The organism is Methylorubrum rhodesianum (genome assembly GCF_014199985.1).
Lineage (GTDB): Bacteria > Pseudomonadota > Alphaproteobacteria > Rhizobiales > Beijerinckiaceae > Methylobacterium > Methylobacterium rhodesianum.
Genome location: NZ_JACHOS010000009.1, coordinates 55,610 through 113,066 on the forward strand (window position 1 = coordinate 55,610; position 57,457 = coordinate 113,066).

Genomic DNA, 57,457 nt, shown 5'->3' on the forward strand with positions numbered 1-57,457 from the left:
CGACGCCGAGCTTGAACCGGATCGTCTCGGCGAGCCAGGCATGGCTCTCGACGAGCTGGAAGGTCGGGGACGCGATGTCGTAGCGGGCCCAGGCGACCAGCGAGAGCAGGAAGGTGACGACGGTCGTGATCAGCGCGGCCCAGCGGGCGTTCCGCTTCACCGCCGCCGTCTCCTCACCCAGGGTCAGGATGAAGGCGGCGCCCGCGAGCGGAACGATCAGGAGCCCGGAGAGAATGCCGAGGCCGAGCATCAGTGGGTCCCCCCAGGCACGCCGGAGACGAGGTACCACGTGATCAGGCCGGCGACCCCGACGAGCATCACGAAGGCGTAGTGGTAGACGTAGCCGGTCTGGAGGCGGACCACGCCACGGGTGATGTCCACGACCCGGGCGGAGATGCCGTTCGGGCCGAAGCCGTCGATGATGCGGCCATCGCCCTCCTTCCAGAGGAACAGGCCGAAGTTCTTGGCCGGCCGCACGAAGATCCGGTCGTAGATCTCGTCGAAGTACCACTTGTTGAGCAGGAAGCGGTACAGGATCGGCTGCGATTCCGCGAGGCGGTGCGGTATCTCGGGCCGGCGGATATACATCCAGAAGGCCAGGAGGAAGCCGAGCACCAGCATCACGAAGGGCGAGGCGGCGACCCAGCCCGGCGCATCGTGGATCTTGTGCATGATGTCGTTGCCGGAGCCGTGCGGGAGCGCGTGGCCCCAGAACTTGTCCATGTCGTGCCCGATGAAGCGCTCCTTGAAGATCAGGCCCGCGAACAGGGCGCCAAAGGCCAGGATGCCCAGCGGGATCGTCATCACGAGCGGGCTCTCGTGCGGCGTGTGGGCGTGGTCGTCGTGGTGCTCGATAGCGCTGTGCGAGGCGGGCTCGACGTCGTGACCCTTGTCATCGTGGGCGACGCCCTCGTGATGCCCCGGCGCGCCGTCGGCCTGGTGGGACGAGGCGGCATGGGCGATCGCCGCATGGGCATGATCCTCCGCGGCATGCGCGTGATCGTCGTGACCGTGGGCGCCGTGCGCGACCCAGCGCTGCGGTCCCTCGAAGGTGAGGAAGAACAGGCGCCAGGAGTAGAACGAGGTCATCAGCGCGGCGATCACGGTGGCGAGGAACGCCAGGACGTGGCCGGGGCGGTCCGACATGTAGGCCGCCTCGATGATTGCGTCCTTGGAGTAGTAGCCGGAGGTGAAGGGGAAGCCGATCAGCGCGATCGTGCCGATCGTCATCATCGCCGTGGTGAAGGGGATGTAGCGGCGCAGGCCCCCCATGTTCCGCATGTCCTGCTCGTGGTGCATCGCGTGGATGACCGAGCCGGCGCCGAGGAACAGCAGCGCCTTGAAGAAGGCGTGGGTGAAGAGGTGGAACACGCCGGTGGCGTAGGCGCCGACGCCGAGGCCGACGAACATGTAGCCGAGCTGTGAGCAGGTCGAGTAGGCGATGACCCGCTTGATGTCGTTCTGCACGAGGCCGACGGTCGCCGCGAAGAAGGCGGTGATGCCGCCGATGACGGTGACGACGGTGAGCGCGGTCGGAGCCAGCTCGAACAGCGGCGACAGCCGCGCGACCATGAACACGCCGGCGGTCACCATGGTCGCGGCGTGGATCAGCGCCGAGACCGGAGTCGGGCCCTCCATCGCGTCGGGGAGCCAGGTGTGCAGCAGGAACTGCGCCGACTTGCCCATGGCGCCCATGAACAGCAGCAGGCAGGCGAGCGTCAGGGCGTGCCACTCGTGGCCGAGGAAGTGGAAGGTCGCGTCCTTCAGCTCTGGGGCCTTGGCAAAGATCGCGTCGAACCCGACCGAGCCGGTGAGCACGAAGACGAGGAAGATGCCGAGCGAGAAGCCGAAATCGCCGACGCGGTTGACGATGAAGGCCTTCATCGCCGCGGCGTTGGCCGAGGGCTTCTCGTACCAGAAGCCGATCAGCAGGTAGCTCGCGAGGCCGACGCCTTCCCAGCCGAAGAACATCTGCACGAGGTTGTCGGCCGTCACCAGCATCAGCATGGCGAAGGTGAACAGCGACAGGTAGGCGAAGAAGCGCGGCCGGTGCGGATCCTCGTGCATGTAGCCGATGGAGTAGAGGTGCACGAGGGTCGAGACCGAGGTCACGACGACGAGCATCACCGCGGTCAGCGTATCGACCTTGAAGGCCCAGTCTACGGTCAGGCCGCCGGCGCTGAACCATTGCGCGACGGGCACGGTCTCGGCGCGGCCATCGCCGGTGACGAGGAAGAAGGCGCCCCAGGACAGCAGGGCCGCGAAGGCAAGGCAGCCCGTGGTCACGAGCTCGCTCATCCGCGCGCCGATGAACCGGCCGAACAGGCCGGCGATCAGGGCACCGATCAGCGGAAAGAAGACGATCGCGTGATACATGGGTCGGTCGTGCCTCGCAGCAGGCGGACGAAGGGGACGGGGCTCTCTTCAGGGAGGGAGCGTCAGCCCTTCATCATGCTCACGTCCTCGACGGCGATGGAGCCGCGGTTGCGGAAGAACACCACCAGGATCGCCAGACCGATCGCGGCCTCGGCCGCGGCGACCGTCAGCACGAACAGGGCGAAGACCTGTCCGGTGATGTCGTTGAGATGGGTCGAGAAGGCGACCAGGTTGATGTTCACGGCGAGCAGGATCAGCTCGACCGACATCAGGATGACGATGACGTTCTTGCGGTTGATGAAGATGCCGAGCACGCCGAGCGTGAACAGGATCGCGGCAACCGTGAGATAGTGGCTCAGTCCGATCATGGCCCTCAGACCTCCACGCCCTGCCGCGAGGGCACCTTGATGGTATCGACCGCCATCGCCTGGGTGCGGGCGTTCTGCACGGCGATGTCCTGGCGCTTCACGCCGGTGCGCTCGCGCAGGGTCAGCACGATGGCGCCGATCATCGCCACCAGCAGGATCAGGCCGGCGATCTGGAAGGCGTAGACGTAGTCCGTGTAGAGCACGCGGCCCAGCGCCTCGGTGTTGGTGGCGGCCTCACCGTGGGCGGCGCGGCCGAGCGGCGCCTGCACCAGGCCCGGATCGATGGTCCAGGTGCCGACGACGAGCAGCAGTTCGATCAGGAAGATCGCACCGATCAAGCCGCCGATCGGCAGGTAGCGCTGGAAGCCCTGGCGGAGCGCGGCGAAGTCCACGTCGAGCATCATCACGACGAAGAGGAACAGCACCGCGACCGCGCCGACATAGACGACGACGAGGATCATCGCCAGGAACTCGGCGCCCATCATCACGAACAGCCCTGCGGCGTTCACGAAGGCGAGGATCAGGAACAACACCGACGTGACGGGGTTCCTGGCAGCGATCACCATGAAGCCCGAGGCCACGGCAAGGCTGGCGAAGAGATAGAAGAAGGCGGCGGCTGCGGTCATGCGATTTTCAGCATCGGCCGCTCGGCTGAGCGGCTCCCTTCTGCCTCGGTGGACCCTCGGCCGCAGGCGGCGACCGGTCTAGCGCGTCGCGGATGACGCGCTAGGCTCCTGTTTCCGCATCGTCTTTTCCGAAGGCCGGAAGCCACCGTTCGGGACGATGCTCTATAGATCTGGGCTGTGCGACGCACAACCGGCGGCGGACTAGCGGTAGGGCGCGTCCATCGCGATGTTGCGGGCGATCTCGCGCTCCCAGCGGTCGCCATTCGCGAGCAGCTTCTGCTTGTCGTAGAGCAGCTCCTCGCGTGTCTCGACCGAGAACTCGAAGTTCGGGCCCTCGACGATGGCATCCACCGGGCAGGCCTCCTGGCACATGCCGCAGTAGATGCACTTCACCATGTCGATGTCGTAGCGCGTGGTGCGCCGCGTGCCGTCGTTGCGGCGCGGACCGGCCTCGATGGTGATGGCCTGGGCCGGGCAGATCGCCTCGCAGAGCTTGCAGGCGATGCAGCGCTCCTCGCCGTTGGGATAGCGGCGCAGGGCGTGCTCCCCGCGGAAGCGCGGCCCGCGATGGCCCATTTCGAAGGGGTAGTTGATCGTGGCCTTGGGCTTGAGGAAGTACTTCATGGCGAGGAAGAACCCCGACACGAACTCCTTCAGCAGCAGGCTTCTGGCGACCTGATCGAGCTTCACGGCGCGATCTCCGATTCTCTGGAAGCATTTCCAAGCGAGGTGGGTACCGGCTCGCGTGGAAATGCGACCTCACAAAGGGTTGCGATCAGGCTCCCGGCGCGAGGCCGGTGAGCTTGAGGACGAAGGCGACGACGATGACCGAGATCAGCGAGAGCGGGAGGAAGACCTTCCAGCCGAGGCGCATGAGCTGGTCGTAGCGGTAGCGGGGCACCATGGCCTTCACCATGGCGATCATGAAGAACAGGAAGCTGGCTTTCAGCGTGAACCAGACGACGCCCGGCACCCAGGTGAAGGGCACGAACGGGATCGGCGAGAGCCAGCCGCCGAGAAAGAGGACCGTGCCGAGCGCGCACATGGTCATGATCGCCACGTACTCGCCGAGCATGAACAGCAGGTACGGGGTCGAGGAGTATTCGACCATGTAGCCCGCCACGAGCTCCGACTCGGCCTCCGGCAGGTCGAAGGGCGGGCGGTTGGTCTCGGCCAGCGCCGAGACGAAGAACACGCCGAACATCGGGAACAGCCAGAGCCAGTACCAGCCGAACAGGCCGAGCGCGGTGTCCTGCGCCATGACGATGCGCGAGAGGTTCAGCGAGCCGGCGCAGAGCAGCACGCAGATGATCACGAATCCGAGCGAGACCTCATAGGAGATCATCTGCGCCGCCGAGCGCAGGGCGCCGAGGAAGGCGTATTTCGAGTTCGAGGCCCAGCCGCCCATGATGACGCCGTAGACGCCGAGCGAGGAGATCGCGAAGATGTAGGTGATGCCGACGTTGATGTCGGCGATCGCCCAGCCGTCGGCGAGCGGGATCACCGCCCAGGAGGCGAGCGCCAGCATCGCGAAGACCAGCGGCGCCAGCAGGTAGATCGCCTTGTTGGCGCCCGCCGGAATCACCGGTTCCTTCAGCACGAACTTCAACAGGTCGGCGAAGGACTGGAACAGGCCCCAGGGGCCGACCACGTTCGGGCCGCGGCGCAGCTGCACCGCCGCCCAGATCTTGCGGTCGGCGAGTAGCGCGTAGGCGATGAAGACGAGGAGTGCTGCCAGCAGCACGAAACTCTTCAGCGCGATCAGGAGGACGGTGCCGAGCACTTCCCAGAAGGTCATCGCGGGCGTCCCTTATTCCGCCGCTTCGAGGGCGCGGCCCCGGGCGAGGCTGGAGCACTCGGCGAGCACCCGCGAGGCGCGGGCGATCGGGTTGGTGAGGTAGAAGTCGGCGACCGGCGAGGAGAAGGCGCCCTTCGCGCCCTCTCCCGGCAGCGCCGCGAGGATGTCGAGCGTCGCCGCCGCGTCGGACGCCTCGACCTGGCCGACCGCCGCGAGATGCGGGTGCGCGGCATACATCGCCTTCCGCAGGGCGGCGAGGGAGTCGTAGGGCAGGCGCTTGCCGAGCACGTCGGAGAGGGCGCGCAGGATCGCCCAATCCTCGCGGGCATCGCCCGGCGGGAAGCCGGCACGGTTGGCCATCTGCACGCGACCCTCGAGGTTGACGTAGGTCGCGCTCTTCTCGGTGTAGGCCGCGCCCGGCAGAATCACGTCGGCCCGGCTCGCGCCGGCATCGCCGTGGGTGCCCTGGTAGATCACGAAGGCACCCGGCGCGATCACCCGCTCGTCGGCACCGAGGTTGAACACGACGTCCAGCGCGCCCGGCTCCAGCATTTGCGAGAAGCTCAAAGCCCCCTCCCCCGGCACGAAGCCGAGATCGAGGGCGCCGACGCGGGCGGCGGCCGTGTGGAGCACGCCGAAACCGCGCCAGCTGTCGGTCACGGCACCGACATCCTTCGCCAGGGCTGCGGCGGCAGCGAGCGCACCGAGCCCGCCTTCGCCGACGAGGACGAGCGGGCGCTCGGCCTTTTTCAGAACGTCGAGGAAGCTGTGCTCACCCTTGGCGATGGAGGTGAGGGTGTCGCTGCCGGCGCCGAGATAGGTGTAGGGGTAGGTGAGGTCCGGCTGCTCGTCGAGGATCAGGCCGATCGAGACCGGAGCCATGCGCCAGCGCTTGCGGATGCGCACGTTGAGCAGCGAGGCCTCGGTGCGTGGGTTCGCGCCGACGATGAGGATCGCGTCCGCCTGCTCGATGCCGGGGATGGTCGGCGCAAAGGTGTAGGCGGTCCGTCCCCAGGCCGGATCGATCGCCTCGCCGGTCTGGCGCGCATCGAGATTCGTGACGCCGAGCGAGCCCATGAGCTGCTTGAGGGCGAAGATCTCTTCCGCGCCCGCGAGGTCGCCGACCAGCGCGCCGACCCGCTTCGGATCGGCCCCCTTCAGCCTCGCGGCGATCGCGGAAAACGCCTCGCCCCAGGAGGCCGGGCGCAGACGCCCGTTCTCGCGCAGGAAGGGGCGGTCGAGGCGCTGCAGGCGCAGACCGTCGACGACGTGGCGGGTCTTGTCGGAGATCCACTCCTCGTTGATCTCCTCGCTGATGCGCGGCTCGATCTGCATCACCTCGCGACCGCGGGCATCGATGCGGATCGCCGAGCCCACCGCATCCATCACGTCGACGGACTCGGTCTTGTGCAGCTCCCACGGGCGCACGTTGTAGCTCTGCGGCAGGTGGACCAGCGCGCCGACGGGGCAGAGGTCGGCGACGTTGCCCTGAAGCTCCGAGCCCATCGCCTGCTCAAGGTAGCTCGTGATCTCCATGTCCTCGCCACGGCCGATGGCGCCGAGATCCGGCACGCCGGCGACTTCCGCGAGGAAGCGGACGCAGCGGGTGCAGTGGATGCAGCGGTTCATCGCCGTGCGCACCAGCGGGCCGATATACTTCTCTTCGACCGCGCGCTTGTTCTCGCTGTAGCGGGTCGAGTCGACGCCGTAGGCCATCGCCTGATCCTGCAGGTCGCAATGGCCGCCCTGGTCGCAGATCGGGCAATCGAGCGGGTGGTTGATGAGGAGGAACTCCATCACCCCCTCGCGCGCCTTCTTGGTGGTGCCCGAGCGCGTCAGCACCTCCGGCGGCTCACCGTTGGGGCCGGGGCGGCAATCCTTCACCGCGTAGGCGCAGGAGGCGACCGGCTTCGGGGCGCCCTTCAGCTCCACCAGGCACATGCGGCAATTGCCGGCGATCGACAGCCGCTCGTGGAAGCAGAAGCGCGGGATCTCCGCGCCCGCGATCTCGCAGGCCTGAAGCAGGGTGTAGTCGGCCGGGACATCGACCTCGGTGCCGTCGATGAGAATTTTGGTCATCGGGTCATCTCGAAGGTGAGCATCGGGGCGGCGCTCACTCCGCCGCCATCGGCACCGCATCCATGTGCGGGTTGGCGCTGTACTGGTCGATCCGCTTCTCGATCTCGGGCCGGAAATGCCGGATCAGTCCCTGGATCGGCCACGCGGCGGCGTCGCCCAGCGCGCAGATCGTGTGGCCTTCGACCTGCTTGGTCACTTCCAGAAGCATGTCGATCTCGCGCTTCTGCGCTCGGCCGGCGGCCATGCGGGTCAGCACGCGCCACATCCAGCCGGTGCCCTCGCGGCAGGGCGTGCACTGGCCGCAGCTCTCATGCTTGTAGAAGTACGAGATGCGGGCGATCGCGCCGACGATGTCGGTCGACTTGTCGAGCACGATCACCGCCGCGGTGCCGAGGCCCGAACCGAGGTTGCGCAGGGTGTCGAAGTCCATCTTCGCGTCGATGATCTGCTCGGCCGGCACCAGCGGCACCGAGGAGCCACCGGGGATGGAGCAGAGCAGATTGTCCCAGCCGCCGCGCATGCCGCCGCAATGCCGGTCGATCAGTTCGCGGAAGGTGATGCCGAGCTCTTCCTCGACGTTGCAGGGCTTGTTGACGTGACCCGACACGCAGAACAGCTTCGTGCCGGTGTTGTTCTTGCCGCCGAGCCCGGCGAACCACGCGCCGCCGCGGCGCAGGATCGTGCCGGCCACCGCGATCGATTCGACGTTGTTCACCGTCGTCGGGCAGCCGTAGAGGCCCATATTGGCCGGGAACGGCGGCTTGAGTCGCGGCATCCCCTTCTTGCCCTCGAGGCTCTCGATCAGCGCTGTCTCCTCGCCGCAGATGTAGGCCCCGGCGCCGTGGTGGACGTAGATGTCGAAGGGATAGTCGTGGACGTTGGAGGGGCCGACGAGACGCGCCTCGTAGGCTTCGTCCACCGCGCGCTGGAGCGCGAACTTTTCGGCGACGTACTCGCCGCGGATGTAGATGTAGCAGGCATGCGCGCCCATGGCGAAGCAGGCCAGCATGCAGCCCTCGATCAGGAGGTGCGGATCATGCCGCATGATCTCCCGGTCCTTGCAGGTGCCCGGCTCCGATTCGTCGGCGTTGACGACGAGGTAATGCGGGCGCCCGTCGGACTTCTTGGGCATGAACGACCATTTCAGGCCGGTGGGGAAGCCGGCGCCGCCGCGGCCGCGCAGGCCCGAACCCTTCATCTCGTCGATGATCCAGTCCCGGCCCATTTCGAGCAGGAACTTGGTGCCGTCCCAGGCGCCGCGCTTCTTGGCGGCGTCGAGCCCCGGCGAATGCTGGCCGTAGAGATTGGTGAAGATGCGATCCTGATCGGAGAGCATGATCCGCTCCTCAACCCTTGCTGCCGGCGAGGTCGGATGCCTGTCCGACCCAGTTCTCCCGGTCGATCCGGCCGGGGAAGGCGAGATAGGCGCCGATCCAGGCGACCTCCTGCGGCGACCACGCGGCGATCTGGTCATAATGCCAGATCCCGAGATCGTTCAGGCGGCGCTGGTTGACCGGGCCGATGCCCTTGATCTTGGTCAGATCGTCGGGACGGTCGTCGCGCGGGGCGTCGAGGCCCTTGGGCCGGGTGCCGGCCGCGTCGGCGCGGGCCTCCGGATTCTCGCTCTCGGGCACGTCGTCCCCGGCGCCGATGGTCGCCGGGTGCTGCGGCGGCTCGGTGCGCAGGAGCTTATCCTCGGCGACGGCCGGATCCCGGGCCGGCGGCGCCTTCGCGTCACGCGCCTGTGCCCGATCCTCCGGCTTCACCGGCGTCTCACCGGCACTCGCCCGCTCGGCGGGCCCGTCGACGGCGTTCGACTCGTTGGCGCGTCCGGCCTGCGGGCGGGCCGGCTTGGTCTCGTCCTTGACGCGGGCCTCGGTCGAGGCGGCCTCGTCCTTCTTGACGCCTTCCTCTCCGGTACCGTCCGTCTGCTCGAAGCGCTTGCGCCACGCTCCGATGCGGGAGCCGTCGAACAGGCTCTCGTCGGTCAGGGTGTTGATCGCGTCCTTGGGTTCGGAGGAGATCCGGCCGATCTGCGAGCCGACCTTCACGGGGCGGCCGGCGGCGAGGTCGTCCATGAGCTTGTTCAGGCTCTCAGGGTTGAGATCCTCGTAGTAGTCCTGGTTGATCTGCACCATCGGCGCGTTGCAGCAGGCGCCGAGGCACTCGACTTCGAGCCAGGAGAAGTTGCCGTCCGCCGAGACGTGGCCGGAGGGGCCGAGGCGGTCATGCAGGGCGGCCTTGAGCTCCTTCGCCCCGCAGCAATCGCAGGGGACGGTGCCGCAGACCTGAATCCAGAAGCGTCCGACCGGCTCCAGGGCGAACATCGTGTAGAAGGTCGCGACCTCGAGTACGCGGATATGCGGCATGCCGAGCTGGTCGGCGACCGCCTCGATCGCGGCTCGAGGCAGCCAACCGCCATTCTGTTCCTGCGCCTTCCATAGGAGCGGAATCACGGCCGAGGCCTGACGGCCCTCCGGATATTTCGCGATCTGCCCGCGGGCCCAGTCGGCGTTCTCGGGGGTGAACGCGAAGCTCTGGGGCTGCTCGGCGGCGGGGGCTAGCCTGCGGTTCGCCATGACGTTTCGACCCGTCTCCTCAGCGGTCCACTTCGCCGAACACGATGTCGAGCGTGCCGAGCACGCAGGACACGTCGGCGAGCAGGTGGCCGCGGCACATCCAATCCATCGCCTGAAGGTGGGCGAAGCCCGGAGCGCGGATCTTGCAGCGGTAGGGTTTGTTGGTGCCGTCCGAGACGAGGTAGACGCCGAACTCGCCCTTGGGAGCCTCGACCGCGGCGTAGACCTCGCCCTCGGGCACGTGGAAGCCCTCGGTATAGAGCTTGAAGTGGTGGATGAGCGCTTCCATCGAGCGCTTCATCTCCCGGCGCGGCGGCGGCGCGAACTTGCCGTCAATCGAGGCGATCGGCCCCTGCCCGGCGGGCTCGCGCAGCTTGGCGCAGCACTGCCTCATGATCTTCACGGATTCCCGCATCTCTTCCATGCGGATCACCTGGCGATCGTAGGTGTCGCCGTTCTTCCCCACGGGGATGTCGAATTCCATCTCCTCGTAGGCTTCGTAGGGCTGCGACTTGCGCAGGTCCCACGGGATGCCCGAGCCGCGCACCATCACGCCCGAGAACCCCCAGGCCATCGCTTCGTCCACCGAGACGATGCCGATGTCGACATTGCGCTGCTTGAAGATGCGGTTGGCCATGACGAGGTTGTCGAGGTCGTCGACCACCTGCAGGAACGGATCGCAGAACGCCTCGATGTCGTCGATCAGCGCGGGCGGCAGGTCCTGGTGGACGCCGCCGGGACGGAAGTAATTGGCGTGGAGCCGAGCACCCGAGGCGCGCTCGTAGAAGATCATCAGCTTCTCGCGCTCCTCGAAGCCCCACAGGGGCGGCGTCAGCGCACCGACGTCCATCGCCTGGGTGGTGACGTTGAGGAGGTGGGAGAGCAGCCGCCCGATCTCGCAGAACAGGGTGCGGATGAGCTGGGCCCGGCGCGGCACCTCGATGCCCGCGAGCCGCTCGATCGCGAGGCAGAAAGCGTGCTCCTGGTTCATCGGCGACACGTAGTCGAGCCGGTCGAAATAGGGCGTCGCCTGGAGGTAGGTCTTGTGCTCGATCAGCTTCTCGGTGCCGCGGTGAAGCAGACCGATATGCGGATCGACCCGCTCGACCACCTCGCCGTCGAGTTCGAGCACGAGGCGCAGCACGCCGTGCGCCGCCGGGTGCTGCGGCCCGAAATTGATCGAGAAGTTGCGGATGTTGTGCTCAGACATGACCGCAGCCCTCAGCTCGACTTCTTCTCGTCGCCCGGCAGCACGTAATCCGTGCCCTCCCACGGCGACAGGAAGTCGAAGTTGCGGAATTCCTGGGTGAGCTTGACCGGCTCGTAGACGACGCGCGCCTCGTCCTGGTCGTAGCGGACCTCGACGAACCCGGTCAGCGGGAAGTCCTTGCGCAGGGGATGCCCCTCGAAACCGTAATCGGTGAGCAGCCGGCGCAGGTCGGGATGGCCCGAGAACAGGATGCCGTAGAGATCGTAGGTCTCGCGCTCGAACCAGTTCGCCGCCGGGAAGACCGGAATGGCGGACGGCACCGGCGTCGCGGCGTCGGTCTGCACCTTCACGCGCACCCGCATGTTATGGCGCAAGCTGAGCAGGTGGTAGACCACGTCGAAGCGGCGGGCCCGCTGCGGGTAGTCGGCGCCGCAGATGTCGATGAAGCAGCGGAAGGCGCAGGCCGGATCGTCGCGCAGGTAGGTCAGCGCGTAGACGATGTCGCTGCCCTGGACGATCAGCGTCAGCTCGCCGTAGGCGATGCTCCAATCGGTGACCGCGGGGCCGAGCGCCCCGGCGATGCGCTCGCCCATGGCCCGCAGGGCGTCCTCGCCCTGGGCCGCCGCGACGGTGCGGCGGAGCGTGATGCCGTTGGTGGTGATGGCCTCCATCGCGCCCTCCCTCACCGCTCGATCGTGCCGGTGCGACGGATTTTCCGCTGCAGCAGAAGCACGCCGTAGAGCAGCGCCTCGGCGCTCGGCGGGCAGCCCGGGACGTAGATGTCGACCGGCACCACCCGGTCGCAGCCGCGCACCACCGAGTAGGAGTAGTGATAGTAACCGCCGCCATTGGCGCAGGAGCCCATGGAGATGACGTAGCGCGGCTCCGGCATCTGGTCGTAGACCTTGCGCAGGGCCGGGGCCATCTTGTTGGTGAGCGTGCCGGCGACGATCATCACGTCGGATTGCCGCGGCGACCCGCGCGGGGCGAAGCCGAAGCGCTCACAATCGTAGCGCGGCATCGACATCTGCATCATCTCGACGGCGCAGCAGGCGAGACCGAAGGTCATCCACATCAGCGAGCCGGTGCGGGCCCAGTTGATGAGCTCGTCCGCGCTGGTCACGAGGAAGCCGCGGTCGGCCAACTCGCTGTTGATCGACAGGAAGGTCGGATCGTTCGCACCGACCGGGCGGCCGGTCGCGGGATCGAGGATCCCTTTCGGGGCCGGCGCGATGTCGGGCGCGCGGGAAAAGGTCGGAGTCAGGGCCATCTCTGCCTCTGAGCGAGTGCGGGCGGGAAACGACGCGGGGAAGGCTGCGCCGCTAGTCCCATTCGAGGGCGCCCTTGCGCCACTCGTAGACGAAGCCGACGGCGAGGACGCCGAGGAAGGCCATCATCGACCAGAAGCCGAACCAGCCGAGTTCCCCGAAGGTGATCGCCCAGGGAAACAGGAAGGCGACCTCAAGGTCGAAGATGATGAACAGGATCGCCACGAGGTAGAAGCGCACGTCGAACTTCATGCGCGCGTCATCGAACGCGTTGAAACCACACTCGTAGGCGGAGAGTTTCTCGGGATCGGGGCTCGAATAGGCCACGATGAAGGGTGCGATCAGCAGCGCCACCGCGATGAACAGCGACACGCCGATGAAGATGATGAGCGGCAGATAATCTGCCAGCAGGCCGGTCATGTCGCACCTCTCATATGGTTGCGCGTGAGGATCATGAGCGACGGCCCTCGCGACGGTTTCCGGCGTGCGGAATCCCTCGGATGGAATTCCTCCAATGCCAGACTGAGCGCGGGCGAGGCTTAGACGAGCCCCCCCGGCGAAACAAGGGCATTGCGCGTCGCACAATCACCTCTTTCGCTGACAGATGGGACCATCCATGCATCCGGCCACGGGACGGATCGGCGCAGCGCCTGCCACGCTTGAGCGTTGCCGTTTCATCCCCACCCCTTGTCGGCCTCCCTTTGCTTGGTATTTGGCATACCAGGTAGGGCGGCCACAAGGGCGTCACGGCCGCGGCTCAGCCATTTCGAACGAGCCGCTTCGGAAACGTGGCGCCCCGTCACGGCAACGATGATGCTGGATTACCCGACGCGCCTCTGCCCGCGCTTCACCGAACCGTCGCAAACCGCGATTCAGCGGCTTGACAGCCCAAGGCGCCCCCCCTAAACCCCGCCTCGTCGCCGACACGAGCCCAGCCGGCCGGCGACGCAGAACGCGGGCGTAGCTCAGTCGGTTAGAGTGCCGGCCTGTCACGCCGGAGGTCGCGGGTTCGAGCCCCGTCGCCCGCGCCATGTTCCCAGCCTCGAGCGGGAATTCTCCCAAACCTAGCACAGCAGCAGCGAGTCAGTCTCCAGTCGAGCTTCGACGTCGATCGGCTCGCGGGAATCGGCTGCGTGGCCGCGGCGCCACAGCCCCCTACTTCATCCGGCATCACGCTTGAACTGCCGCGGTTTCGCCGCACGGGCCGCGGAAGCGGGCGCCTCCCATGGCAGCCCATCTCCCGCCGATGCCGAACCTGCGCCTTTCCGCCGTCGCGATCCTCGTCGCCCTCACACTCGCCGGCTGCGGCGGATCTCCCGTGCTCGATGCCGGGATGCCGACGCTGCCCGTGATCCTCGATGAGCAGGCGGCGGCCGCGGCGATCTCCCGCTATCGGGCGCAGCACGGGCTCGGCCCGGTTTCACTCGATCGTAGCTTGATCACCGCAGCCTCGTTTCAGGCGCAGGCCAATGCGCGGGCCGGGCGGCTCAGCCACGAGATTGCCGGCAGCTTCGACAGCCGCATGGCAAGCGCCGGTTTCGGCAAGCGCTACGCCTCCGAGAACCTGAGCGCGGGCTCGGACACCTTCGAGCAGGTGCTCGCGCGCTGGAAGGCGTCGCCCGAGCACAATCGCAACATGCTGATGCCGCAGCTGCGCCGGGTCGGCATCGCCCGGGTCGATGCACCGGCGACCCGCTACAAGCGCTTCTGGGCCCTCGTGATGGCAGGCGATTGAGCGGGTCGGGCCCGGGCCTCGACGGCCCGGGCCGCCGGCGTCACTGGACCTGGGCGAGCAGCGGCTCCATGCGCTTCTGCGTCAGCTTGTTGTGCTGTGCGCTTTTGGCGGCCTCGAGGTTGTCGCGCTTGTCGCCGACCACGACGAGGGCGACCATGCCCATCATGTAGTGCGGCGAGCACTTGAAGCCGCAGACGCCCTCGCGCTCGAACGTGACGACGGCCTCCTGTCCCACGACCGACTTCACGTAGTCCGCGCCATCGGGCGCCATGCCCTTGATGGTCTCGACGTTGTGTCCCTTGTCGGTGGGCACGAACTTGATGCGGTCCCCGGGCTTCAGCCGCACGAAGGCAGGGTCGAACACCATCATCCCGTCCGGTCCGCTATTCAGCATCTTGACGGAAACCTCGTCGGCCAGCGCCGGCAGCCCGCCGGCGAGAGTGGCTGCGGGAACCAGAACCTTGAAGATCATTGCTCGTTTCCTCATAATAATTCTCGATCTAATCGACATTTTGGTCGATATATGCGCGATATCGACTCTCTGTCGATCGATCAAATCGATAATTTATTGCAAATTCGAATAACTACACTTCGATGTACGAGGAAAAGGCCCGCCGCCCAGTGATGGACCGAGCGGCCCTTTCAAAGCCGCGCGGCTGCGTGTAAACGCGGGGCTTGACGATCATCCCAGCGCCTGCGCCCCCTTGGCACCGCCCTCGAACCGGCGGCGCGCGAGGGCGAGCGCGCGCGAACTCGATTCAAGGCGCTCAATGCCGAAACGCACCGACATCTCCTCCATCCTCATCATCGGTGCGGGCCCCATCATCATCGGGCAGGCCTGCGAATTCGATTATTCCGGCACCCAGGCCTGCAAGGCCCTGCGGGAAGAGGGCTACCGGATCGTCCTGGTGAATTCGAACCCGGCGACGATCATGACCGACCCGGACATGGCCGACGCCACTTACGTCGAGCCGATCACCCCGGAGGTCGTGGCCAAGATCATCGAGAAGGAGCGGCCCGACGCCCTCCTGCCCACGATGGGCGGCCAGACCGCGCTCAATTGCGCGCTGTCGCTCAAGCGCATGGGCGTACTTGAGAAATTCGGCGTGCAGATGATTGGCGCCACGGCCGAGGCCATCGACAAGGCGGAGGACCGCAATCTCTTCCGCGACGCGATGACCAAGATCGGTCTGGAGACGCCGAAATCCGCGCTCGCCAACGCCTCCGCCGCCAAGAAGGCCGACCGCGACCGCTACCTCGCCGAGAAGGCCAAGATCGAGGCCGCGCAGTCCGATCCGGCCGCACGCGAGGCGGCGCTCGCCGAGTTCGAGCGGCAGTGGAGCGGCGGCGAGGGTGAACGGCGGCGGCGCTACATCGAGCACGCGCTGGGTCAGGCGCTGATCGCGCTCGCCGAAGTCGGCCTGCCGGCGATCATCCGTCCCTCCTTCACCATGGGCGGCACCGGCGGCGGCATCGCCTACAACCGCGAGGAGTTCCTCGAGATCGTCGAGCGCGGCATCGACGCCTCGCCGACCAACGAGGTGCTGATCGAGGAGAGCGTGCTCGGCTGGAAGGAGTACGAGATGGAGGTCGTCCGCGATCGGGCGGACAACTGCATCATCGTCTGCTCGATCGAGAACGTCGATCCGATGGGCGTTCACACCGGCGATTCGATCACCGTCGCCCCGGCGCTCACCCTCACCGACAAAGAGTATCAGGTGATGCGCGACGCCTCATTGGCGGTGCTGCGCGAGATCGGCGTCGAGACCGGCGGCTCGAACGTCCAGTTCGCGATCAACCCCGAGAACGGGCGGATGATCGTGATCGAGATGAACCCGCGCGTGTCGCGCTCGTCGGCGCTGGCCTCGAAGGCCACCGGCTTCCCGATCGCCAAGGTCGCGGCCAAGCTCGCCGTGGGCTACACCCTCGACGAGATCGCCAACGACATCACCGGCGGGGCGACCCCGGCCTCGTTCGAGCCGACGATCGACTACGTCGTCACCAAGATCCCTCGGTTCGCGTTCGAGAAGTTCCCCGGCGCGGAGCCGACGCTGACCACCGCGATGAAGTCGGTGGGCGAGGCGATGGCGATCGGGCGCTGCTTCGCGGAATCGCTGCAGAAGGCCCTGCGCTCGCTGGAGACGGGGCTGACCGGCCTCGACGAGATCGAGATCGAGGGCCTCGGCAAGGGCGACGACCACAACGCGATCAAGGCTGCGCTCGGCACGCCGACGCCGGACCGGCTGCTCAAGGTCGCCCAGGCCATGCGCCTCGGGATCAGCCATGAGGAGATCCATGCCTCCTGCAAGATCGATCCGTGGTTCCTGGAGCAGCTCCAGGCCATCGTCGATCTGGAGAACCGGGTGAAGGCGCACGGTCTACCCAGGAGCGCGGGCGCGTTCCGCCAGCTCAAGGCGGCCGGTTTCTCCGATGCGCGGCTCGCCGTGCTTGCCGACACCGACGAGGACGCCGTGCGCGCCGCCCGCCGGGGCCTCGGCGTGCGGCCGGTCTTCAAGCGGATCGACACCTGCGCCGCCGAGTTCAAGGCGCCGACCGCCTACATGTACTCGACCTACGTCGCGCCCTTCGCCGGCCAGACCGCCGACGAGGCGTACCCGTCGGACCGCAAGAAGGTCATCATCCTCGGCGGCGGCCCGAACCGGATCGGCCAGGGCATCGAGTTCGATTATTGCTGCTGCCACGCCTGCTTCGCGCTGACCGAGGCCGGCTACGAGACCATCATGGTCAACTGCAACCCGGAGACGGTCTCGACCGATTACGACACCTCCGACCGGCTCTATTTCGAGCCGCTGACGGCGGAGGACGTGCTGGAGATCGTCGAGACCGAGCGGCAGGCGGGCCAGCTCCACGGCGTGATCGTGCAGTTCGGCGGCCAGACCCCGCTCAAGCTCGCCCGCGCGCTTGAGGGCGCCGGCGTGCCGATCCTCGGCACCTCGCCGGACGCCATCGACCTCGCCGAGGACCGCGACCAGTTCAAGCGGCTCCTCGACAAGCTCGGGCTCAAGCAGCCCAAGAACGGCATCGCCTACTCGGTGGAGCAGAGCCGGCTGGTAGCGGCCGAACTCGGCCTGCCCTTCGTCGTGCGTCCGAGCTACGTGCTGGGCGGGCGCGCCATGGCGATCATCCGCGACGAGGCGCAGTTCGCCGAGTACCTGCTCGGCACCCTGCCGAGCCTGATCCCCTCCGACATCAAGGCGCGCTATCCCAACGACAAGACGGGGCAGATCAACACGGTGCTGGGCAAGAACCCGCTCCTGTTCGACCGCTACCTCTCGGACGCCACCGAGGTCGACGTGGATGCGGTCTGTGACGGGCAGAGCGTGTTCATCGCCGGCATCATGGAGCACATCGAGGAGGCGGGCATCCATTCGGGCGATTCCGCCTGCTCGCTGCCCCCGCGCACCCTGTCGCCGGAGCTCATCGCCGAGCTGGAGCGGCAGACCAAGGCGATGGCCCTCGCCCTCAAGGTCGGCGGCCTGATGAACGTGCAGTACGCGATCAAGGACGGCGCGATCTACGTGCTGGAGGTGAACCCGCGGGCGTCCCGCACGGTGCCCTTCGTCGCCAAGGTGATCGGCGAGCCGATCGCCAAGATCGCCGCGCGGATCATGGCGGGCGAGCGCCTCGACGGCTTCGGCCTGAAGCCCAAGCAGCTCGACCACATCGCAGTGAAGGAGGCGGTGTTCCCCTTCGCCCGCTTCCCCGGCGTCGACGTGCTGCTCGGGCCCGAGATGCGCTCGACCGGCGAGGTCATCGGCCTCGATGCCGGCTTCGGTGTGGCCTTCGCCAAGAGCCAGCTCGGCTCCGGCACGGCGGTGCCGCGCACCGGCACGGTGTTCGTCTCCGTGCGCGACGACGACAAGCCCCGGGTGCTGCCGACGATCCGGCTGCTCTCGGACCTCGGCTTCACCATCCTCGCGACCGGCGGCACGCAGCGCTACCTGGCGGACGAGGGCATCCCGACCCAGCGCATCAACAAGGTGCTGGAGGGCCGTCCCCACATCGTCGATTCGATCAAGAACGGCGACATCGCCCTCGTCATCAACACGACGGAGGGGGCCGGCGCGCTCTCCGACTCGCGCTCGCTCCGGCGGGCGGCCCTCTTGCATAAAGTGCCGTACTACACCACTCTCGCCGGCGCGATGGCGGCGGCCGAGGGGATCAAGGCCTATCTCGAAGGCGATCTCCAGGTGCGTGCCTTGCAGGAATACTTCGCGGCCTAAATAGACGTTCGTGTGCCGGGTGGCCCGCCGAGCGGAGGCGGGCGGCCCGGGGCCACACATCGAGAGCCGTTATCCCGGCCCGGAAGGAGCGCATGCTCCGGCCGGGCCTCTTCATTGTGGCGCGAGACCATGAGCATCGACAAGCTTCCCATCACGGCCCGCGGCTACGCAGCCCTCGAGGAGGAGCTGAAGCAGCGCCAGCAGGTGGAACGTCCCCGGATCATCCAGGCGATCTCCGAGGCGCGCGCTCTGGGCGACCTCTCCGAGAACGCCGAGTACCACGCCGCCAAGGAGGCCCAGTCCCACAACGAGGGCCGGGTGATGGAACTCGAGAGCATGATCGCGCGGGCCGAGATCATCGACACCTCGAAGCTGTCTGGCTCGAAGATCAAGTTCGGCGCCCGGGTGAAGCTCGTGGACGAGGACACCGAGGAGGAGAAGACCTACCAGCTCGTCGGCGAGCCGGAGGCGGATGTGCGCGAGGGCCGCGTCTCGATCTCCTCGCCCATCGCGCGCGCCCTGATCGGTAAGGCGGTCGGCGATACGGTGGAGGTCACCACGCCCGGCGGCGGCAAGTCCTACGAGGTCGTCGCCGTCGAGTGGGGGGCCTGACCCCGGTGCGCCTTGCCGGTCTTGCGGCGCTGCTCGCCCTGCTCGGCGGGATCGCTCCCGCCCCGGCGCAGGATTTCGGCCGGCTCGGCGGCGTGTCCGTCGATGTGAGGCCGCTGCAGGCCTACGCCCGAGGCCCTCAGACGCAAGCGCTGCGGGCGGATCTGACCGAGGCGCTGCAGCGCAGCTTTGCTGACCGCTTGGTGCGTGGCGGCCCGACTCTGGTGGTGCGGGTGAACGGTCTTTCGCTCACCCCCTATGCCGGCGGAGAGGGCTTCGGCCGCGGCGGCAGTCTCGGCGGCGGCGGCGCGACCGACTATCTCGACGGCGAGGCCCTGCTGGTCGGACGCGGGGGCGAGATCCTTGCGCGTCACCCGCAGCTCTCGGCCCTGCCCGCGAGTTCCGGCGGCGCGTGGTACGATCCAGCCTCCGAGCGGCGCCGGGTCGCAGCGCTGGCCGAGCACTACGCGCAGTGGCTGCGGCGGAGACTCCCGGCCCCGTAGGCCGGGTTTCATGGGACCAGGGGTTTGCGTCGCGTGAACGAACAAGGGCCGGTCAAGGCCGACGGCAGCGTACCGCCGGAACTCGCGCGGGCTCGCACCTGGATCCTCACCGACGGCAAGGCCGGCGACGAGAACCAGTGCGTCGGGATCGCCGAGGCGCTGGGCCTCTCCTACGAGACGCGGCGGATTCCGGACGGGCGACCCCTGACCTGGATGGCTCCCTGGGGGCCGATCGATCCGCGCGACGCGCCGGGCCGGGCGGGCGGCCTGCTGCGGGGACCGCTTCCCGACGTCCTGATCGCGTCGGGACGGCGCGCCGTGCCCTATCTGCGCGCCGTGCGCCGTGCCTCGGACCGGCGCACCTTCACGGCCTTCCTCAAGGATCCGCGCACCGGCCACGACACGGCGGATTTCATCTGGGTTCCCGACTACGACGACCTGCGTGGGCCCAACGTCTTCACCACGCTCACCGCGCCGCACCCTGTCTCCCGCGCCCGGCTCGATGCCGCCCGCACGACCCCCGATCCGCGGCTCGCGCGGCTGCCCTGGCCGCGCATCGCCGTGCTGATCGGCGGCGACAGCCGGCATCTGCGCTACCGCAAGGCCGACATGCAGCGGCTGGTACGCGACCTCACCAAGCTTGCCGAGGGCGGCTGCTCGCTGATGCTGACAGTGTCCCGGCGCACGCCGCCGGATCTGCGCACCGCCCTCGAAAACCTGGTGAGGGAGAAGGGCGGCTTCTTCTGGGACGGCAGCGGCGAGAACCCCTATGTCGGCATGCTGGCGATCGCCGACCACATCGTCGTCACCTCGGATTCCGCCAACATGGTCGGCGAGGCCGCCAGCACCGGCGTGCCGCTCCTGCTGTTCGACCTGCCGCGCACCTATATCCGGCACAGGCGGATGTTCGCGGGCCTTGCCATGGCCGGCGCGCTGAAGCCCTTCATCGGGCGCCTGGAGGCTCTGCGCTACGCCCCGATCGACGCGACGCCGGAGATCGCCGCGGCTCTGGCCGAGGCTTATGTGCAGCATCGCCGGCGCTTCGCGGCGGGGGGATCGGATGAGGGCCGGCCCGCGCCGGCCTTGATCGCGCCTCCGCGCGGATCGCTCTGAGGCGGCAGCCGGACGAGACGGGACGTTCTCACGCGTCCCGATCCTCGGAAGGAAATATTTGCCCGCGTCGTGCAGGATCGGACGCGACGGAACACAGGACGAGTGGACGGCCGGCCCTTCGGAGACCGCCCGCCCCCGAACAGGAGACGGCACAGATGGCGCACACCCATGCGAGGCTCGTGATCATCGGCTCGGGGCCGGCCGGCTACACCGCCGCGATCTACGCCGCCCGCGCCATGGTCGAGCCCCTGCTGATCTCGGGCTTCCAGCCCGGCGGCCAGCTGATGATCACCACCGACGTCGAGAACTATCCGGGCTTCGCTGAAGCGATCCAGGGGCCCTGGCTGATGGAGCAGATGCGTCTCCAGGCCGAGCATGTCGGCACGAAGATCGTCTCGGAATACATCACGAAGGTCGATCTCAAGGTGCGTCCGTTCCGGCTCGAGGCCGATTCCGGCGAGACCTACACCTGCGACGCCCTGATCATCGCCACGGGCGCCCAGGCGAAGTGGCTCGGCCTGCCCTCGGAGGCGAAGTTCCAGGGCTTCGGCGTCTCGGCCTGCGCCACCTGCGACGGCTTCTTCTTCCGCGGCAAGGACGTGACCGTGGTCGGCGGCGGCAACACCGCGGTCGAGGAAGCCCTGTACCTCGCCAACCTCGCCAAATCCGTCACCGTGATCCACCGCCGCGGCGAGTTCCGGGCAGAGCGCATCCTGCAGGAGCGCCTGTTCAAGCACGCCAACGTCTCGGTGAAGTGGCACCACGCGGTGGAAGAGATCTGCGGCTCCGACACGCCGCCCTCGGTGACGCATCTGCGCCTGAAGGACCTGCGCTCCGGCGAGATCGTCGAGCAGCCCACCGACGGCCTGTTCGTCGCCATCGGCCACCAGCCCGCCACCGCGATCTTCGAGGGCCAGTTGCCGATGCGGCACGGCGGCTACATCACCGTGACGCCGGGCACGACCGCGACCGAGATCCCGGGCGTGTTCGCGGCGGGCGACGTCACCGACGACGTCTACCGTCAGGCGATCACGGCGGCCGGAATGGGCTGCATGGCGGCGCTGGAGGCGGAGAAGTTCCTGGCCAATCTCGATGTCGGCGAGAGCCCGGCCAAAGCCGCCGCCGAGTAAGCCGCCGACCCGGCGCCCCGCGGGCACGGACCCGTCCGCCCTCGCGGGGCCGCAGGCCCCGAATGTTTCGCGGGCATTTCAAGTACTGTCCAAAACAACGCCCTTTTCGCCATCGTGTCGGATACGGTGACCGACGGGGAACAGATGCTGTCGAAGCATTGAAGACGTTGTTTGATACGCATTTCCCTGTTGATGGCGAAAATGACGCAACCAAATCGCAAGGTTGCCGTCATAACCTGAATGCTGCGGGAGCCAGCAGGTTACGCGAGGACGCCTTTCGTCGGGCACGGCGGGGCAACAGACTGGCGTCGTGCAACGCCCGAAGGTTGTGGTCCCCCGTGATGGGTTGACCGCGACGGGCCGACCTCGACGGGCGGGAGTGACGGCCTTGGATTGGGACAAGATCCGGATTTTCCTCAACGTCGCGGAAGCCGGCAGCTTCACGCGGGCGGGCGACGACATCGGGCTCAGCCAGTCGGCGGTGAGCCGGCAGATCAGCGCCCTCGAGCGCGAGCTGAAGGCGCCGCTGTTCCACCGGCATGCCCGCGGCCTGATCCTGACCGAGCAGGGCGACCTGCTGTTCCGCGCCGCCCGCGACATGAAGCTCCGGCTGGAGAACACCCGCGCCCGTCTCGTCGAGACCAGCGAGCGCCCCTCGGGCGACCTGCGGGTGACGACGACGGTGGGCCTGGGCACCTCGTGGCTGTCGCAGCGCGTCTCCGAGTTCCTCGACCTCTACCCGGATGTGCGCATCGAGCTGGTGCTCACCAACGAGGAACTGGACCTCGCCATGCGCGAGGCCGACATCGCCATTCGCATGCGCCGGCCGGCCCAGCCGGACCTGATCCAGCGCCGGCTGTTCACGGTGCATTACCACGCCTTCGCGAGCCCCGATTACGTCAAGCGCTTCGGCGAGCCCAAGACCATCGCCGACCTCGACGAGCACCGCCTCGTCTCCTTCGGCGGCAACGAGCCGTCCTACCTGCTCGCCACCCACTATCTCGCCAGCATCGGCCGCGAGGGCGACGACCGCCGCCCGGTCCACTTCACCGTCAACAACATCGCCGCGCTCCACAAGGCGATGGAGGCGGGCATCGGCGTCGGCATCCTGCCGGACTACGCCGTCGACGGGAACGAGAGCCTGGTCCAGGTGCTGCGCGAGAGCGAGATGCCGACGATGGAGAGCTATCTCGTCTATGCCGAGGAGATGCGCTCGGTCGCCCGCGTCCAGGCGTTCCGCGATTTCCTCGTGAACAAGGCGCAGCGCTGGACTTATTGAAGCGTGGCCGGGCCGCCGGCCGACAAGCGCCCTTGTCGCGCCCCGACTCCCTCGTCTAAGACCGCCCATCCCGCCGGGCGGTTCGCGAAGCCTCCGGCCGACGAAGCCGGACGGCATGATCGCGATCCACTGCCTCAACGGGCCGAACCTCAACCTCCTCGGCACGCGCGAGCCCGGCATCTACGGCGCGGCGACCCTCGCCGATATCGAGCAGAGCCTGCGGGAACGCGCAGCCCGCCTCGATATCGCCCTGACCTTCCGTCAGACGAATCACGAGGGCGAACTGGTGACGTTCGTGCAGGAGGCGGGGGCCGCCGGAGCCGGGGTGCTCATCAACGCCGCCGCCTACACGCACACATCGATCGCACTGCGCGATGCGATCAAGGGCGCGGGGGTGACGGCGGTGGAAATCCACCTCTCGAACGTCCATGCCCGCGAGGAATTCCGGCACGTATCGCGGATCGCCCCGGTCTGCGCCGGTGTGATTTCGGGTTTCGGTCCCCACAGCTACATTGTCGGGCTCGATGCTCTCGCCCATCTCCTGCGCGGACAGCTCCCGTCCGCCTCCTGACGTGAACCAAGAGCCGATGGCCAAGAACGAACCCTTCGATCCCGAATTGGTGCGCGAGCTCGCCCGGATGGTCGCCGAGACCGATCTGAGCGAGATCGAGGTCGAGAAGGGTGACTTGCGCATCCGCGTCGCCCGCAAGATCGAGGCGGTCTCGGTTCAGGTCGCGCCCGCCGCCCCGGCTATGGTCGCGGCGGCGCCCGTCGCGGCGGCGCCGGCTGCCATGGCGCCCGCCCCCGCCAAGTCCGGCGCCGGCCATCCCGGCGCGGTCCCCTCCCCCATGGTCGGCACCGCCTATCTGCGGCCGTCGCCCGACGCGAAGCCGTTCATCGAGGTCGGCACGAAGGTCCAGGCCGGCGACAAGCTGCTGCTGGTCGAGGCGATGAAGACCTTCAACGAAATCGTCGCGCCCCGCGCCGGCACGGTGACCGCGATCTTCGTCGAGGACGGGATGCCGGTCGAGTACGGCGAAGCCCTCCTCGTTCTCGAGTAGCCTCCCCGCGATGTTCGACAAGATCCTGATCGCCAACCGCGGCGAGATCGCACTTCGCATCCTGCGGGCGGCGAAGGAGCTCGGTATCGCCACCGTCGCGGTCCACTCGACGGCGGACGCCGATGCCATGCACGTGCGGCTCGCCGACGAGAGCGTCTGCATCGGCCCGCCGGCCGCCCGCGACAGCTACCTCAACATCCCCTCGATCATCGCCGCCTGCGAGATCACCGGGGCGGATGCCGTCCATCCGGGCTACGGCTTCCTGTCGGAGAATGCCCGTTTCGCCGAGGTGCTGGCGCACCACAATATCGGCTTCATCGGTCCCAAGGCCGAGCATATCCGGGTGATGGGCGACAAGATCGAGGCCAAGCGCACCGCCAAGCGCCTCGGTATCCCCTGCGTGCCGGGCTCGGAGGGCGGGGTCAGCGACCCCGACGAGGCCAAGCGGGTCGCCGCCGAGATCGGCTATCCGGTGCTGGTGAAAGCGGCCTCCGGCGGCGGCGGGCGCGGCATGAAGGTCGCCCGCTCGGAAGCCGAGCTGGAACAGGCGCTCGACATGGCCCGCACGGAGGCCAAGGCCGCCTTCGGCGACGACGCGGTCTACCTCGAGAAGTACCTGACCAAGCCGCGCCATATCGAGGTGCAGATCCTGGGCGACGGACGCGGCGGCGCCGTGCATCTGGCCGAGCGCGACTGCTCGCTCCAGCGTCGCCACCAGAAGGTCTGGGAGGAAGGCGGCTCGCCCGCGCTCAACGCCGAGATGCGCGCCGAGATCGGCGGCATCTGCGCCAACGCCATGCGCGAGCTCAGCTATCTCGGCGCCGGCACCATCGAGTTCCTCTACGAGGACGGGCGGTTCTACTTCATCGAGATGAACACGCGGATCCAAGTGGAGCATCCCGTCACCGAGATGATCACCGGGATCGACCTCGTGAACGAGCAGATCCGGGTCGCGGCCGGCGGCGGCCTGTCGGTGGTTCAAGAAGACATCAAGGTCGAGGGCCACGCCATCGAGTGCCGGATCAACGCCGAGCATCCGTCGACCTTCCGCCCCTCGCCGGGCCTGATCACCTATTTCCATCCGCCGGGCGGCCTCGGCGTGCGGGTCGACTCGGCAGCCTTCCAGGGCTACCGCATCCCGCCGCACTACGACTCGCTGATCGGCAAGCTGATCGTGCACGGCCGCACCCGCAACGAGTGCCTGATGCGCCTGCGCCGGGCGCTCGACGAGTTCGTGGTCGACGGCATCGACACCACGCTTCCGCTGTTCCGCACGCTGGTGCGCAATGCCGACGTCCAGAACGGCCAGTACGACATTCACTGGCTCGAGAGCTTCCTCGCCCGCGAGGAAGCCGCCGGCGTCGAGCCGCGGCGCTGAGGGACGGGGCCCGACGCCCTGTCACCTCCGCCTCCTCGTCACGCCTGCGCCCGAGTACCGGCTGGCGCTCGGGCCGGGAGCGCGCGACAACGTCCGATGCACGACAGGCATCCCGTGGACATCACGCCCGACATCCTGCTCAAGGCCTATGCCGCCGGGATCTTCCCGATGGCCGAGGATGCGGACGATCCGACGATCTACTGGGTCGAGCCCCGCGCCCGCGGCGTGTTGCCCCTCGACCGCTTTCACGTGCCCCGGCGACTCGCCCGCACCGTGCGCTCCAACCTGTTCGAGGTCGTTAGCGATCGGGATTTCGATGCGGTGATCGACGGCTGCGCCGCCCCGCGCCGAGATACGGCCCGCACCTGGATCAACGCCCGCATCCGCGATCTTTACGGCGCCTTGTTCGATCTCGGCCATTGCCACACGATCGAGGTCTACCACGAGGGGCGCCTTGCGGGCGGGCTCTACGGCGTATCGCTCGGAGCCGCCTTCTTCGGCGAGAGCATGTTCCACGAGGTGCGTGACGCCTCGAAGGTCGCTCTGGTCCACCTCGTCGCCCGGCTTCGCGCGGGCGGCTACCGGCTCGCCGACACGCAGTTCCTGACGGAGCATCTCAGCCAGTTCGGAGTCGAGGAGGTGCCGCGCCACATCTACAAGCGCCAGCTCGCCGCCGCGATCACCGAGCGCGCCGAGTGGGGCCCGCGGGACCGGGTGTTTCGTGGCAGCCAAGCGCTGGCTGCCCTCGGGATCGGCAGCACAGAGTCCTAGTCGAGGTTTCGAAAGGAGAAATCCTCTCGCGGGTCCAGAGCAGAGCCCTGGAAGGACATCGGGGCGCTGCCCCGAGACCCTGCCAAAGGGATGATCCCTTCGGGATCCCGGCCTCGACTATCCGGGAATGGGTTCGAGCCTCAGGAGCCGGCCGGCGAACGACGCCGCCGCGCGCGGATCGGCGCGCACGGCTTCGCCGACCATGCCGTCGATGACGAGCGAGGCGATGCCGTGAACCAGCGCCCAGGAGCGCAGCGCTTCCTCGGCCGCGACCGCTGCCGGCACCATCGTGGCGACGCGCTCGGACAGCACCGCGTAGGCCGCCGCCGACGCCTCACACAGGCCATGAGGTCGCGATCCGCCGGAGCGCGCCGCGAACATCAGGCGGAACAGGCCGGGCTGGGTGCAGGCGAAGGCGACGTAAGCCTCCCCTTGGGCGTACAGAGCCTCCCGCTTCGCGGCCTCGCCCCCCCCTTCCCGATCGGCCGCCTCAAGCGCCGCACGCAGGCGCTCGAAACCGACCGCCGCCACCGCCGCGAGCAGGGCATCCTTGTCGGGAAAGTGCCGGTAGGGCGCCATGGCCGAGACGCCGGCCCGCCGCGCCGCCTCGCGCAATCCGAGGGCGGACGCATCGCCCCCCTCCTCCAGGATCGACAGTCCGGCCGCGACCAGCGTCTCGCGCAGATCGCCGTGATGATAGCCGCCCTTACCCGATCCCGCCTCGGACCTCGATGTTGACACTGTAAACGCCTTACCTATGATTACGGTGTAAACATGGAGTCGATGCCATGCGAGCGTCGGATGAGCAAGCGGTGCGGGACTCCCGCCCTCGGCGAGACTCGGTCGATCTCTCGGGCTATCCCGATCTCGTGGTGGTCTATCTCGGCTTTCGGGTCGGCCGGCTGCGGGGCCTGAGGGCGCTGCTCGGCATCGGACGCGGCCTGAGCCAGGTACAGCGGGAAATGCCGGACGGGCTGCTCGCGCACGAAAATCTCGTCTACGGCCTCAACCATATCGGCATGCGGCAGTATTGGCGCGATCTGGAGAGTCTGGAGGCCTTCACCCGCTCCGACCCGCACAAGACGTGGTGGCGGGATTTCAGCCGCGACGCGGCCGGCAACGGCTTCTGGCACGAGGCCTACCGGCTCTCCGGCGGGATGGAGGCGATCTATGTCGGCATGCCGCGCCCGATCGGGCTCGGCACCTTCGCCGCCGCCCGCCGGCCGGAGGGGCCGTTCATGACCTCGCGGCAGCGTCTGGCTTCGTAGGAAGCCGATGGAACACCGTCCCGAAGGCCGGTGACCACCTTTCGAGAGGAGGCCCTACCGGAAGATCGCGTCGAAGATCGATTGCGGCTCGCGCGGGGGCGGCGGTGCCGGGGCCGGGCCCTCGTTGTTCGGGAAGAATTTCCGCGAGGGCTTCTGCTTGGGCTGGACCGGCACGCCACGCGGGCCCTCGACGTCGACCTGACCGTTCTGGTTGACCTGCTGGGCGGTCTTGGTCGGGTCCGCCCCCTTCTTCTTCGGCTTGTCCTGGCGGGAGGCGAGCGCGGGCACGTCCTCCTGCTCACGCGCCTCGGCGATCACATCGGTGCCGCCCTTACAATCGGTCAGCCACACATCGTAGATCGGGTGCTCGATGGCGTGCAGCCCCGGGCTCGCCGCGAACATCCAGCCCGTGAAGATGCGCCGGTACTTGCTGTCGAGCGTCACCTCGTCGACTTCGAGGAAGGCCGTGGTCTTCGGCGTCTCGGTGGGCGGCCGCGAGTAGCAGACCCGCGGCGTGAGCTGCAGGGCGCCGAACTGCACCGTCTCGTCGATGGAGACCTCGAAGGTCACGATCCGGCCGGTGATCTTGTCGAGGCCGGAGAAGACCGCGGTCGGGTTCTTGATCTTGTCGGCGGAAGCCGGCAGCGCGGACAGGACCAGCGCCAGCGTGCCGAGCGCGGTCCGGCGCAGAACGGTTGCGGGGATGCGGCTCAAGGCGCCCTCTTGAGTCTGGCTCCGGCCGCCACGGCCGGCAAACGATCCGGCCGTTCCAACACCCCAAGGGTGGTCGAAAAAGGGCGGCCGCGCCGTTTGCCCCTAGTTCCGCACCGGCTTGGCGCCGATCGACATGCGGAAGATCGTGGTCGGAAACGCGATCTTCGCCGTGCCGCCGTTCATCGCCTTGCTGCGGTTCATCTGCGCGGCCGGAATCCACAGCCCGCCCTCCTCGTCGATCCACATCGCGTCACCCCAGACCAGCCGCGGATCCTGCACCAGCGTGCTCTGGGTGCCGTCGGGCGCAAATTTCAGGATGCGCAGATTGTCGGTGTCGGAGGCGTAGAGGTTGCCGTCAGCATCGATCGCGGTGCCGCCGGTCGAGACCGTGGCGGCGAACAGCTCGACATGCTTGCCGCGCTCGGTGTCGCTGGCCCCCGCATCGTCGAGCCACTTCGTCTCGATCCGGTAGAGTGGGCCGGTGCAGGCCTGATAGTAGAACCACTTGCCGTCCGGCGAGACTTCGAGCTGGTCGGCGTGAATCGCGATCGGCTTGTCCTTCGGATCGAGCAGCACCCTGTTCTCGCCGGTGAGCGGACGCTGCGATACGGTCGAGGGATGTCCGTCGAGCGCGCGCCGCAGCGAACCGTCGTCGAGGTCGAGGACGATGATCCCGGGCTGGCCGGCATCGGTCAGGTAGACCTTGCGGTTGTGGAAGCGGAAATCGTCGATGAAGCTCTTGTCCGTGGTCGCCCCCTCCAGGGGGAAGACCTTGCGGACCTTGTTCGCCGAGAGATCGATCTGCACGAGCTTCGGACCGCCGGGCAGCGGCGCCCCGCCGAGTTCGGCCGCCCCCTTGTCGACCACCCAGAGGTCGCCATCCGGGCCGATGCGGATCGCATTGGCGCCGACGAAGGCCTTTGAGGCGTCGTCACCGGTCTTCCAGCCGTTCCAGGCGGCATCCGGATAGGGCACGGGCCTGCCGTCGACCCACTCGCCCAGCTCGATCCCCTTGTCCTTCTGCTGGCGCTGGAACGGCGAGAACAGCCGCCCGTCCTTGGACCGGGTAATGCCGTTGAAGACGAGGCTTTCGGACTTCAGGACCGGTGTCAGCTCGGCCTGCGCCTGTGCATCGGCCTCCTGGGCCTGCACAGCGCCGGTGCCGAGACACAGCAGCAGGGCCAACGTCGTCGCTCGCATGGGTCTTGCCCCCTCATCCTTCGATGAAGGGACAAGGCCCGACGCGCCGATCCGTTCACCGGCCCGGCACCCAAGAGGCTGACCTCAAGAGGCTACTGACTCAAGAAGCTTCTGCCGTGAAAGGCTTTTGCAGCGAGAGGACGGGCTACTCGCCCGGCGTCCAGGGGACGTAGTCGCCGGTGGCAGCGGGCCGCTGGCCCCAGGAGAGCTGCGAACCCTTCGGCCGGTAGGCGGCCGCCGTGCCGGTGAGGTTCTCCTCGTGGGCCTTCTGCCACTCGCGAGGCTTGTAATCCTCCTCGCTCGGCGCCGTATCGCCGTTGTGGCAGAGCCATGCGCGCCAGCCCGGCGGCACGCGAGAGGCGTCGGCGTAGCCGTTATAGACCACCCAGCGCCGCTCCGAGCCGACCGAGCGGTCGATCAGCGGCCCTTGCGCCTTGTAGTACTTGTTGCCGAGTTCGTCGGAGCCGACGAACGTGCCGCTGCGGGCGGTGTAGAGCGCGAGCGAGACGGTCTGCCCGTTCCACCACGTGAAGATGCGCAGCAGCGTGTCCTTGAGGGCCATGGTTCCTCCGGCGGGCGACGGGTCCGCGGGCGCCGTCGCCGGGCCGTTATGGTCGTCACGCGCGCGCGAGTCCAGCGCCCTGCGGCGCTGTCGCATTTTCGGCACGCCGAGACCGCCTCGTGCGGCCGTTAACCTTATCAAACCGGCCGGTGAGGCTTCCGGGCTCGGCCCTGCCTGTGAATCGAAAAAATTTCCCGCACGATTCATTGAGGCCGAAAGGCCACTTAGCGACACGCCTCGGATATCCACAGGTTTATGGCGCAGAACACAACATCTAGCGCGGAACACGGGTAGCCGGCACTAGTTATTGACGCAGATGGCCGCCCGGACGTAAGGTTCGGGCATCGCTTCGGACGGCTCGGCGGGGTTTGGCAAAGACCCTGTTTCCGCATGACGGACAGTCCTCCCACCTGACGGGATGAGGGGGACATGGACCGGCCGGGGCAAGTTCCGGCTTTTCATCCAAGCATCGCGGCGCGCGCCGCGGCACGGGGCCGCTTGGCTCCGAGGGAGAGGGATTCATGCGGTTCGAGCGGCGCTACACCACGGCAGGCCAGTCTCCCTACGCGTCCATCACCTTCCGCAAGGCGGTGAGTGAGATCCGCAACCCGGACGGCTCGATCGTCTTCCGGCTCGACGGCATCTCCGTGCCCGAGAGCTGGAGCCAGGTTGCCGCCGACGTTCTGGCCCAGAAGTACTTCCGCAAGGCCGGCGTCCCGGCCCGCCTGAAGCGGGTCGAGGAGAACAGCGTTCCCTCCTTCCTGTGGCGCTCGGTGCCGGACGAGGCCGCGCTCAGCGCGCTGCCCGAGGAGGAGCGCTACGTCTCCGAGATCTCCTCGACCCAGGTTTTCGACCGGCTCGCCGGCTGCTGGACCTACTGGGGCTGGAAGGGGGGCTACTTCTCCTCGGAAGACGACGCCTCGGCCTTCATGGACGAGTTGCGCTTCATGCTCGCCCGCCAGATGGTGGCGCCGAACTCGCCGCAATGGTTCAACACCGGACTGCACTGGGCCTACGGCATCGACGGCCCGAGCCAGGGCCATTTCTACTGCGACCCGAAGACCGGCGCGCTGACGAAGTCGGCGACCGCCTACGAGCACCCGCAGCCGCATGCCTGCTTCATCCAGTCGGTGCAGGACGACCTCGTCAACGAGGGCGGCATCATGGACCTGTGGGTGCGTGAGGCCCGCCTGTTCAAGTACGGCTCCGGCACCGGCTCCAACTTCTCGATGCTGCGCGCTGAGAACGAAAAACTCGGCGGCGGCGGCAAGTCGTCGGGGCTGATGTCCTTCCTCAAGATCGGCGACCGGGCGGCGGGCGCGATCAAGTCCGGCGGCACAACCCGGCGCGCCGCCAAGATGGTGATCGTCGATATCGATCACCCCGACATCGAGGCCTTCATCGACTGGAAGGTGAAGGAGGAGCAGAAGGTCGCCGCGCTGGTGACCGGCTCGAAGGTCGTCTCGAAGCACCTCACCCTGGTGATGAAGGCCTGCACCCAGTGCGAGGCCGAGGGCGACGCCTGCTTCGACCCGGAGCGGAACCCGGCGCTGAAGCGCGAGATCAAGGCCGCCCGCAAGGCGATGGTGCCGGATGCCTACATCAAGCGCGTGGTGCAGTTCGCCCGCCAGGGCTTCACCAAGATCGAGTTCCCCGTCTACGACACCGACTGGGATTCCGAGGCCTACCTCACGGTGGCCGGTCAGAACTCCAACAACTCGGTCTCGCTGACCGACACATTCCTGCGCGCCGTCGAGACCGACGACGATTGGAGCCTGACCTCGCGCACCACGGGCAAGGTCACCAAGACCGTGAAGGCGCGCGAGCTGTGGGAGAAGATCGGTGAGGCCGCCTGGGCGTCCGCCGATCCGGGCCTGCACTTCAACACCACGATGAACGACTGGCACACCTGCCCGACCGGCGGGCGGATCCGGGCCTCGAACCCGTGCTCCGAGTACATGTTCCTCGACGACACGGCCTGCAATCTCGCCAGCGCCAACCTGCTGACGATGTACGACCGGCAGTCGAAGCATTTCGACGTCGAGGCCTTCGAGCACCTCAACCGGCTCTGGACGGTGGTGCTCGAGATCTCGGTGATGATGGCGCAGTTCCCCTCGAAAGAGATCGCCGAGCTTTCCTACAAGTACCGCACGCTCGGCCTCGGCTACGCCAATATCGGTGGCCTGCTGATGACCATGGGCCTGCCCTACGACTCGGATCAGGGCCGGGCGCTGGCCGGTGCGCTCACCGCGATCATGACGGGCGTGGCCTACGCCACCTCCGCCGAGATGGCGGCCGAGCTCGGCACCTTCGAGGCGTACCCCGAGAACGCCGATCACATGCTGCGGGTGATCCGCAACCACCGCCGCGCCGCCCATGGCGAGGCCGCCGGCTACGAGGGCCTCAACGTCGCCCCCGTGCCGCTCGACCACGCCAACATCCCTCAGGCCGATATCGGCGCCCATGCCCGCGCCGCCTGGGACCGCGCGCTGTCGCTCGGTGAAGCGCACGGCTACCGCAACGCGCAGGCCACGGTGATCGCGCCGACGGGCACGATCGGCCTCGTGATGGATTGCGACACCACCGGCATCGAGCCCGACTTCGCGCTGGTGAAGTTCAAGAAGCTCGCCGGCGGCGGCTACTTCAAGATCATCAACCAAGCGGCCCCCGACGCCCTGCGGGCGCTCGGCTACCGCGAGGCCGAAATCGCCGAGATCGAGGCCTACGCCGTCGGCCACGGCTCGATGGGTCAAGCCCCGGCGATCAACCCCGGCAGCCTGCGCGCCAAGGGCTTCACCGATGAGAAGATCGCGGCGGTGGAAGCGGGTCTGAAGTCGGCCTTCGACATCAAGTTCGTGTTCAACCGCTGGACGCTCGGCGACGACTTCTTGAAGGACACCCTCAAGGTGCCCGCCGAGAAGCTGGCCGACCCCACTTTCGAACTCCTCCCGTTCCTCGGCTTCACCAAGAAGGAGATCGAAGCCGCCAACACCCATGTCTGCGGGGCGATGACGCTGGAGGGCGCGCCGCATCTCAAGCATGAGCACTACGCGGTGTTCGATTGCGCCAACCCGTGCGGCCGCACCGGCAAGCGCTACCTCTCGGTCGAGAGCCACATCCGCATGATGGCGGCGGCGCAGCCCTTCATCTCGGGGGCGATCTCCAAGACCATCAACATGCCCAACGACGCCACGGTCGAGGATTGCAAGGCGGCCTACCTGCTGTCCTGGCGCCTCGCGCTGAAGGCCAACGCCCTCTACCGCGACGGCTCCAAGCTGTCGCAGCCCCTCAACGCCGCGCTGATCGCGGACGACGAGGACGAGGCGGAGGACGCGCTCGAGGCGATCATCCAGGCGCCGGCCGCGGCCAAGGCGGCGGCGGCGGCGGAGAAGATCGTCGAGCGGGTGATCGAGCGCGTGGAACGCATTCGGTCGCGTGAAAAGATGCCGGACCGCCGCAAGGGCTACACCCAGAAGGCGGTGGTGGGCGGACACAAGGTCTATCTGCGCACCGGCGAGTACGACGACGGGCGGCTCGGCGAGATCTTCATCGACATGCACAAGGAAGGCGCCACCTTCCGCAGCCTGATGAACAACTTCGCCATCGCGATCTCTCTCGGCCTCCAGTACGGCGTGCCGCTGGAGGAATACGTCGAGGCCTTCACCTTTACCCGCTTCGAGCCGGCGGGCTTCGTGCAGGGCAACGACGCGATCAAGAACGCGACCTCGCTGCTCGACTACGTGTTCCGCGAACTGGCGGTGTCCTATCTCGGTCGGACCGATCTCGCCCACGTCAACCCGTCCGAGATCGGCGGCACGGTGCTCGGCGGCGGCGAAGGCGACACCACCCGCGAATCCGGCAAGCCGACACCGGCGGCCTCGGCGATCGTTTCCCGCGGTCTGCTGCGGGGGTCGGCCGACCGGCTCACCCTGATCCAGGGCGGTCCGGGGGGCGCCACGACGGGCGTCGGCGCAGCGGCGACGGGCCAGTCGGCGCCTGCGGGCGGGACGGTCCATGCCGTGCGCGGCGCCACCGCCCTGAAGGCGGAGCCGCAGAGCGTCGGCAGCATCGAGACGCTGCCCTTCGCCAAGCCGGAATCGAAGGCGGAACGCAGCGTCGCGGATCGACGGGCCGAGGCGAAGATGAAGGGCTATGTCGGCGAGGCCTGCCCGGAATGCGCGAACTTCACGTTGGTCCGCAACGGCACCTGCCTGAAGTGCGACACCTGCGGGTCCACAACAGGGTGCTCGTGATTATTCCGTAGACACGATGTTGTGAGAGAACCCGAGGTTTGTCAGTTTTCACGGGAAGTGTGTCAGCTACGGGAAGTGAAGGGTGTCCGCGGCGACCATAGCCAGGCAGGTCTCCCAACCCTGACGGCTAGAACCTGCGGCAACCACAAGAGCCGCAGGTTCCAAAATTAGGGCCCATCGCGCATTTGACGCTCTGAGCATGCATTAATCCAGCGGGACACATAAATTTCCGCCCGCTTTCCGCGCATCTGCAAGTATTTAATCCAAAATCCAAGGTCGCCCATTTAGGGCGACCTTGAAAACAACAAAGAACAAACCGTGAAAGCTTGGCTATAGAGCCGCACGCAGTAGGAGGCGAAAAGTCCCATCGTCCTCGCACTCCGACAAGCGAGCATTAAGGCTAATTATAAACCCTAAGGAGAAGAAAGTGGAAACACCGAAAGGTATTCACTGCATCCGCCAGCTACCCGACAATGATTTGAGTCAGCTGTGGGACTCGATCATCATCGACCCCGAGACGAAACGACAGCTGCACGCTCAGGCCGTTCTAAATTTCACGGTTAGGAGGAAGATCTCGCGCACAGTTCTTCCCCTGCACGGCATCATTCTTCTAGTTGGACAACCGGGTACTGGGAAGACGTCGCTGGCGAGAGGGCTGGCCAACCGCGTCGCCCAGTCTTTCGGAGGCGCCAAGATCAAGCTGCTTGAGGTCGACCCGCACGTGCTCGGCAGCTCGGCTATGGGCAAAACGCAGAAGGCCGTCTCCGAACTTTTCTCGCAAACCATCGCAGAAGCCGCGATGGCAGGTCCGATCATCGTCCTGTTGGATGAGGTCGAGACCCTTGCAACCGATCGCACCAAGCTCAGTCTGGACGCGAATCCGGTCGACATCCACCGTGCGACCGATGCTGTGCTCACCCAGCTTGACGACCTAGCGGAGAGATACCCGGACATCCTCTTCGTTGCCACAAGCAACTTTCCGGATGCGGTTGACGCCGCCTTCTCGTCCCGGTGCGACCTCATCTTAGAGGTGCCTCTACCGAACGCTGACGCTTGCAAGCAAATCCTAAAGGACTGTCTCACGCGGATCGGCGCGGCTTACCCGACCATCGGCTCAATTGCCGCCTCTCCGCTCTTCTCCCGATGCGCTGCGGAATGCGTCGGATTGGACGGTCGCGCCATTCGAAAGACGGTCGCCAATGCCATGGCTGCCACCGTTGAGACAGCGGCAAACCCGAACTTGATGTCAGCGGACATGCTGCTCGAAGCCCTCAAGGCAGCCAAGGCTAACCGCAGAAAGGGAGGCGCTCGATGAGTTCGGTGGTGAGACGCACCATCCGCAGCACTCCCTACCGCGACGCCCGGGAAACATGGGAACTGATCATCACAATCCTGACCGCCGGCGGGGCTCCGGAAGCCAGGACCGAGATGAGTTCCGTGACAGGTATCGTCGCGAGCATCATCGCGGATCATTGCCCACAGAACGCTCCGATCATTGCGACGTGCGAGGGGCCCAGGACGCGGTTCTACTGCCTGTACGACGACGATGCCCTGGAGGCCGATACCTACAACGAATCTGGCCTGTCGCACGATGCGACGAAGGGTGATTGGAGGGTCTCGATCCCTTGTCAGGACGAAGATCTGACCTGGGTCCAGGCAGCCCTCAAGGAGAAGACCTCCCGGATCACCGCCCGGAACGAGGCCGATGATGTAACGCCTGAAAAGTCCGAGAAGGCTGAGGCAAGCGAGGGTTTGGTCCTGAACCTGAAAGGTCTCCTCGGATGACGACATCGGTCACTGTCAACACCTACACGAATTCTGTCACCTACGTCGCCGACAACATTCAAAGGACCCTCAAGGATATTATCCGTCTGAGCGGTCTCAATCCGCAAAACTTCATCAACAACTGGGAGTTAAACAACCGTGGCTTACGAACTTGGCTCGAAACCAAAGATCTGGAAACAGTTGTCCTAGAAATCTACAATCCGATTTCTGGAGCGCTGATTATACGATGGGACATCGACATCGTCTACGGCTGGTCGAGCGGTGAAGGCAACTTCTGGACTGATACAGAACAGCTGAAATACGCGATCCGAAAGGCCGGCGTAGCGCCCGAGAACGCAAGCTACAGCCTGATTCTCAGGTGCAAGCCGAACCGCCCCAACGTCGACGGGTGGTCGTCGTGCAGCATGCGATCAACGGACGGGATGGTTCGCCAAAGTCTAGGCTCCACCGTCGAGCATTACGGATTAGGTGCAAACAGTGCATATTGGAGAAGGATCTGATGCTCAGCGTAGACGAAGCGTTTCGAAAATTCAAAAGCCGGCTTGAATTGAACGATAAGGAGCAAGCCAACGCATCAGCCCGCCAGAAGGAGGTCCGCGAATACATCGAAACCAAGTTCAAGATTGACCGCAGCTTTCTGACAGGCTCCTACGCGCGCTGGACGAAGACCAAGCCGCTCAAGGATGTCGACATCTTCTTTGTCTTAAAGACATCGGAGAAGCACTACCGAGACAAGGCGCCGGCGGTCATACTTGATGATTTCCACTCCGCATTGGTCGAGAAGTACGGCAGCAGCAACGCAAAACGGCAAAATCGCTCAATCAACGTAGACTTCGGCGTAAAGGCCGATGCAGATGATAACACCGACTACCGAGTAATCAGCCTCGACGTCGTCCCCGCTTTCGACAAGAATAATGACTTTGAGATACCCGACGACACGCTTGGAAGGTGGATCGGCACCAATCCGCAGACTCACGCAAAGAAAGCCGTGGAAGCGCATCAAGCCTTTGACTGTGAATGGAAGGGCTTGGTCCGGATGATTAAATACTGGAACAACAATCCCAGGCATGGTGAGAAGCCGGTGAAGCCCTCCTTCTTACTGGAGGTCATGAGCCTGCAGTGCCTTCACGTCCCGTGGGGCGGCAATTTCGATAGAGAGATCCAGGGATTGTTTTCGACCCTGGCAGACCGGATCCATGAGACGTGGCCGGACCCCGCGGGCCTCGGGCCTCCGATCAGCGACGGCATGGATACCACTCGCAAGGATAGGGCAGCGAAACTTCTCCACGAGGCGAGCCGAGAAGCCAGTTCGGCAATCCACCTAACACGGCGGGGTCAGAATGGTGAGGCCCTCAAGGCTTGGCGAGCATTATTTGGACCGAAGTTCCCGCTGTCCTGAAACAAGGCGGCACACTGATCCTTTAGCCCTCAATCAAGGAGTAGCCCATGAGCGGGTGGTCTTTGCCTGTGTTATTGGCAGGCCTGCACGACGACATTCAAGGCAGGCTGGAGCGTGCTCGAAAGCTCTACGGTCATCCTGTCGCGAAAGGTGAGGCTAGCGAAACCGTCTGGCTTGAGCTGCTCAAGTACCTGCCTTCCCGCTACCAATCCGACACTGCGTTTGTTGTCGATAGCGACGGAAACTTCAGCGAGCAAATCGACATTGTCATTTTCGATCGCCAGTACACACCCTTTATCCTGAAGCAGGATGGTCACGCCATTATACCCGCTGAAAGCGTCTACGCAGTCTTCGAGGCGAAGCAGGCTATCGACGCAGGTCAAGTGGCATACGCACAAGGCAAGATCGCCAGTGTACGGAAACTTCAACGGACAAGCTTGCCTATTCCGCATGCGGGTGGAACGTATCCTCCGAAGCCGCCTCATCACATCCTGGGCGGTCTTCTCACATTTGACAGCACCTGGACTCCAGCTATGGGCGATCCACTAACCCAAGCATTGTCTAAGAACAATACCGAAAACCGGCTGGATCTAGGGTGCATCGCAGCCCATGGCCATTTCTCACGGGATGACGGTAGCGGCAGCTATGATTTGACCTCAGAGGGAAGGCCTGCCACGGCATTTCTGTTTGAGCTAATCGCGCGACTGCAAAGCACGGCAACTGTTCCAATGATCGATATTCGAGCATACGCAAGATGGCTTAATGATCCACGTTGAGGCGGTCATTGTCCCCATCTTCAATTCAGCGAAAAAAGGTATTCAGCATGTGGATTTTGGTTCCAGATCCAGTTGATGGGAAAGAGGCGTGGGTAGGAAAGATCAAAACGCCTAACAAACCTGGGTCTATTTTTGAATTTGAGCTCGTAAGGTCTGTAGATCACGCAGATGCGCTTAGAGAGGAACCATTCGATCAGGAGCATGTAATTGCTCTGCTAGACCATCAGCAAATATCCACTTTGATCAAGCCCATATGGAGCAACGTATCTCCCGGAAAAATGGGAGCAGGGTATGATTTTCAAAGAACTATAATAAAAGGTAAGTTTAACTCCCTGTTGCGCGGACTTCCAATTGAGGATGGAGATAAACGTGAGTTCAAAGGCATCTCATTTGACGCCAGTTCATTTGGGACCTGGTTTCGACGCATACCATTCCAGGTCAAGCATGACTACGAGTCCATGCGGTCTGAAATAAAGCTTAGCCCTCCAGAGAAAATTGAAATAGAAATAGCTGATTTCGGAATAATTACTATCAACTCGACCTCCAACATTACTAAGGAGGAAAACTCAGCACATATAATCCCCGTGGCAAATTTCAGAGTTGAATTTCATGAAAATAAGTCCTTGAACGAGGTAGTTTCGTACTGCACGCGACTGAACTCTCTCTTTGGCTTTTTAATCGGCTGCCCAATGAAGCCGCCTATTTATAAGACCTGGACTTCAAGAACATACAATTCAAATGGTATTTTACGCCACCACGAAGGGACCCTTGAAATCGGGGGCACAAAGTGGATCAACAAGATGCACTTGCGCCCGATGGACTGTATTCATGTCGACGGTTGGGGCGGCGCCGATCTTAAGACAGTGCTTGAAAAATTTTTATCAGATTCAGATGGCTTTATGAACAGATTTTATGCCATCGAGCATAGCAGATTTTTCACAAGAGACCTGAACTCGCGATTTGCTGTCCTGATGCCAGCCTTCGAGGAATTCGTAAAGCGTCGTTTTGCTTCGAAAGAGGAGGTCGAATTTGCTCAGCAAGAGAAAGAATTTTTTGGCTGGGTCGAACTCTCGAAGAACGATGCCTTGATTCAGTTCAGCAAAAAACACATTCAGGTAGTTAAACGCAAATCAGCTTCTCTGCCGATGCTCATAGAACGTTCAATTGAGGAGCTCAATGGCCTTGGGTTTTGTTTCCCGACCTCTTTGGCGAAGAGCATAAACAACCGTCGTGGTGCAGTTTTTCACTCTGTGCCGCAAATGAATAAACATGATATATACAAATATTATTCAGAGGTTAGAGCCTTAAACGGCTTGTTGACTCTGCACACTCTTGGCGACCTCGGCATTGAGGTATCGTACTTAGCGCAGCACCATCAAGCTCTGAGCCACTTCAATGAATATTTACATAAAAGAACACCGCTTGCTAGCCAGACAGCGCAGAGTTCCCCTTGCTTCAGCGGCGCCAATAATGCCGCCCTCATGAAGCATGAGGACTGGTATGGGCCTTTGTAGGTCTAGCTGCGTCGGCAAGGCGGCTATACGGCTGGTGTACCGGGACGACCCGCTTTGGCCTGCTCGTGACCGACGACCTCATGCGTGGCATCAGTTCAAGTGTCAGCGTCGATCTGATATGCATCGTCCGGGGGCCGTCCCCGAGATTGGCTGATTCAGCCGCGAGCTCGGCGCCTTGCTGATGAGGGCCCTGGAAGCCTGCAACTGCTGCTCCAACGCGCGGCGCCGTCGTCCACGCCACCGCTAGCTTCGCGCCGAAGCGGGATTGTGCGATGCAGTTCGAGAGGCGCTCGCCCCACTAAACGACGCAATCCGACGAACCTCCCGCCATCATGGCTGCCGGACCCCGCTTCCCCGTTTGTGTCACCGAATCTTCCAGGATGAGTGCGAAGCCGTGAGCAAGATGCCCATCGACGATGCCCTGCAACTCGTCAGACAGGACGTGAGCGCCTTGTTGGCTGTTCCCCCTGTTCTGCTGGGCGCGGCAAAGCCGCCGAACACCAATGGCGTTTACATGCTCCTCGTCGGCGAGACTGTGAAGTACGTGGGCGAGGCGAAAGGATCGAAAGGACTGAAAGACAGGCTATTAAGCAAGCATATTTCCGGCGACGACAGTCATGCGATCCAGCGCGCCTTCTCGACTGAGTTCCCAGATCGGACCTTGAGACGCGACCACATCAAGCAGACCGTATCCGCGAGGTGGATCGCAATCGAAGACGACAGCCGCATTTCCGCGGTCGAGCAGGTTCTGATCTGGCTCTACGATCCCGAGTGGAACGAGAGGGAGCGCAGGTTCCGTCAGAAGACCTCTTGAGATCGACGAGGCTTCACGAACTAGGCATGGTTCCCCTTCTTAGTGATAGCCAAATCGACGACTTCGACTACTACCATTCCAAGGACGCCAACGTCGAAGATACGGCCGCGGCGCGATCCAATTTGGTCGCGCTGCGGCCACCCTCACATACGCGTTTATCCAAGGGAACGAGGAGAGCTCGGTACCACTCGTTTTGTTTCGGCATCATCCCCATGTAAGAACAGAAACGGAACGAAAGTGATTGCGGATCTGCCCTTCCCAGGTCCGGGATGGGTAGATTCGCCAGCTAGCCCTAGCACGTTCGTGCCGTCATGATCCCGTGGCGCTTCAACGGCGTGGGCGGTCGCGACGGCTTCCGGCATGCGTGTGTGATCGGAACCTCGCAGACATGCAACTCAGGATCCTTATCGCGGCGGCCATCTACCTGGGGTCCTACCTTCCCCTGAGCCTGATCCTGCTCGCGCAGGACATCGACCTGGAGTCAGTGAAACGCGGGATCTGCCCGGTTTGGTCGATAATCACCCTCTCCTGCGCGAGCCCGTTCAAGAATCCTTTTTGGTCCCTTGGCGCCGTCGCCGTCTGCGCGATGGGCATGGCCGCCACCTTCGTCGCCCTTCGCGCCCTGCGGACCACGCAGCGGGTGAAGGTGATAGAAAGCAAGCATATACCTGCTGACCTGATCAACTACGTGATCCCGTACGTCGTCTCGTTCATCAGCCTGGACTTCGAACAGGGGGCCAAGCTTATCGGGTTCGCGGTGTTCTTAAGCTGGATCTTTTGGATCACGTACAGGTCCGGTCAGATCGTGCTCAACCCCGTCCTCGCGGCATTCGGTTGGAAGCTGTTCGAGGTGAAGTATGTCCATCACGGAGCGACAGCGATTTTCGTGGGTCGCATGCTGTCCAAGGTCGATATCGAGCCTGACCGCACCTACCTTCAGGGTCACCTCCAGGACGTTATGGTCGTCCGGGGGAATAAGGGGGACGCTAGCCGATGATTACGCTTCCGGACCTGAAGGGTTTTGATCTTACGGGTGCGGACGTCACGGTATGGGTGTTCAAGACCTCGCCCGGCCAAGACGGTCGGCCGAGGTTCACGGGGCGATGGGTCGGCATCACCGAGAACCTCTCTGCCAGGCTCAAGGAGGCGGTCGGCAGCGCGCTCGGCGAGATCACGGAGACGATCGAGTACGACGTATTGGTGCAGAACAATGAGGGCAGCGCCCTCACGATTCAGACTGACGAGACATACGTGCACCTGATCGCTGCCGAGGTGGCGAACGACACGCCCGGGCGTAAGGCCCGCAGCGTCAAAGACTTGGCCAACAGCAAGTTCTGCGTCATCAAGTTCGTCAGGGACGAGAAGACCATGCTCGCCGTGAGCAAGAACGACACGAGTTGGTCGACGCGGAGGACCACGGGCTTCATTCGGGCGGTCTACTCCGACGATGAGCTGGGTGTAGAGGAGGCCCCCGTCTTCACCATCCGCCCCAACTTCGATTTCTTCGTGCTCGACGAACGCATTTTCATCAGGAGCAAACCGAATTTTGAGTCGGTGCTAGTGTACAAGGCAGGCCACGAGCATGCGTTCTCGACCCTCAAGCAGGAGGCTCAGTTCGTTGCGCTGTTTTCGGATCTTGGTCCGCTCGACGAGTTCGTTGGATCCAACAAGATCCACCTTCGTCGTGCCATCGCGATACAGACAAAGGGTCATTACAAGGACGCCAGCTTCATAGCGCGCCTGGTAGCCGAGCATAAGAACATGAGCCTCGACATCGCCTTCGATGATCAAGGGCGGATCGTTCCCACCGCAGAGACCTGCCGCCACATCTTTCAGGCCCTTCTGAATCACCGGTTAGAATCCAGGCTCGACTCGAAGTTTTACGACGTACCAAGCACTGAGCCCGTCGCTTAATCGCCATGGCGGCTACGGGCTGGCGAACGCCATTTAGCGGTGGACGGGGGCAGTGCACCCCGCTTCCGACACTTGCCGGGAACCTTCGTCTAGGCGATCGTCTCTCCCCCTTTGAGAGATCCCTCAACATGAAACGCTTGGCACCGCATCCGTCCGATTGATCCCGGAGTGCTGCGCCGCGTGCCGAGCCTCCGCACGAGCGAGAGGCTCTCATGTCTAGGACCTTTTTCACAGCAGACTCCCACTTTGGCCATGCTCAGCTAGTCACGGGGGGCATGAGCACATGCCGCCCGTTCGCCTCCATCGAGGAGCACGACGAGACGCTGATTGCCGCATGGAATTCCGTCGTGCGGCCCGGCGACGAGGTCTGGCACCTGGGCGACTTCGCGTTCCGGTGCACTCAGGACCATGCCTTTCGGTGCTTCGACCGCCTCCACGGGCGCAAGAGGCTGATCCGGGGCAACCACGACGTGGTGGCCGAGCGCCTTCCCTGGTACGGACCGATCCTTGACGTGGCGCATGTCCACGCCCGCGGGCCGGACGGGGTATCGCGAGGCATCTGGCTTAGCCATTACGCCCATCGGGTCTGGTATCGGATGTACCGGGGCGACCTGCACCTCTACGGGCATTCCCACGGCACCCTGCCCGATGCGCCCGAGGGCACGAGCACCGACGTCGGGGTGGACCGATGGAACTGGCGCCCCGTGACCTTAGAAGAGATCCTGGCACGGCTCGACGTCCTAGCAGCGGGAGGGGAGCCATGACTGGACCCGCTCCCAGCGGACAGCGTCTATGGACCTTCAGCGACCTGCACCAGGAGCGGCCCGAGAATGCCTGGGATCCGGCCGCCGGCCGGCCGGCAGCCGGCTTCGACGTTGCCGTTGTCGCCGGCGACGTGCACGTGCCGCTGATCCGGTCCCTGGAGTGGCTGGCCGAGCGCCTGCCGGGCGTGCCGGTCGTCTACGTGCCGGGCAACCACGACTTCTGGTGGGACCGCGGCGAAGAGCGCTACACGATCCAGGGCCAACTTGAACGCGGAAGGGAGCGTGCCGCTGCGCTCGGTATCCACTTACTGCACGACGATGTGGCCGTGATCGGCGGCACGAGGTTCCTGGGAGGCACGCTATGGACGGACTTCCGGTTGGGCAGCTTCGGGATCACACACGCCTTCCGGTCCGCCCAGGGCCGTTTCGGCATGATGGACTACCGACGCATTAGGACGGGACCTCGTTCGCGGGATAGGATCGAGCCCGGCGAGGTGCTGGCGATGCACAGTGCGACGCGCGCCTTCCTCGACGCCGAGCTCGCCCGACCCCATTGGGGTCCGACGGTCGTGGTGACCCACCACGCCCCCCATCGGAGCAGCCTGCCGAACCCGCACGCCGACCTCGCTTGGTGCTACGCCTCAGATTTGACCGAGCTGATCGAGGACCGGAAGCCGGATCTCTGGGTTCACGGGCACGTGCATCGGGCCGCCAACCACAGGGTCGGCCGCACGAGGTTGGCCTGCAATCCCCGTGGCCACATCGACGAAAGGTCGGGGTTCGTTCCGGATGAGGTCATCGTCCTTCAGACGGATCAAGGAAACCTCCCGACCTATTAAGCATGCCGGCGGATTGAATGTCGACAAATCAGGATCCGCAGCTGATCTAGATGATTCGAATTTATATCGGTGCGTCATGTACATCATTGGCAAAAGGCGACCAGCGTCGCAGCTCTTCCCGAATTGACGATCCTCTTGGCCTAACCGCTCCGTTTGAGCAGGTGTCCGGGAGGCTGATTTTAGAGGCTTCCCGATGTTGCTGAGTCCCTACCGTCCCTGCCCTCTTCAAAAACGTCTGGCCCGGCATGTCTGTCGGTCGAGCGTCCGCTCGGCCGCATCCCAGCCGTGGCGCGCCTTGCACCACTCCGACACCACCATTCGCAGCGTCTGACCTGCGCGCCCTCGGCGTCGGGCTGGCCTGCCATGGGGCCAGCCATGACGCACGACGAAACCACCGAGACCAACGCCACCGACTTCTTCGAGCTCCCTGACGATGAGGCGCCGTCCAAGCCGCCGCCGCGTCGGCAAACCGGCAAGCATTCCACGCCGAGGAAGGCCTTGCCGCTCATCCTGCTCCAGGATGCGCTGACGGGTGCCGAACTCAGGCGCGTCCGTGAGGCCCGCTCGCTCCTGCTCCTGGTGAAGGTGCCGTCGCCTGCTTGGGTCGAGTCTGTCCGGGATGCGCTGCGCGCGCTCGGATCCTGGCATGAGATCGAGGTCCGCGACGGGAGCACACGCTACAGGCGCAAGCCCGAGGACGTTGGGGAGGTCGCCGTCCGGATCGGCGACGGCCTGCGCGTTGCTGCCGTCTGCCACGACCCAGCCGCTCTGCTGCCGCCGAGCCTCATCGCGTGCGCTGACATCAGCGTGGCGCTCGGACCGCCGTCCGACCGTGTGATCCGCCGTGCCATCAAGGCGGTCACCGGCACAATGCCCCGTCGCGTGCCTCATCGCGCCGGCCTGGATTTCGCCGATCTGGTCGGTTGCATCCGTGTCGGCGACACCGCCGCCGCGGCTGTACGTCGCCTCAGCGAAGCATCCCAGGCACGTCTGGGCACACTGCTGGCCCTCTGGAGCGAGCCGGACCCGGCCGGACTGCCGATCATCGACACGGAAAGCGGGTCCGTCGCGGGACGCATGGCCGAGCCCGGCTACGCGATCATCCCGGCCCTGGCCGCCTGCGCGGTGGCGGGCGCACCGCTGCCGGCCGGTCTTCAGGATCCGGCCGCCGACGAGAACTACTATCCCGCCACACTCCACCTCCTGGCCTTGACGGCCGCCAACATGAGGTACCGGCCATGCCTCGGCCGCTGAACCCGCTGCGCGCCGCCGGGCCGGTCCTGCTCGCCGTCGTCGGAAGCCTCGGCTGGTCCGTGACCGCGGCGGCGCAGCCCGCCCCCGTGCGCACCGGCGTGCTCCAGCTCGACGAGCGCCGGGGCGCCGTGATCCTCGACACACCCCAGCTCTCCGGGAGCGCCGAGATCATCGACGAGAGCGCGCTGCGCTTCTACGCAGCCCAGCGCCAGGGCGAGCGCGTCCAGGCCGAGATCGCCCGGCTGCGCCGCCGCCACCCGAACTGGACCGTTCCCGCCGACCTCGACACCCTCAAGCCGAGCCCACCCGAGGAGGCTCCGATGTGGGATCTCTTCACGGCGGGTCGCTTCGACGAGCTGCGCACCGCCATCAGCGTGCGCCAATCGGCGGATCCCGGCTGGCAGCCCTCGGAGGATCTCGCGCGCAAGCTGAACCGGGGGACCCTGCGCAGCGCGGCCCGCGCGGCCGTCCGGGACGGCGCCTGGGAGGCCATCATCGCCCGGGTGAAGGCCTCCCAGGAGACCGTGCAGAATCTCGACATCGACATCGCCTGGACGTTGGCGGAAGCCTATGCCCGCACGGGCGACCTCGCCCAAGCCTCCACGGTCTACCGCACACTCCTCACGGAGCAGACCGATGCGGGCCTGCGTCTCGCGACGGTCCAGAAAGCCATGGCGGCGATGCCGATCGCGTCGGTCGAGCCGCTTCTGACCCTCGGCAGCCGCGGCGCGGACGGCGCCGACGAGTTCCGGGCGATCCGGCCTGACGTGACCCGGGCCCGCATGGTGGCGGTCCTGCACGGGGAGCCGGCGGGGCGGATCGAGCCCGCCGAACTCGCCGCGGTCGGCGAGCAGGCCCGCCGCCTCGGCAACCCGTCGCAGATCGCCCTGCTCGGCTGGTACGCCTATCACCGCCGCCAGTTCCGGGAGGCGCTGGACTGGTTCAAGCTGGCCCAGAGCAGGGGCGGCGACGCCGCCGTGGCGACGGGGCTGGCCCTGTCCCTGCGCGAGATGGGGCAGACCCGTGAGGCGGAGGATATCGTCTTCGCGTGGCGTGCCGCCTCCGTGACGAACCTCGCTCTCTACGTCGACATCATGGAACGCAGCCTGGGCGAGAGCTCGGGCGCGGCCGTGGAGCCCGAGCGGCTCGACCGCTTCGCCAAGGTCGTCCTCGCGACCGGCTCGGCGGAGGGCGCGCAGTCCTTGGGCTGGTACGCCTACAATGCTTGCCAGTTCGATGCCGCCGCCGACTGGTTCCAGCGGGCCGTGGGGTGGAAGCCGCGAGAATCCTCGGTTCTCGGCTACGCCCTCAGCCTCTCTCGCCTGAAGCGGACCCGCGAATATCTGGAGATCGTCAACCGCTACGACGGGCTGTTCCCGAAGGTGGTCGGGCTCGTCTTCGCCGAACCCGACCCCCAAGCGCGCGACACCGGCCCCTGCGGACCGGCTCCGGCAACGCCGCAGCCGGCGGCCGCCGCGCCCACCCGGATCAAGGTTCCCAGGCCGACCGCCACCGCGGCCGCGGTGGCGGTCCGGCCACTCCCCGTCCTGCGCGGCGAGTTCCCCATCGCCGTCGCCGCCGAGAACCCGCTGCGACAGGGCGAGGGCGGTGCCGCTCCGCCGCGTCCCCGCGAGGGCGAGTACCTGCGCGAGGTGCGCGACGCCCCGCCGCTCATCGCCCGGCGCGTCGTCGGCGTCGGGCCGATGCCCTACGAGCGCTACGGCTTCACCCTGCTGCCGGGCTGGAACGGGATGGTTCGGGCGAGCCTGCAGGCGGGTCCGCCGACGCCGGCGGTGGGAACCCTCGCGCAAGCCGAGACCGGCACAACGATCCAGGCCGGTTCGCCGCGGCCCGGCCAGTTCCGGGACGGGGAGCGGTTCGGCCCCTTCGATACGGCCGCGACTGGCCGCGGTGAACCGGGCATTGCAGGACGGGATCGATGATGGGACCGATGCTCTGCCTCGACCGGCCGCACCGCCCCACCGCACGCTCGCTGTTCCGGATCGGCGGCGTCCTGCTCGGCCTCACCCTGCTCGGCGCCTGCCAGAGCTCAACGGCGCGCCGGACGACGCCGCGCTTCGAGACCGCTTTCAGCGCGCTCGGAACGACCGGCAACCGGCCGCTCGTTTCGCTCCCGAACAGCGGCCCCGTGGCCTCCGTGACCGAGACGCAATCAAGCGCCGGCCTGAGGCAGCGCATCGTTTTCGCGGGCTCCCGCGGTCGGATTGATCTGACGGTGGCGTCGGGCCGCGTCTGGGACGACCCGGCCATGGCGAAGCCGAGCCGGACCGGCATCGCTGCCGAACTCGCGAGCCTCGAAGGCGGCAACGCCTACCGCATCGTGAGCCGGCCTGTGCACAACGCCTACGGCCCCCTGGGCGTGGCCCTGAGCGAACGCTGCGCCTACGCCTGGCAATGGATCGACGGCCTCGAGCGCGTCGAACTGGGTCGCAGCGCGCTGCGCGGACCGGTCTCGGTTTCTCTGCGCGTGCAGCATTGCCATCGGCAGCCGACCGGGGCCGAGGCGCTGTTGGCCGACCTCGTCCGGATGCGGCTCGGGCCGGCGTCGGATCCGGGCACGGGAATCCAGCGCCGACGCGTCGCGAGCCCGAAACCGAAGCAGACCGAACCGGCCGAGACGGCTGCCTCCGCGGTTCCGGCGAGCCCCCAGGCGGCCGCCACGTCGGTTGCGGTGAACGGCAGCCGCACCCTCGTGATGCTGCCGCAAGGGCCTGCAGCCCCGCAATACCTAGCGCAGCCCGCACCCGCCGCCGTTGGACCTGCCCTCCCAGCGGTTCCCCGGCCGGTTGCTGCGGGCAGCGCAACGGATCGCCCGCGCTTCCTCACCGACGCGGTGCCGCCATCTAGCCCCACTTCCGGGACTTCCTCCCCCAATCCGCAAAGCGCTCCGACCGAGTCTTCGGCCCGCTTCCCCACCGGACCCAGGCCACCTCAGGGCTGGTGATGTGTTCTGCGCTCACTTGTTGGATGCTTCGGGTGCGCCGGAATAGATCGGGCCGGCAGCGTCCTCAGCAGATGTCCGGACGGCATTCATCGCCCGCGCAAATATCGGTCTGACAGCAACCTACTTGGGACCCAGCGATGCCTCGATGAGACGACTCACCTCCTGCCAAGCCGGCGCCGGCGGCGTGACCAAGTCGAAGTGTCCGGCATCCGGGACGTTGATGAGCTGCGGCGCGCGTCCGGACCGGCCTCGCAAAGCGCGGGCATAGTCGTAGGCAACCCATGGCGGCGTGAGCCGGTCCAGAACGCCGCTGACCAGAAAGATCGGCACCCCTGCAGGCGGGAGGGCTGCGGGTGAGACCTCCGATAGCTTGTCGGCTGGAGCGAGCCGCTCGACAATGCCCGGGCCGCAGAGCACAGGGACGAACCGCGCGAACGTCGCAAGATCCCCTACCCCGCCCAGGCTGATCACAGCCCGCGGCACAAGCCGAGTTATGGCTCGAAGAGGGCTCGCGGCGGGAAGTGAGCCGCGCGAGGCTGCCCAGAGGGCGAGATGGCCACCCGCCGAATGCCCCACGAACACCACGCGCGAGAGGTCCAGGTGGTGGGCTCCCGCCTCTTCAGCGAGGCGGTCCAGAGCGGCGCCGACGTCTTGATAGGTTCCGGGATAGCCGCCACCGTCCTCGTTGGCACGCCGGTAGCCGATGCTCCACACGGCAACGCCGCGCCGCGTCAGGTCTGGGCCCAGGTGACGCATCTGCTCGCGCCCGGCGGTGGCAACACTCCAGCAACCGCCGTGGATGAGAACCGCGACTGGGTGTGGGCCAGAGCTGTCGGGTAGGAAGACGTCGATGCCTTGAGACGGGGCGTCACCGTAGGTGAGTTGCAGCGTCGGCGGAGGCCGCAACAGATCCCGAAAGACCGCGAGCTCCACCGGCTCGGCCGATGCCGGACCAATCGCGAGCACTGACAAAGTGAGGATTGCGCAACGCTTCATGCCAGCCTCCTTGCGCAGGAGTGATGCTCTGGATCGAGGCGATAAGTTGAGCCGTATCGTAGCAAGGCCGCTCCTCATCACGGCCCTGCCAAGCTCAGGCTAGTGGCGAATGCCACGCGTGACCCAGTACTGACGGGGAACGCAGATACCGAGCGGCGTCGAGAACTGAGCATGGAAGGCGATGAAGTCGCGGCGCAGATCGGCGCGCCGATCCTCGTCGAGGCTGGTCGCCAGGGATTTGGTCGGGCCGTAGCCGCCGGCGAACCGCTCCCAGGCTGCCTCGGCGGTCGGCTCGCGGTAGAACGAGACGCCCTTCTCGAAAGCTAACTCGAAGTCCCGACCCAGCAGCTCCTCAAGCCGCTCTGTGCGGCCCCACTCGAATGGCGAGGGCGGGGCCGAAGTGGGCGGCGGCGGCATGAAGGGCTTCATCACCATGAACATCCTGAACACATTGTCGTCCGACAGCCAGGTGGTGAGGCAAATCCGTCCGCCCTTGCGGCAGACCCGCGCCAACTCAGCGGCTGCGGCCTCAGGCCGGCTCGCGAACATCACGCCGCAGGTGGAAATGACGGCGTCGAACGCGCCATCGGCGAAAGGCAGATTCTCGGCGTCGCCCAGTTGGTAGAGGATGTCGAGGCCCTCGGTCCGCGCCTGCTCGGCGGCGAACGACAAGAGGTCGGCGCTGATGTCAGCCCCAGTCACCTGTGCACCCCGCCGCGCGACGACGCGCGAAGTCCAGCCTGTGCCGGTGGCGAGGTCGAGCACCCGCTCGCCCGGCTTCGGATCGAGCCGCAACACGCAGTGTTCGATACTGTCGGCGATGCCGCGACTGATCTCGTTGTACTGAGCTCCGCCGGAGTTCCAGATACTGGCAGACTTGGCGTTATGAGGTTGGATCTCGTAGCTCATGGTGCCTCCAACTCACACGGGGCCCCCAGATCAAGATGCAGCTTCTCGCATGCGGAAGTCCATCGTCATGTTCATCGCCGATCCGACTAACTCCGAGCAAGCCTCCGACATGAACCTCAGTGCTCCCGCAGCACATTCGGCAATCATCAGATGTCGGATGACCTTGCCCCTGGTCTGCCCTCATTCCGAAACTAGGATCCGTTGTCCAGGAGAGGGGCGATGAAGAAGAGCCGGTTCGGCTATCAGCGTCTGCTCATCCTGTTGCCGGGCGAGGGCCCCACGCTGAATCACAAGAAGCTCTTCCGGCTCGACCGGGAGGAGCGGTAATCGGTGCGCAGGCGCGGCGGCCTTGGGCGAATACTGGGCACGCAGGCTCCGGCCGCTGTGCCTCAGGAGCCGAACCAGGGACCCGTTCCGCGTCGGCGGGATCGGGCTCAGCCCGCTCCGGCGCTGACAGCGTCGACGGCGGGGCTTTCCAGGCTCGGCCCCGCAGGGCCGACATTGGCTTTCGAGCCGAACGCGTGTGCTGGTCCGCCGATCCGAGCGAAGGGCGAGGCCGTGCGGTCAGTCAGTCTGGTAAACCTGTCACGTAAATACAGGTATGTTCTCGCAGGGATCCGCTTGAGCAGGCGAGAGCGCCTCGCGAGCAGAAGCGTGAAGAAGGTGGGTGCGTTGTAGCGGATGTAGCGTGGAAGGTTCTCGAACCATTCCGCACTCAGGCGCGCATCCCGTTGCACGCGAGCGAGTGCGCGGTGGCGTCGAAGCTCGAACACGTCCAGGGCGCGGGCAAGACTGTCGTGCTCGCTCAAGGCCGAGGCGAGCGCGATCGCGTCGTCGATGGCTAGACGCGTTCCCGAACCGATCGTGAAATGGGTCGTATGTGCGGCATCGCCGATCAGCACCAAGTTGTCCGCGTGCCACGATCGGTTGACCAAGGTACGGAAGCTCGACCATGCCAGCCTGTTGTCATGGCTGTCGCGGCTGATCAGTTCGTGGCCGTCGAGATGCTTGGCGAATATGCTTTCCAGCACTCGCAACTCGGCATCCGCGACCATCGTGCCAAGACCGAGCGCATTCCACGTCTCCGGCGCACATTCCACGATGAATGTACTGGCTCCCTCCTTGAAGGAGTAGGCGTGAAACCAGACCCATCCGGCGTGGGTCGGAACGAATCCGAAAGTGAAGGAGGAAAACTGCCGTGTCGTCGCGAGCCAGATGTATTTGTTGCGACCGGCTTCGATCCGCGGTCGGAATTGGTCCGCGTGATGCCGACGCAACTGACTCGCGACGCCGTCCGCCGCCACGATGAGGTCGGCGTCGGCGACCTGACTCGGCTCGCAAATCTCGCTCTCGAACCGAATGTCGACCCCTAGCGCGAGCGCCCGCTCGATCAGGATCTGCAGGAGGCGACGACGACATATGCCGTAGCCCCCGCCTCCGTAGTGAAGCGGCGGTTGTCCCTCGACATCGACCACTTGCCCGGACCAAGGAACCGCCTGATCCGCGATCGCCCGCGCGCTGTCCGGATCGTTGGTCCGCAGGGTGGCAAGAAGATCGTCCCAGAAGACGACGCCCCACCCATGTGTTGTTCCAGCCGGGTTTCGCTCGTGGACAACGATCTCATGGTTCGGGTTGCGCCGCTTCATCACGATCGCGAAATACAATCCGGCAGGCCCCGCACCGACACATGAGATCTTCATCAAAACGCTCCATCCAGCCTTATGCTTCAGGCATCATGACGCGAAGCACTGCCGGCATGCCATTATTACATGCGAAATCATGCCATTGAGATTGCGACAGCAGTCTTCACTCCTGCATACAGCAAGGACATCGGCGGTTCTTGGAGGATGCAGGAATACGGACGATCATCCTGCGTGATAGTGCAGTCGCGGCAGCACGACGAAAGCCGGCGATGAGAGCTTGGGATGAGCCACCAATGAGTGCAACTTCGATTGTGGATGGTGGTCGTAACCCTAAGGAGCCACGCTCGGCCTCTTCGTCGTCCCGGACGGGTCCCATCCTTCCGCAGGCAGCTTGGGCGCGGGAGCCGGCCGACGACTGCACCTGCGTTCCTTGATCGATGCGCGCCCTGGACCGGGCCGACGGTGGATATGGCACCAAAGCTTGCCTGAACGGCCGGCGGGCATTGCCCGAAGGCTGGCGCGGCGATTCAGGCACCGTCAGCCGAGGCTGGTCCCGGCTCCTCCCTGTCCTGTCGGATCAAGCGCATTACCGACGGACGATGTAGTGTTTCCTAGACAGATGTCGCGGCTCGGCGGGCTCGATGTACGGGCATACGCTCTCGCCTGACGTGCCCCAGAGCGATGCGTTGTCCTCTGGCAAGGAGACGACCTTATGAAAGCTCTCTTGATTTCTTCTGCGGCCTTCGCCGCCTTCATCGTGACCAACGTGGCGGCCGACGCTCGTGGATTTCGTGGCGGCGGTGGCGGCTTCCGTGGCGGCGGCTTCGCCGGTGGCGGCTTCCGCGGCGGTGGATTCGGTGGCGGTGGTTTCCGAGGTGCCGCGCTGGGTGGAGGGATGCGGGGTGGCATCAGTCGCCCGGGTGGACCGACCTGGGGTGGAGCACGACCCGGCTGGAACGGCCGGACCTGGGGTGGGGCGCGACCCGGCTGGGGTGGGGGCAGACCTATCGCTGGCCGGCCCGGCTACGGCTACGGCCGCTATGGCTATCGTGGTTATGGGTGGGGTGGCTATCCCTACGGCTACGGTCTGGCCGCGGCCGGGCTCGGAGCAGCCGCAGCCGCTGGCTACTACGGGAGCACCTACGGCGGTTGTGGGCCATATGCGTATTACGACTCATACACCGGCGTCTGCCAGCCCTACTGACAAGCATCACGACCCTTTCCGTGCCTGAAGGGTCGTACAAACCTCTGCCCGCATCCAGATGCAGGGAAACCACACGCTATGATCACGAAGATTGCATCTTCCCTCATTGTTGCGGCTTGCCTGACCTCGGCTGCTCTTGCTCAGTCGGATGGTTACGTTCGCGAGCCCACAGCGCTCATCCACGGCAATTACTGCGGCGCGGGCAACAACGCGCCGCTGCCACCCGTTGATGCGCTTGATCTCGCTTGCGCTCGGCACGACGCCTGTACGCCGAGCGGGCGCTTGCCCTCACGAGCCTGTAACGTGCGGTTCCAGCGCGAGACCGAATTCATCTCGCGCGACCCACGCCAGCCGGACGATCTGCGAGCGCTGGCAGGCTTCATCTCCGCCGGCGCCGCCCTTATGCCGTTCGATCCGAGCGCTCCTGTCGGGGTGACGCGGGTGCCGGCTGCGAATCGATATGGATTGCATCCGCCCGGTTCATACCGTCCGGCCGCCTACGCATACTAGGCTCGGGCCACGACGGTTCGCCGTTGGCGTCGGCGAGGCGGCCGGCAGCAAGGAACCGACTGCCGATCGGCGTCATCGCGTGATGGCACCGATCTTCGTCAAAGACCCAGCCGTGCAACCTCGATGAGAACATCCTCGAGGTAGGCCCTGAGACGGCCGATGCCGGAGGCGCTCGGCCCGACGATGCTGAAACCGATCAGTTCCTTGCGGGCATGCACCCTGCGGAGCAGGGCCTCGGCTTTCGCTGCGATCTCGCGCTCCGTCGGCGCGCGCAGAATGCACCCGGTCTGATGGGTCGTGATCCGAATCTCGAAGAGGGGTGTCTCCGTCATGGCTGGATGATGAGACAGCAATTCTAAGGCGAAATCTTGTCCGCTAGATCGAGATCGATATTCGCACAAGTTAATTGCGCAATCAATGCTTCGTACCTGCGACCTCGGCTTGAGATCTACATCAACGGGATTAGAGATCTACCGAAAGGCGGCGGGCGCGTCCCGAGCCTTGTCCGGCCGATGCGGATTGCCCAGGCACGGCCTCGCATAGGCGGCCCAATCGTTCCCCGCCCCGAGCGGGTGAGGCTGTGTGCGGTCTTCCTCCACCTCGGCCCCGGACGGTTCAATGCCTTCAGGCCATGGGCGTCGCGCCCGAGCAGCGCCGGAAGGCCTGTGTGAAAGCCGAGGGCTCGGCGACGTCCAACACCCCAGAAATGGAGCGAGCGCTGCCGTCGTCACCACGCCTCGTCCCGCTCTCCAAGCCGCGAGGTTCGCGGACGGGGCCATCATCCGAATGCAGACCCTCGGGATGCAGCGCCGACATGAGCGGAGGATGGACCGACACGAACGGCGCATGGATCGGCGGGTAAATCGCCAGGACCGGCGGATGGATCGATTCGATCGGCGGATGGAACGGTGAAACGGAACGCGTGCGCGGGCCCGCGACGTCATCCAGACAAGGCAGCGCGCGGACGCCGCCGCATCCCGTCGCTCGCGCGTCGCGGGATCGTAAGGCGAAGCAGGGCTGTCCCGTCCGATCAAGCGGGGCGTACGGGAGCCGCCGATAGTGATCCCGGCAGCGCCTTCCGTGACGGTGCGGCCCCGGCGGCGCGCCCCATCCGGTCGCGCGGCTCCGCGAGCGCTCCTGAAGCGCCCCTGGAGCGTCCCTGGCGCAGCTCGGCTCCCTGATCGAACAGGAGGAGGCTCCGTGACGAGTGCGGCGATCGAGCGGCCTCCTTTTGCAGCCGCGGCCGGGCCGGGCCAGCACGAGATGTCCGAGCGCCTCGTCGCCACCGCGCGCACAGGCCCCTCTCCGGGTCGCGGCGGTTCATCCCTGCGACGAGGCCGTGCCCGGAATCGTCATCCCGGCCTTGGCCGTCGAAGCCGACCGCGCGGCGCTGCACGTCGTCCCGGTCCCGCCGCCCGCGCGATCGCCTCCCTGTCCCCCGCTTCGTCCGCGGCCTCCCGGCACGCGGCGCGCGCCCTGCCGGGGGGCTAGGCGATGCGTCCGGCGCTGCTCGTCATCAACGCCGGCTCGTCGAGCCTGAAGTTCCAGGTCTTTGAAACCTGCGAGAACGGGCTCGCGCGAGACGAGGACCGGCTAGGGCGGGTCTTCCGCGGGCTGTTCGAGGGCCTGGGCGGAAGCCCGCACTTGGTGATCCGTGACCGCGACGGCCTGATCGTCGCCGAGGATCGCCCGGCCGTGACGCGTGGGTGCTACGGGCACGAGGAGGCGCTTCTCACCGTGGCCGAGTGGCTGCGGAGCCATCGCGGCGGATACCGGCTCGCCGCCGTGGGCCACCGCGTCGTGCATGGGGGTCTCGCCCACGCGGCGCCCGTGCGGGTGGACGAGACGGTGCTCGACGCCCTGGAACGGCTGGTGCCGCTGGCGCCGCTGCACCAGCCGCACAACCTGGAGCCGATCCGCATCGTCCGGCAGCAATTCCCCGACCTGCCGCAGGTCGCCTGCTTCGACACCGCCTTCCACCGCGCGCAGCCGGAGATCGCGCAGCTCTTCGCGATCCCGGGGGAGATGACCCGGCAGGGCGTGCGCCGCTACGGCTTCCACGGCCTGTCCTACGCCTACATCGCGTCGGTGCTCGGCGACTATGCGCGCGAGCTCGCCGGGGGCCGCGTCGTCGTGGCCCATCTCGGCAGCGGGGCGAGTCTGTGCGCCCTCCGGGCGGTCGAAGCGTCGCGACGACGATGGGGTTCTCGGCCCTCGACGGCCTGCCCATGGGCACGCGCTGCGGCAGCCTCGATGCCGGCGTCGTCTTCTACATGCTGCGGGAGATGGGCCTCACCCCCGCGGAGGCCGAGCACATGCTCTACACCCGCTCGGGCCTGCTCGGGGTGTCCGGCCTGTCGAACGACATGCGCGCCTTGCGCGCCCAGGCAGGCTCGAACCAGGATGCCCGGACCGCGATCGATCTCTTCGTCTACCGCATCGGGCGGGAGCTGGGCTCCCTCGTCGCCGCCCTCGGGGGACTCGATGCCCTCGTGTTCACCGGCGGCATCGGCGAGAACGATGCGGCGACACGCGCCGAGGTCCTGCGCGCCGCCGCATGGGCCGGGTTCACCCTCGACGAGTCCGCCAATGCCGCGGGCGGTCCCCGCGTGACACGCGCTCCGGGTCCGAGCGCCTGGGTCATCCCGACCGACGAGGAGGCGATGGTCGCCCGCGGCACGCTCGCGGTGCTCGCCGCCATGCGCCAGCCGATGCTGTGAGGCCGATGCCGTGAAACGGAGCGACGACGATGGCGACGCCGAGCCCGCCCCCGGGCTCGGCCGTCGAGTTCTGGCGCGATCGCCTTCAGCCGGCCGGCTACGGCCTGCGCGCGACGATCATCGACGGGCCGCAGGGCGCATCCGATGAGCTCGCCTTCTTCACCTGGGAAGCGGCACGGGCCTCAGGAGCCCGATCCGCACAGGAGGTCTGCCATGGCAGTTCCCGAGACCGCGGAAGCCGGACGGCGCTTCGAGCCCTTCGCCCTCCTGTCGTTCCAGACCCGGATCGCCGAGGTCTACCAGAGCCGCCTCGCCGCGGCGTTCGACGGCTACATCGCCGCCACGGAGGCTGCCAACCGCGCCTGGATTGACGCGACCAAGCCTCTCACACCCGCCCAGGCCTGGGGCGAGGCGACCGGCTACTGGACCGATTTCGCCCAGCGCTCGCTCCTGTTGTGGGACACGCTCCGGCGGCGCGGCAACGACTGGCTCGCGCACGAGGCAGCGGGCAAGCCGCCGCTCATCGCCTTCGATTACGAGATCGTGGCCGATGCACGCCGCTACGCGCGCCCGGCGAACTACGCGCTCGTCCGCATCGTCGCGCCGTCGGGCGTGGCGGCCGATCCCGACAAGCGCCCCTACGTGATCATCGACCCCCGCGCCGGGCACGAACCCGGAATCGGCGGCTTCAAGACGGATTCCGAGGTCGGCGTCGCGCTGCGCGCAGGCCATCCGGTTTACATGGTGATCTTCTTCCCCGAGCCGGTCCCGGGCCAGACCCTCGCCGACGTGACCTTGGCCGAGGCCGAATTCCTGCGCGTCGTGCGCGCCCGCCACCCGACGCGCGGCAAGCCCGTGATCGTCGGCAATTGCCAGGGCGGATGGGCCGCCATCATGATGGGCGCACTTGAGCCCGACGGCGCCGGCCCCATCGTGATGAACGGCGCACCGATGTCGTACTGGGCCGGCAACGATGCCGAGAACCCGATGCGCTACGCCGGCGGCATGCTCGGCGGCAGCTGGACGGCGCTTCTGGCGAGCGATCTCGGAGGAGGACGGTTCGACGGCGCCCATCTGGTCGAGAATTTCGAGGCGCTCAATCCGGCCAACACCTATTTCGGCAAGGCCTACAACCTCTTCGCGAAAATCGATACCGAAGCGCCGCGCTACCTCGACTTCGAGCGCTGGTGGGGCGGCTACTTCCTGATGAACCGTGAGGAGATCGGCTGGATCGTCGACAACCTCTTCGTCGGCAACCGCCTCGCCTCCGGCCGCGCCGAATGGGCGCCCGGAAAGGCCTTCGACCTGCGGGCGCTCCGCTCGCCGA

Annotated in this window: 52 protein-coding genes, 1 tRNA gene and 2 pseudogenes (2 of these 55 cut by a window edge); 33 read left to right on the top strand and 22 right to left on the bottom strand. The window is 66.0% G+C overall.

Going from position 1 to position 57,457, the window contains the following annotated elements; translation table 11 throughout:
* From HNR01_RS14370 to HNR01_RS14430, 13 genes are all read right to left on the bottom strand, one after another.
* Positions 1–250, bottom strand: partial view of an NADH-quinone oxidoreductase subunit M gene (locus HNR01_RS14370; protein ID WP_183668212.1) — the 5' end (the start) only. 1,334 nt of this gene lie to the left of the window's left edge; the window shows 250 of its 1,584 coding nt (coding positions 1–250); its start codon is at positions 248–250; its stop codon lies beyond the left edge, outside the window.
* On the bottom strand, positions 250–2,376 hold the full coding sequence (nuoL, locus tag HNR01_RS14375; RefSeq protein WP_183668214.1) for an NADH-quinone oxidoreductase subunit L: 2,127 nt from the start codon (positions 2,374–2,376) through the stop codon (positions 250–252). The genes HNR01_RS14370 and nuoL overlap by 1 nt, the downstream gene beginning before the upstream one ends.
* Before the next feature lie 62 nt (positions 2,377–2,438).
* Positions 2,439–2,744, bottom strand: a complete 306-nt coding sequence (gene nuoK, locus HNR01_RS14380; protein ID WP_003598182.1) for an NADH-quinone oxidoreductase subunit NuoK — start codon at positions 2,742–2,744, stop codon at positions 2,439–2,441.
* A 5-nt stretch (positions 2,745–2,749) separates the two neighbouring features.
* Positions 2,750–3,370 (bottom strand): NADH-quinone oxidoreductase subunit J, encoded by a 621-nt coding sequence (locus HNR01_RS14385; RefSeq protein WP_017486713.1) that lies wholly within the window; start codon positions 3,368–3,370, stop codon positions 2,750–2,752.
* Positions 3,371–3,571: 201 nt separating this feature from the next.
* Positions 3,572–4,060 carry an NADH-quinone oxidoreductase subunit NuoI gene (gene nuoI, locus HNR01_RS14390; protein WP_017486714.1) on the bottom strand — a complete coding sequence of 163 codons (489 nt, stop codon included), beginning with the start codon at positions 4,058–4,060 and terminating at the stop codon, positions 3,572–3,574.
* 85 nt (positions 4,061–4,145) lie between these two features.
* Positions 4,146–5,168 carry an NADH-quinone oxidoreductase subunit NuoH gene (gene nuoH / locus HNR01_RS14395; protein WP_183668216.1) on the bottom strand — a complete coding sequence of 341 codons (1,023 nt, stop codon included), beginning with the start codon at positions 5,166–5,168 and terminating at the stop codon, positions 4,146–4,148.
* A 12-nt stretch (positions 5,169–5,180) separates the two neighbouring features.
* On the bottom strand, positions 5,181–7,247 hold the full coding sequence (gene nuoG / locus HNR01_RS14400; RefSeq protein WP_183668219.1) for an NADH-quinone oxidoreductase subunit NuoG: 2,067 nt from the start codon (positions 7,245–7,247) through the stop codon (positions 5,181–5,183).
* Positions 7,248–7,281: 34 nt separating this feature from the next.
* Entirely contained in the window at positions 7,282–8,583 is a 1,302-nt protein-coding gene (nuoF, locus tag HNR01_RS14405; protein WP_017486717.1) for an NADH-quinone oxidoreductase subunit NuoF, read from the bottom strand.
* A 10-nt stretch (positions 8,584–8,593) separates the two neighbouring features.
* Positions 8,594–9,826, bottom strand: coding sequence for an NADH-quinone oxidoreductase subunit NuoE (gene nuoE, locus HNR01_RS14410; RefSeq protein ID WP_183668221.1), 1,233 nt, complete (start codon positions 9,824–9,826; stop codon positions 8,594–8,596).
* 19 nt (positions 9,827–9,845) lie between these two features.
* The gene (locus HNR01_RS14415) at positions 9,846–11,036 is read right to left on the bottom strand and encodes an NADH-quinone oxidoreductase subunit D (RefSeq protein ID WP_183668223.1); all 1,191 of its coding nucleotides are present in this window, start codon (positions 11,034–11,036) and stop codon (positions 9,846–9,848) included.
* An 11-nt stretch (positions 11,037–11,047) separates the two neighbouring features.
* The gene (locus tag HNR01_RS14420; RefSeq protein ID WP_017486720.1) at positions 11,048–11,707 is read right to left on the bottom strand and encodes an NADH-quinone oxidoreductase subunit C; all 660 of its coding nucleotides are present in this window, start codon (positions 11,705–11,707) and stop codon (positions 11,048–11,050) included.
* A gap of 11 nt (positions 11,708–11,718) precedes the next feature.
* Complete coding sequence (locus HNR01_RS14425) at positions 11,719–12,306, bottom strand: NuoB/complex I 20 kDa subunit family protein (protein WP_183668225.1); 588 nt, start codon at positions 12,304–12,306, stop codon at positions 11,719–11,721.
* Positions 12,307–12,358: 52 nt separating this feature from the next.
* A complete protein-coding gene (locus HNR01_RS14430) occupies positions 12,359–12,724 on the bottom strand; it encodes an NADH-quinone oxidoreductase subunit A (protein WP_017486722.1) in 366 nt (121 codons plus the stop codon).
* Between the two features lie 534 nt (positions 12,725–13,258).
* Between HNR01_RS14430 and HNR01_RS14435 the strand changes: the two genes are divergently transcribed.
* Positions 13,259–13,335 (top strand) — tRNA-Asp (locus tag HNR01_RS14435).
* A 215-nt stretch (positions 13,336–13,550) separates the two neighbouring features.
* Entirely contained in the window at positions 13,551–14,039 is a 489-nt protein-coding gene (locus HNR01_RS14440; RefSeq protein WP_153875621.1) for a CAP domain-containing protein, read from the top strand.
* A 40-nt stretch (positions 14,040–14,079) separates the two neighbouring features.
* On the opposite strand, the gene HNR01_RS14445 is transcribed toward HNR01_RS14440, so the two are convergent.
* Positions 14,080–14,511, bottom strand: coding sequence for a pseudoazurin (locus HNR01_RS14445; protein WP_183668227.1), 432 nt, complete (start codon positions 14,509–14,511; stop codon positions 14,080–14,082).
* 298 nt (positions 14,512–14,809) lie between these two features.
* On the opposite strand from HNR01_RS14445, the gene carB reads away from it, so the two are divergent.
* From carB to aat, 10 genes are all read left to right on the top strand, one after another.
* The gene (gene carB, locus HNR01_RS14450) at positions 14,810–18,283 is read left to right on the top strand and encodes a carbamoyl-phosphate synthase large subunit (RefSeq protein WP_017486726.1); all 3,474 of its coding nucleotides are present in this window, start codon (positions 14,810–14,812) and stop codon (positions 18,281–18,283) included.
* Between the two features lie 135 nt (positions 18,284–18,418).
* Positions 18,419–18,895 carry a transcription elongation factor GreA gene (gene greA / locus HNR01_RS14455; RefSeq protein WP_183668416.1) on the top strand — a complete coding sequence of 159 codons (477 nt, stop codon included), beginning with the start codon at positions 18,419–18,421 and terminating at the stop codon, positions 18,893–18,895.
* A 5-nt stretch (positions 18,896–18,900) separates the two neighbouring features.
* Positions 18,901–19,395, top strand: coding sequence for a hypothetical protein (locus HNR01_RS14460; RefSeq protein WP_183668418.1), 495 nt, complete (start codon positions 18,901–18,903; stop codon positions 19,393–19,395).
* Positions 19,396–19,428: 33 nt separating this feature from the next.
* The gene (locus tag HNR01_RS14465; protein WP_017486729.1) at positions 19,429–20,508 is read left to right on the top strand and encodes a mitochondrial fission ELM1 family protein; all 1,080 of its coding nucleotides are present in this window, start codon (positions 19,429–19,431) and stop codon (positions 20,506–20,508) included.
* 155 nt (positions 20,509–20,663) lie between these two features.
* Positions 20,664–21,638, top strand: a complete 975-nt coding sequence (gene trxB, locus HNR01_RS14470; protein ID WP_096484194.1) for a thioredoxin-disulfide reductase — start codon at positions 20,664–20,666, stop codon at positions 21,636–21,638.
* A gap of 388 nt (positions 21,639–22,026) precedes the next feature.
* Positions 22,027–22,917 (top strand): LysR family transcriptional regulator, encoded by an 891-nt coding sequence (locus HNR01_RS14475; RefSeq protein ID WP_012452953.1) that lies wholly within the window; start codon positions 22,027–22,029, stop codon positions 22,915–22,917.
* 115 nt (positions 22,918–23,032) lie between these two features.
* On the top strand, positions 23,033–23,488 hold the full coding sequence (aroQ, locus tag HNR01_RS14480; protein ID WP_017486732.1) for a type II 3-dehydroquinate dehydratase: 456 nt from the start codon (positions 23,033–23,035) through the stop codon (positions 23,486–23,488).
* 16 nt (positions 23,489–23,504) lie between these two features.
* Positions 23,505–23,978 carry an acetyl-CoA carboxylase biotin carboxyl carrier protein gene (gene accB, locus HNR01_RS14485; RefSeq protein WP_017486733.1) on the top strand — a complete coding sequence of 158 codons (474 nt, stop codon included), beginning with the start codon at positions 23,505–23,507 and terminating at the stop codon, positions 23,976–23,978.
* Positions 23,979–23,988: 10 nt separating this feature from the next.
* Positions 23,989–25,356, top strand: coding sequence for an acetyl-CoA carboxylase biotin carboxylase subunit (gene accC / locus HNR01_RS14490; RefSeq protein WP_183668229.1), 1,368 nt, complete (start codon positions 23,989–23,991; stop codon positions 25,354–25,356).
* Positions 25,357–25,452: 96 nt separating this feature from the next.
* Positions 25,453–26,127 (top strand): leucyl/phenylalanyl-tRNA--protein transferase, encoded by a 675-nt coding sequence (gene aat, locus HNR01_RS14495; protein WP_183668231.1) that lies wholly within the window; start codon positions 25,453–25,455, stop codon positions 26,125–26,127.
* A 117-nt stretch (positions 26,128–26,244) separates the two neighbouring features.
* Here aat and HNR01_RS14500 read toward each other — a convergent pair whose 3' ends face one another.
* On the bottom strand, positions 26,245–26,868 hold the full coding sequence (locus HNR01_RS14500) for a TetR/AcrR family transcriptional regulator (protein WP_183668233.1): 624 nt from the start codon (positions 26,866–26,868) through the stop codon (positions 26,245–26,247).
* 47 nt (positions 26,869–26,915) lie between these two features.
* On the opposite strand from HNR01_RS14500, the gene HNR01_RS14505 reads away from it, so the two are divergent.
* A complete protein-coding gene (locus HNR01_RS14505; protein WP_183668235.1) occupies positions 26,916–27,395 on the top strand; it encodes a monooxygenase family protein in 480 nt (159 codons plus the stop codon).
* Between the two features lie 54 nt (positions 27,396–27,449).
* Here the strand turns inward: HNR01_RS14505 and HNR01_RS14510 are convergent, their stop codons facing one another.
* The 3 genes from HNR01_RS14510 to HNR01_RS14520 all read right to left on the bottom strand — a co-directional run bounded on the left by HNR01_RS14510 (position 27,450) and on the right by HNR01_RS14520 (position 29,871).
* Positions 27,450–28,109 carry a DUF2155 domain-containing protein gene (locus tag HNR01_RS14510; protein WP_017486738.1) on the bottom strand — a complete coding sequence of 220 codons (660 nt, stop codon included), beginning with the start codon at positions 28,107–28,109 and terminating at the stop codon, positions 27,450–27,452.
* A 102-nt stretch (positions 28,110–28,211) separates the two neighbouring features.
* Positions 28,212–29,309, bottom strand: coding sequence for an SMP-30/gluconolactonase/LRE family protein (locus HNR01_RS14515; RefSeq protein ID WP_183668236.1), 1,098 nt, complete (start codon positions 29,307–29,309; stop codon positions 28,212–28,214).
* 145 nt (positions 29,310–29,454) lie between these two features.
* The gene (locus HNR01_RS14520) at positions 29,455–29,871 is read right to left on the bottom strand and encodes an NADH:ubiquinone oxidoreductase subunit NDUFA12 (RefSeq protein ID WP_017486740.1); all 417 of its coding nucleotides are present in this window, start codon (positions 29,869–29,871) and stop codon (positions 29,455–29,457) included.
* 521 nt (positions 29,872–30,392) lie between these two features.
* Between HNR01_RS14520 and HNR01_RS14525 the strand changes: the two genes are divergently transcribed.
* From HNR01_RS14525 to bcsN, 15 genes are all read left to right on the top strand, one after another.
* Positions 30,393–34,124: a vitamin B12-dependent ribonucleotide reductase gene (locus tag HNR01_RS14525; RefSeq protein ID WP_183668238.1), complete on the top strand. Its 3,732-nt coding sequence runs from the start codon at positions 30,393–30,395 to the stop codon at positions 34,122–34,124.
* A gap of 427 nt (positions 34,125–34,551) precedes the next feature.
* Entirely contained in the window at positions 34,552–35,439 is an 888-nt protein-coding gene (locus HNR01_RS14530) for an AAA family ATPase (RefSeq protein ID WP_309236228.1), read from the top strand.
* Positions 35,436–35,909, top strand: a complete 474-nt coding sequence (locus tag HNR01_RS14535) for a CBASS system Cap8 protein (protein WP_183668240.1) — start codon at positions 35,436–35,438, stop codon at positions 35,907–35,909. The genes HNR01_RS14530 and HNR01_RS14535 overlap by 4 nt, the downstream gene beginning before the upstream one ends.
* A complete protein-coding gene (locus tag HNR01_RS14540; RefSeq protein ID WP_183668242.1) occupies positions 35,906–36,409 on the top strand; it encodes an HORMA domain containing protein in 504 nt (167 codons plus the stop codon). Before HNR01_RS14535 ends, HNR01_RS14540 begins: the two co-directional genes overlap by 4 nt.
* Positions 36,409–37,308 (top strand): CBASS oligonucleotide cyclase, encoded by a 900-nt coding sequence (locus HNR01_RS14545; RefSeq protein WP_183668244.1) that lies wholly within the window; start codon positions 36,409–36,411, stop codon positions 37,306–37,308. Before HNR01_RS14540 ends, HNR01_RS14545 begins: the two co-directional genes overlap by 1 nt.
* 47 nt (positions 37,309–37,355) lie before the next feature.
* Positions 37,356–38,084: a DUF6602 domain-containing protein gene (locus tag HNR01_RS14550; RefSeq protein ID WP_183668246.1), complete on the top strand. Its 729-nt coding sequence runs from the start codon at positions 37,356–37,358 to the stop codon at positions 38,082–38,084.
* 47 nt (positions 38,085–38,131) lie between these two features.
* A complete protein-coding gene (locus HNR01_RS14555) occupies positions 38,132–39,598 on the top strand; it encodes an ApeA N-terminal domain 1-containing protein (RefSeq protein WP_183668248.1) in 1,467 nt (488 codons plus the stop codon).
* Between the two features lie 394 nt (positions 39,599–39,992).
* Positions 39,993–40,412 (top strand): GIY-YIG nuclease family protein, encoded by a 420-nt coding sequence (locus HNR01_RS14560; RefSeq protein ID WP_183668250.1) that lies wholly within the window; start codon positions 39,993–39,995, stop codon positions 40,410–40,412.
* A 388-nt stretch (positions 40,413–40,800) separates the two neighbouring features.
* Entirely contained in the window at positions 40,801–41,409 is a 609-nt protein-coding gene (locus HNR01_RS14565) for a KwaA family protein (RefSeq protein ID WP_183668252.1), read from the top strand.
* Positions 41,406–42,326 (top strand): Kiwa anti-phage protein KwaB-like domain-containing protein, encoded by a 921-nt coding sequence (locus tag HNR01_RS14570; protein WP_183668254.1) that lies wholly within the window; start codon positions 41,406–41,408, stop codon positions 42,324–42,326. Before HNR01_RS14565 ends, HNR01_RS14570 begins: the two co-directional genes overlap by 4 nt.
* A gap of 275 nt (positions 42,327–42,601) precedes the next feature.
* Positions 42,602–43,090 carry a metallophosphoesterase gene (locus tag HNR01_RS14575; RefSeq protein ID WP_246417512.1) on the top strand — a complete coding sequence of 163 codons (489 nt, stop codon included), beginning with the start codon at positions 42,602–42,604 and terminating at the stop codon, positions 43,088–43,090.
* Complete coding sequence (locus HNR01_RS14580) at positions 43,087–43,929, top strand: metallophosphoesterase (protein WP_183668258.1); 843 nt, start codon at positions 43,087–43,089, stop codon at positions 43,927–43,929. The genes HNR01_RS14575 and HNR01_RS14580 overlap by 4 nt, the downstream gene beginning before the upstream one ends.
* 375 nt (positions 43,930–44,304) lie before the next feature.
* On the top strand, positions 44,305–45,183 hold the full coding sequence (locus HNR01_RS27615; protein WP_246417513.1) for a hypothetical protein: 879 nt from the start codon (positions 44,305–44,307) through the stop codon (positions 45,181–45,183).
* Positions 45,168–47,126 carry a hypothetical protein gene (locus tag HNR01_RS14590; protein WP_183668260.1) on the top strand — a complete coding sequence of 653 codons (1,959 nt, stop codon included), beginning with the start codon at positions 45,168–45,170 and terminating at the stop codon, positions 47,124–47,126. The genes HNR01_RS27615 and HNR01_RS14590 overlap by 16 nt, the downstream gene beginning before the upstream one ends.
* Entirely contained in the window at positions 47,123–48,148 is a 1,026-nt protein-coding gene (gene bcsN / locus HNR01_RS14595) for a cellulose biosynthesis protein BcsN (protein ID WP_183668262.1), read from the top strand. Before HNR01_RS14590 ends, bcsN begins: the two co-directional genes overlap by 4 nt.
* A 120-nt stretch (positions 48,149–48,268) precedes the next feature.
* Here bcsN and HNR01_RS14600 read toward each other — a convergent pair whose 3' ends face one another.
* Positions 48,269–49,144, bottom strand: coding sequence for an alpha/beta hydrolase (locus tag HNR01_RS14600; protein ID WP_183668264.1), 876 nt, complete (start codon positions 49,142–49,144; stop codon positions 48,269–48,271).
* A gap of 99 nt (positions 49,145–49,243) precedes the next feature.
* A complete protein-coding gene (locus HNR01_RS14605) occupies positions 49,244–50,053 on the bottom strand; it encodes a class I SAM-dependent methyltransferase (protein ID WP_183668266.1) in 810 nt (269 codons plus the stop codon).
* 216 nt (positions 50,054–50,269) lie between these two features.
* Here HNR01_RS14605 and HNR01_RS14610 point away from each other — a divergent pair.
* Positions 50,270–50,458 (top strand): annotated as a pseudogene (locus HNR01_RS14610) (IS3 family transposase); the annotation flags it as partial.
* A gap of 29 nt (positions 50,459–50,487) precedes the next feature.
* Here the strand turns inward: HNR01_RS14610 and HNR01_RS14615 are convergent.
* A complete protein-coding gene (locus tag HNR01_RS14615; RefSeq protein WP_183668268.1) occupies positions 50,488–51,753 on the bottom strand; it encodes an FAD-dependent monooxygenase in 1,266 nt (421 codons plus the stop codon).
* Between the two features lie 655 nt (positions 51,754–52,408).
* Here HNR01_RS14615 and HNR01_RS27620 point away from each other — a divergent pair.
* Positions 52,409–52,900, top strand: coding sequence for a hypothetical protein (locus HNR01_RS27620; protein ID WP_246417514.1), 492 nt, complete (start codon positions 52,409–52,411; stop codon positions 52,898–52,900).
* A gap of 78 nt (positions 52,901–52,978) precedes the next feature.
* Complete coding sequence (locus tag HNR01_RS14620; RefSeq protein ID WP_026105881.1) at positions 52,979–53,410, top strand: phospholipase A2 family protein; 432 nt, start codon at positions 52,979–52,981, stop codon at positions 53,408–53,410.
* Between the two features lie 98 nt (positions 53,411–53,508).
* Here HNR01_RS14620 and HNR01_RS14625 read toward each other — a convergent pair whose 3' ends face one another.
* On the bottom strand, positions 53,509–53,742 hold the full coding sequence (locus tag HNR01_RS14625) for a hypothetical protein (protein WP_183668270.1): 234 nt from the start codon (positions 53,740–53,742) through the stop codon (positions 53,509–53,511).
* 1,162 nt (positions 53,743–54,904) lie between these two features.
* Between HNR01_RS14625 and HNR01_RS14630 the strand changes: the two are divergent.
* Positions 54,905–56,130 (top strand): annotated as a pseudogene (locus HNR01_RS14630) (acetate/propionate family kinase).
* A gap of 213 nt (positions 56,131–56,343) precedes the next feature.
* Positions 56,344–57,457 carry the beginning of a DUF3141 domain-containing protein gene (locus HNR01_RS14635; RefSeq protein ID WP_183668272.1) on the top strand. Its footprint extends 1,220 nt past the window's final position, so the window shows 1,114 of its 2,334 coding nt (coding positions 1–1,114); its start codon is at positions 56,344–56,346; its stop codon lies beyond the right edge, outside the window.

Coding starts and splice junctions, on each gene's coding strand:
- HNR01_RS14545 (WP_183668244.1), top strand. CDS start 36,409: ATGCTCAGCGTAGACGAAGCGTTTCGAAAATTCAAAAGCCGGCTTGAA.
- HNR01_RS14575 (WP_246417512.1), top strand. CDS start 42,602: ATGAGCACATGCCGCCCGTTCGCCTCCATCGAGGAGCACGACGAGACG.
- HNR01_RS14415 (WP_183668223.1), bottom strand. CDS start 11,036: ATGTCTGAGCACAACATCCGCAACTTCTCGATCAATTTCGGGCCGCAG.
- HNR01_RS14445 (WP_183668227.1), bottom strand. CDS start 14,511: ATGATCTTCAAGGTTCTGGTTCCCGCAGCCACTCTCGCCGGCGGGCTG.
- HNR01_RS14525 (WP_183668238.1), top strand. CDS start 30,393: ATGCGGTTCGAGCGGCGCTACACCACGGCAGGCCAGTCTCCCTACGCG.
- HNR01_RS14590 (WP_183668260.1), top strand. CDS start 45,168: ATGCCTCGGCCGCTGAACCCGCTGCGCGCCGCCGGGCCGGTCCTGCTC.
- HNR01_RS14625 (WP_183668270.1), bottom strand. CDS start 53,742: ATGACGGAGACACCCCTCTTCGAGATTCGGATCACGACCCATCAGACC.
- HNR01_RS14550 (WP_183668246.1), top strand. CDS start 37,356: ATGAGCGGGTGGTCTTTGCCTGTGTTATTGGCAGGCCTGCACGACGAC.
- nuoH (WP_183668216.1), bottom strand. CDS start 5,168: ATGACCTTCTGGGAAGTGCTCGGCACCGTCCTCCTGATCGCGCTGAAG.
- HNR01_RS27620 (WP_246417514.1), top strand. CDS start 52,409: ATGAAAGCTCTCTTGATTTCTTCTGCGGCCTTCGCCGCCTTCATCGTG.
- HNR01_RS14430 (WP_017486722.1), bottom strand. CDS start 12,724: ATGACCGGCCTGCTGGCAGATTATCTGCCGCTCATCATCTTCATCGGC.
- HNR01_RS14505 (WP_183668235.1), top strand. CDS start 26,916: ATGCGAGCGTCGGATGAGCAAGCGGTGCGGGACTCCCGCCCTCGGCGA.
- HNR01_RS14570 (WP_183668254.1), top strand. CDS start 41,406: ATGATTACGCTTCCGGACCTGAAGGGTTTTGATCTTACGGGTGCGGAC.
- aroQ (WP_017486732.1), top strand. CDS start 23,033: ATGATCGCGATCCACTGCCTCAACGGGCCGAACCTCAACCTCCTCGGC.
- carB (WP_017486726.1), top strand. CDS start 14,810: ATGCCGAAACGCACCGACATCTCCTCCATCCTCATCATCGGTGCGGGC.
- HNR01_RS14385 (WP_017486713.1), bottom strand. CDS start 3,370: ATGACCGCAGCCGCCGCCTTCTTCTATCTCTTCGCCAGCCTTGCCGTG.
- accB (WP_017486733.1), top strand. CDS start 23,505: ATGGCCAAGAACGAACCCTTCGATCCCGAATTGGTGCGCGAGCTCGCC.
- HNR01_RS14535 (WP_183668240.1), top strand. CDS start 35,436: ATGAGTTCGGTGGTGAGACGCACCATCCGCAGCACTCCCTACCGCGAC.
- HNR01_RS27615 (WP_246417513.1), top strand. CDS start 44,305: ATGACGCACGACGAAACCACCGAGACCAACGCCACCGACTTCTTCGAG.
- HNR01_RS14420 (WP_017486720.1), bottom strand. CDS start 11,707: ATGGAGGCCATCACCACCAACGGCATCACGCTCCGCCGCACCGTCGCG.
- HNR01_RS14600 (WP_183668264.1), bottom strand. CDS start 49,144: ATGAAGCGTTGCGCAATCCTCACTTTGTCAGTGCTCGCGATTGGTCCG.
- HNR01_RS14580 (WP_183668258.1), top strand. CDS start 43,087: ATGACTGGACCCGCTCCCAGCGGACAGCGTCTATGGACCTTCAGCGAC.
- HNR01_RS14440 (WP_153875621.1), top strand. CDS start 13,551: ATGCCGAACCTGCGCCTTTCCGCCGTCGCGATCCTCGTCGCCCTCACA.
- aat (WP_183668231.1), top strand. CDS start 25,453: ATGCACGACAGGCATCCCGTGGACATCACGCCCGACATCCTGCTCAAG.
- accC (WP_183668229.1), top strand. CDS start 23,989: ATGTTCGACAAGATCCTGATCGCCAACCGCGGCGAGATCGCACTTCGC.
- HNR01_RS14605 (WP_183668266.1), bottom strand. CDS start 50,053: ATGAGCTACGAGATCCAACCTCATAACGCCAAGTCTGCCAGTATCTGG.
- nuoL (WP_183668214.1), bottom strand. CDS start 2,376: ATGTATCACGCGATCGTCTTCTTTCCGCTGATCGGTGCCCTGATCGCC.
- HNR01_RS14565 (WP_183668252.1), top strand. CDS start 40,801: ATGCAACTCAGGATCCTTATCGCGGCGGCCATCTACCTGGGGTCCTAC.
- HNR01_RS14620 (WP_026105881.1), top strand. CDS start 52,979: ATGATCACGAAGATTGCATCTTCCCTCATTGTTGCGGCTTGCCTGACC.
- trxB (WP_096484194.1), top strand. CDS start 20,664: ATGGCGCACACCCATGCGAGGCTCGTGATCATCGGCTCGGGGCCGGCC.
- HNR01_RS14540 (WP_183668242.1), top strand. CDS start 35,906: ATGACGACATCGGTCACTGTCAACACCTACACGAATTCTGTCACCTAC.
- HNR01_RS14515 (WP_183668236.1), bottom strand. CDS start 29,309: ATGCGAGCGACGACGTTGGCCCTGCTGCTGTGTCTCGGCACCGGCGCT.
- nuoK (WP_003598182.1), bottom strand. CDS start 2,744: ATGATCGGACTGAGCCACTATCTCACGGTTGCCGCGATCCTGTTCACG.
- bcsN (WP_183668262.1), top strand. CDS start 47,123: ATGATGGGACCGATGCTCTGCCTCGACCGGCCGCACCGCCCCACCGCA.
- nuoF (WP_017486717.1), bottom strand. CDS start 8,583: ATGCTCTCCGATCAGGATCGCATCTTCACCAATCTCTACGGCCAGCAT.
- HNR01_RS14555 (WP_183668248.1), top strand. CDS start 38,132: ATGTGGATTTTGGTTCCAGATCCAGTTGATGGGAAAGAGGCGTGGGTA.
- HNR01_RS14615 (WP_183668268.1), bottom strand. CDS start 51,753: ATGAAGATCTCATGTGTCGGTGCGGGGCCTGCCGGATTGTATTTCGCG.
- nuoG (WP_183668219.1), bottom strand. CDS start 7,247: ATGACCAAAATTCTCATCGACGGCACCGAGGTCGATGTCCCGGCCGAC.
- nuoE (WP_183668221.1), bottom strand. CDS start 9,826: ATGGCGAACCGCAGGCTAGCCCCCGCCGCCGAGCAGCCCCAGAGCTTC.
- HNR01_RS14520 (WP_017486740.1), bottom strand. CDS start 29,871: ATGGCCCTCAAGGACACGCTGCTGCGCATCTTCACGTGGTGGAACGGG.
- HNR01_RS14425 (WP_183668225.1), bottom strand. CDS start 12,306: ATGGCCCTGACTCCGACCTTTTCCCGCGCGCCCGACATCGCGCCGGCC.